This window comes from Mycoavidus cysteinexigens (assembly GCF_003966915.1).
GTDB classification, from domain to species: Bacteria; Pseudomonadota; Gammaproteobacteria; order Burkholderiales; family Burkholderiaceae; genus Mycoavidus; species Mycoavidus cysteinexigens.
The window spans coordinates 1,268,773-1,326,443 of sequence record NZ_AP018150.1 but is presented as its reverse complement, the minus strand read 5'-3'; the positions used below and the strand labels follow the sequence as shown (position 1 = coordinate 1,326,443).

34 protein-coding genes and 5 pseudogenes (2 of these 39 only partly in view) are annotated in these 57,671 nt (G+C 49.1%); 19 read left to right on the top strand and 20 right to left on the bottom strand.

The features are described from left to right. The 3 genes and pseudogenes from MCB1EB_RS05495 to MCB1EB_RS05485 form a co-directional block, all read left to right on the top strand. Positions 1 to 2,246 carry the final stretch of a WD40 domain-containing protein gene (locus MCB1EB_RS05495; protein ID WP_126353902.1) on the top strand. The gene continues 3,733 nt to the left of window position 1, outside the view, so only the last 2,246 of its 5,979 coding nucleotides appear in the window; the start codon falls outside the window, past its left edge; the stop codon is at positions 2,244 to 2,246. A 166-nt stretch (positions 2,247 to 2,412) separates the two neighbouring features. Next, positions 2,413 to 2,562 (top strand): annotated as a pseudogene (locus MCB1EB_RS05490) (helix-turn-helix domain-containing protein); the annotation flags it as partial. Positions 2,563 to 3,202: 640 nt separating this feature from the next. Next, on the top strand, positions 3,203 to 8,164 hold the full coding sequence (locus tag MCB1EB_RS05485) for a WD40 domain-containing protein (RefSeq protein ID WP_052393650.1): 4,962 nt from the start codon (positions 3,203 to 3,205) through the stop codon (positions 8,162 to 8,164). A 72-nt stretch (positions 8,165 to 8,236) separates the two neighbouring features. On the opposite strand, the gene MCB1EB_RS05480 is transcribed toward MCB1EB_RS05485, so the two are convergent. Continuing rightward, positions 8,237 to 9,781 carry a protein adenylyltransferase SelO gene (locus MCB1EB_RS05480; RefSeq protein ID WP_052394096.1) on the bottom strand — a complete coding sequence of 515 codons (1,545 nt, stop codon included), beginning with the start codon at positions 9,779 to 9,781 and terminating at the stop codon, positions 8,237 to 8,239. Between the two features lie 218 nt (positions 9,782 to 9,999). On the opposite strand from MCB1EB_RS05480, the pseudogene MCB1EB_RS05475 reads away from it, so the two are divergent. Both MCB1EB_RS05475 and MCB1EB_RS05470 read left to right on the top strand, forming a co-directional pair. Then, a pseudogene (locus tag MCB1EB_RS05475) lies at positions 10,000 to 10,814 on the top strand (IS3 family transposase); the annotation flags it as partial. Positions 10,815 to 10,939: 125 nt separating this feature from the next. After that, positions 10,940 to 13,675, top strand: coding sequence for a WD40 domain-containing protein (locus MCB1EB_RS05470; RefSeq protein ID WP_052393651.1), 2,736 nt, complete (start codon positions 10,940 to 10,942; stop codon positions 13,673 to 13,675). Positions 13,676 to 14,327: 652 nt separating this feature from the next. On the opposite strand, the gene MCB1EB_RS12640 is transcribed toward MCB1EB_RS05470, so the two are convergent. From MCB1EB_RS12640 to MCB1EB_RS05455, 4 genes and pseudogenes are all read right to left on the bottom strand, one after another. Continuing rightward, positions 14,328 to 15,023, bottom strand: a complete 696-nt coding sequence (locus MCB1EB_RS12640) for an NAD(P)/FAD-dependent oxidoreductase (RefSeq protein ID WP_369008476.1) — start codon at positions 15,021 to 15,023, stop codon at positions 14,328 to 14,330. Then, complete coding sequence (locus tag MCB1EB_RS12585; protein ID WP_313790320.1) at positions 15,020 to 15,217, bottom strand: hypothetical protein; 198 nt, start codon at positions 15,215 to 15,217, stop codon at positions 15,020 to 15,022. Before MCB1EB_RS12585 ends, MCB1EB_RS12640 begins: the two co-directional genes overlap by 4 nt. Then, positions 15,204 to 15,389, bottom strand: a pseudogene (locus MCB1EB_RS12580) (NAD(P)-binding protein); the annotation flags it as partial. The pseudogene MCB1EB_RS12580 and the gene MCB1EB_RS12585, both read right to left, overlap by 14 nt. Continuing rightward, the gene (locus tag MCB1EB_RS05455; protein WP_045362324.1) at positions 15,386 to 15,997 is read right to left on the bottom strand and encodes a lipocalin family protein; all 612 of its coding nucleotides are present in this window, start codon (positions 15,995 to 15,997) and stop codon (positions 15,386 to 15,388) included. The gene MCB1EB_RS05455 and the pseudogene MCB1EB_RS12580, both read right to left, overlap by 4 nt. 410 nt (positions 15,998 to 16,407) lie before the next feature. On the opposite strand from MCB1EB_RS05455, the gene MCB1EB_RS05445 reads away from it, so the two are divergent. The 4 genes and pseudogenes from MCB1EB_RS05445 to MCB1EB_RS05430 all read left to right on the top strand — a co-directional run bounded on the left by MCB1EB_RS05445 (position 16,408) and on the right by MCB1EB_RS05430 (position 22,822). Next, the gene (locus MCB1EB_RS05445) at positions 16,408 to 17,106 is read left to right on the top strand and encodes an SDR family NAD(P)-dependent oxidoreductase (protein ID WP_045362329.1); all 699 of its coding nucleotides are present in this window, start codon (positions 16,408 to 16,410) and stop codon (positions 17,104 to 17,106) included. Positions 17,107 to 17,146: 40 nt separating this feature from the next. Further along, positions 17,147 to 18,049, top strand: coding sequence for a TIGR01777 family oxidoreductase (locus MCB1EB_RS05440; protein ID WP_045365602.1), 903 nt, complete (start codon positions 17,147 to 17,149; stop codon positions 18,047 to 18,049). 30 nt (positions 18,050 to 18,079) lie between these two features. Continuing rightward, positions 18,080 to 18,306, top strand: a pseudogene (locus tag MCB1EB_RS12745) (ferrochelatase); the annotation flags it as partial. Positions 18,307 to 18,949: 643 nt separating this feature from the next. After that, positions 18,950 to 22,822 (top strand): NACHT domain-containing protein, encoded by a 3,873-nt coding sequence (locus MCB1EB_RS05430; protein ID WP_081953464.1) that lies wholly within the window; start codon positions 18,950 to 18,952, stop codon positions 22,820 to 22,822. Here the strand turns inward: MCB1EB_RS05430 and MCB1EB_RS05425 are convergent. Then, positions 22,775 to 22,975: a glycoside hydrolase family protein gene (locus tag MCB1EB_RS05425; RefSeq protein ID WP_232034153.1), complete on the bottom strand. Its 201-nt coding sequence runs from the start codon at positions 22,973 to 22,975 to the stop codon at positions 22,775 to 22,777. The two genes, MCB1EB_RS05430 and MCB1EB_RS05425, sit on opposite strands and share 48 nt — an antisense overlap. 150 nt (positions 22,976 to 23,125) lie before the next feature. Between MCB1EB_RS05425 and MCB1EB_RS05420 the strand changes: the two genes are divergently transcribed. Further along, on the top strand, positions 23,126 to 24,169 hold the full coding sequence (locus tag MCB1EB_RS05420) for an acyltransferase family protein (RefSeq protein ID WP_045362331.1): 1,044 nt from the start codon (positions 23,126 to 23,128) through the stop codon (positions 24,167 to 24,169). Between the two features lie 167 nt (positions 24,170 to 24,336). Here the strand turns inward: MCB1EB_RS05420 and MCB1EB_RS12160 are convergent. After that, a pseudogene (locus MCB1EB_RS12160) lies at positions 24,337 to 24,478 on the bottom strand (IS3 family transposase); the annotation flags it as partial. Between the two features lie 664 nt (positions 24,479 to 25,142). Here MCB1EB_RS12160 and MCB1EB_RS05410 point away from each other — a divergent pair. Beyond that, on the top strand, positions 25,143 to 30,539 hold the full coding sequence (locus tag MCB1EB_RS05410; protein WP_052393667.1) for a WD40 domain-containing protein: 5,397 nt from the start codon (positions 25,143 to 25,145) through the stop codon (positions 30,537 to 30,539). A gap of 114 nt (positions 30,540 to 30,653) precedes the next feature. Here the strand turns inward: MCB1EB_RS05410 and MCB1EB_RS05405 are convergent, their stop codons facing one another. Next, positions 30,654 to 31,247, bottom strand: coding sequence for a hypothetical protein (locus MCB1EB_RS05405; protein ID WP_045362335.1), 594 nt, complete (start codon positions 31,245 to 31,247; stop codon positions 30,654 to 30,656). Positions 31,248 to 31,720: 473 nt separating this feature from the next. Between MCB1EB_RS05405 and MCB1EB_RS12740 the strand changes: the two genes are divergently transcribed. Next, positions 31,721 to 31,828: a hypothetical protein gene (locus MCB1EB_RS12740; RefSeq protein ID WP_431311535.1), complete on the top strand. Its 108-nt coding sequence runs from the start codon at positions 31,721 to 31,723 to the stop codon at positions 31,826 to 31,828. A 31-nt stretch (positions 31,829 to 31,859) separates the two neighbouring features. Further along, positions 31,860 to 31,997 (top strand): 2-hydroxycarboxylate transporter family protein, encoded by a 138-nt coding sequence (locus MCB1EB_RS12630; protein ID WP_081953466.1) that lies wholly within the window; start codon positions 31,860 to 31,862, stop codon positions 31,995 to 31,997. Here the strand turns inward: MCB1EB_RS12630 and MCB1EB_RS05395 are convergent. Then, entirely contained in the window at positions 31,960 to 32,880 is a 921-nt protein-coding gene (locus MCB1EB_RS05395) for a nucleotidyl transferase AbiEii/AbiGii toxin family protein (protein ID WP_052393669.1), read from the bottom strand. The two genes, MCB1EB_RS12630 and MCB1EB_RS05395, sit on opposite strands and share 38 nt — an antisense overlap. Then, positions 32,864 to 33,415: a type IV toxin-antitoxin system AbiEi family antitoxin gene (gene abiEi, locus MCB1EB_RS12735; protein WP_045362339.1), complete on the bottom strand. Its 552-nt coding sequence runs from the start codon at positions 33,413 to 33,415 to the stop codon at positions 32,864 to 32,866. Before abiEi ends, MCB1EB_RS05395 begins: the two co-directional genes overlap by 17 nt. A gap of 189 nt (positions 33,416 to 33,604) precedes the next feature. Here abiEi and MCB1EB_RS05385 point away from each other — a divergent pair, with 189 nt between their 5' ends. Then, positions 33,605 to 34,066 carry a GyrI-like domain-containing protein gene (locus MCB1EB_RS05385; protein ID WP_045362340.1) on the top strand — a complete coding sequence of 154 codons (462 nt, stop codon included), beginning with the start codon at positions 33,605 to 33,607 and terminating at the stop codon, positions 34,064 to 34,066. A 55-nt stretch (positions 34,067 to 34,121) separates the two neighbouring features. On the opposite strand, the gene MCB1EB_RS05380 is transcribed toward MCB1EB_RS05385, so the two are convergent. From MCB1EB_RS05380 to dapC, 9 genes are all read right to left on the bottom strand, one after another. Beyond that, positions 34,122 to 34,382 carry a hypothetical protein gene (locus MCB1EB_RS05380; protein WP_026920620.1) on the bottom strand — a complete coding sequence of 87 codons (261 nt, stop codon included), beginning with the start codon at positions 34,380 to 34,382 and terminating at the stop codon, positions 34,122 to 34,124. Beyond that, complete coding sequence (locus tag MCB1EB_RS05375; RefSeq protein WP_045362342.1) at positions 34,379 to 34,726, bottom strand: hypothetical protein; 348 nt, start codon at positions 34,724 to 34,726, stop codon at positions 34,379 to 34,381. Before MCB1EB_RS05375 ends, MCB1EB_RS05380 begins: the two co-directional genes overlap by 4 nt. 148 nt (positions 34,727 to 34,874) lie before the next feature. Beyond that, entirely contained in the window at positions 34,875 to 36,803 is a 1,929-nt protein-coding gene (locus tag MCB1EB_RS05370; protein ID WP_045362344.1) for an ATP-binding cassette domain-containing protein, read from the bottom strand. Between the two features lie 9 nt (positions 36,804 to 36,812). Next, a complete protein-coding gene (gene cls / locus MCB1EB_RS05365) occupies positions 36,813 to 38,261 on the bottom strand; it encodes a cardiolipin synthase (RefSeq protein WP_045362347.1) in 1,449 nt (482 codons plus the stop codon). Positions 38,262 to 38,268: 7 nt separating this feature from the next. Next, positions 38,269 to 39,159, bottom strand: coding sequence for a 50S ribosomal protein L3 N(5)-glutamine methyltransferase (gene prmB, locus MCB1EB_RS05360; protein WP_045362350.1), 891 nt, complete (start codon positions 39,157 to 39,159; stop codon positions 38,269 to 38,271). Positions 39,160 to 39,170: 11 nt separating this feature from the next. Beyond that, positions 39,171 to 40,316: a succinyl-diaminopimelate desuccinylase gene (gene dapE / locus MCB1EB_RS05355; protein WP_045362351.1), complete on the bottom strand. Its 1,146-nt coding sequence runs from the start codon at positions 40,314 to 40,316 to the stop codon at positions 39,171 to 39,173. A 124-nt stretch (positions 40,317 to 40,440) separates the two neighbouring features. Further along, on the bottom strand, positions 40,441 to 40,800 hold the full coding sequence (locus MCB1EB_RS05350; RefSeq protein ID WP_045362353.1) for an ArsC family reductase: 360 nt from the start codon (positions 40,798 to 40,800) through the stop codon (positions 40,441 to 40,443). Further along, positions 40,797 to 41,642, bottom strand: coding sequence for a 2,3,4,5-tetrahydropyridine-2,6-dicarboxylate N-succinyltransferase (gene dapD, locus MCB1EB_RS05345; RefSeq protein WP_045362356.1), 846 nt, complete (start codon positions 41,640 to 41,642; stop codon positions 40,797 to 40,799). The genes MCB1EB_RS05350 and dapD overlap by 4 nt, the downstream gene beginning before the upstream one ends. A gap of 28 nt (positions 41,643 to 41,670) precedes the next feature. Further along, complete coding sequence (dapC, locus tag MCB1EB_RS05340) at positions 41,671 to 42,873, bottom strand: succinyldiaminopimelate transaminase (protein WP_026920628.1); 1,203 nt, start codon at positions 42,871 to 42,873, stop codon at positions 41,671 to 41,673. Between the two features lie 170 nt (positions 42,874 to 43,043). Here dapC and MCB1EB_RS05335 point away from each other — a divergent pair, with 170 nt between their 5' ends. From MCB1EB_RS05335 to MCB1EB_RS05315, 5 genes are all read left to right on the top strand, one after another. Next, on the top strand, positions 43,044 to 44,021 hold the full coding sequence (locus MCB1EB_RS05335) for a DMT family transporter (protein ID WP_045362358.1): 978 nt from the start codon (positions 43,044 to 43,046) through the stop codon (positions 44,019 to 44,021). A 459-nt stretch (positions 44,022 to 44,480) separates the two neighbouring features. Continuing rightward, on the top strand, positions 44,481 to 44,699 hold the full coding sequence (locus MCB1EB_RS05330) for a DUF1127 domain-containing protein (RefSeq protein ID WP_026920629.1): 219 nt from the start codon (positions 44,481 to 44,483) through the stop codon (positions 44,697 to 44,699). 396 nt (positions 44,700 to 45,095) lie between these two features. Beyond that, positions 45,096 to 48,611, top strand: a complete 3,516-nt coding sequence (gene smc, locus MCB1EB_RS05325; protein WP_045362360.1) for a chromosome segregation protein SMC — start codon at positions 45,096 to 45,098, stop codon at positions 48,609 to 48,611. A gap of 26 nt (positions 48,612 to 48,637) precedes the next feature. Next, positions 48,638 to 49,783, top strand: a complete 1,146-nt coding sequence (locus MCB1EB_RS05320; protein ID WP_045362362.1) for a cell division protein ZipA C-terminal FtsZ-binding domain-containing protein — start codon at positions 48,638 to 48,640, stop codon at positions 49,781 to 49,783. 546 nt (positions 49,784 to 50,329) lie between these two features. Then, positions 50,330 to 56,110 (top strand): YadA-like family protein, encoded by a 5,781-nt coding sequence (locus MCB1EB_RS05315; protein ID WP_161566183.1) that lies wholly within the window; start codon positions 50,330 to 50,332, stop codon positions 56,108 to 56,110. Here MCB1EB_RS05315 and MCB1EB_RS05310 read toward each other — a convergent pair. After that, a protein-coding gene (locus tag MCB1EB_RS05310; RefSeq protein ID WP_161566182.1) for an ATP-binding protein crosses the window boundary here: on the bottom strand, positions 56,107 to 57,671 show its 3' portion. Its footprint extends 967 nt past the window's final position; the window shows 1,565 of its 2,532 coding nt (coding positions 968–2,532); its start codon lies beyond the right edge, outside the window — the gene reads right to left on this strand; its stop codon occupies positions 56,107 to 56,109. The genes MCB1EB_RS05315 and MCB1EB_RS05310 overlap by 4 nt on opposite strands.

Sequence of the window (57,671 nt, the reverse complement as noted above, 5' to 3'; positions counted from 1 at the left end):
ATAGCGTAGTGTATTCGCCTGGAGGAGGTCAGCTAGCGTCGGGGAGTTTAGACAATACTGTGCGAGTGTGGGATGTGGAAAGTGGCGAGTTGAAGCAGAAGTTAGAAGGGCATACAGGTGAAGTTTTGAGCGTAGTGTATTCGCCTGGAGGAGCTGAACTAGCGTCGGGGAGTACTGACAATACTGTGCGAGTGTGGGATGTAGAAAGCGGCGCGTTGAAGCAGAAGTTAGAAGGGCATACAGGTATAGTTTTGAGCGTAGTGTATTCACCTGGAGGAACTCAGCTAGCGTCGGGGGGGAAGGACGGGACGGTGCGAGTGTGGGATGTAGAAAGCGGCGAGTTGAAGCAGAAGTTAGAAGGGCATACAGCTGGAGTTTATAGCGTAGTGTATTCACCTGGAGGAGTTCAGCTAGCGTCGGGGAGTGCTGACAATACTGTGCGAGTGTGGGATGTAGAAAGCGGTGCGTTGAAGCAAAATTTAGAAGGGCATACAGGTGCAGTTGTGAGCGTAGTGTATTCGCCTGGAGGAGATCGGCTAGCGTCGGGGAGTACTGACAATACGGTGCGAGTGTGGGATGTGGAAAGTGGCGAGTTGAAGCAGAAGTTAGAAGGGCATACAGGTGAAGTTATGAGCGTAGTGTATTCGCCTGGAGGAGCTCAGCTAACGTCGGGGAGTTTTGACAATACTGTGCGAGTGTGGGATGTAGAAAGCGGAGCGGAGAGGCAGAAGTTAGAAGAAGGGCATGCCGCACAAGTTTGGAGCGTAGTGTATTCGCCTGGAGGAGATCAGTTAGCGTCGGGGGGGAAGGACGGGACGGTGCGAGTGTGGGATGTAGAAAGCGGCGAGTTGAAGCAGAAGTTAGAAGGGCATACAGCTGGAATTTTGAGCGTAGTGTATTCGCCTGGAGGAGATCAGCTAGCATCGGGGAGTGTTGACAGGACGGTGCGAGTGTGGGACGTGGAAAGCGGAGCGGAGAAGCAGAAGTTAGAAGGGCATACCGATCAAATTTGGAGCGTAGTGTATTCGCCTGGAGGAGCTCAGCTAGCGTCGGGGAGTTTTGACAATACTGTGCGAGTGTGGGATGTAGAAAGCGGAGCGGAGAGGCAGAAGTTAGAAGAAGGGCATGCCGCACAAGTTTGGAGCGTAGTGTATTCGCCTGGAGGAGGTCAGCTAGCGTCGGGGGGGGAGGACGGGACGGTGCGAGTGTGGGATGTAGAAAGCGGCGCGTTGAAGCAAAATTTAGAAGGGCATACAGGTGCAGTTGTGAGCGTAGTGTATTCGCCTGGAGGAGATCAGCTAGCGTCGGGGAGTTTTGACAGGACGGTGCGAGTGTGGGATGTAGAAAGCGGCGCGTTGAAGCAGAAGTTAGAAGGGCATACAGATGAAGTTACGAGCGTAGTGTATTCGCCTGGAGGAGCTGAACTAGCGTCGGGGAGTACTGACAATACTGTGCGAGTGTGGGATGTAGAAAGCGGCGCGTTGAAGCAGAAGTTAGAAGGGCATACAGGTATAGTTTTGAGCGTAGTGTATTCACCTGGAGGAACTCAGCTAGCGTCGGGAAGTGCTGACAATACTGTGCGAGTGTGGGATGTAGAAAGCGGCGCGTTGAAGCAGAAGTTAGAAGGGCATACAGATGAAGTTGTGAGCGTAGTGTATTCGCCTGGAGGAGGTCAGCTAGCGTCGGGGAGTGACGACAATACTGTGCGAGTGTGGGATGTAGAAAGCGGCGCGTTGAAGCAGAAGTTAGAAGGGCATACCAGTCAAGTTATGAGCGTAGTGTATTCGCCTGGAGGAGATCGGCTAGCGTCGGGGAGTGTTGACAGTACGGTGCGAGTGTGGGATCCCCGAACGGGAGAGTGTCAAATGCTGATTGAAGATAGCGGGCCAGTGAGAAGCCTAGCCTGGAAAGAGACTTGGGATGGTCACAGCTATTTAGGGATAGGCAGTTATGATAAATCAGTACGGCAGTGGGAATTGAAAAAAGAGGGGGGGAAATATAAGGCGTATTTGAGTTGGAGTACGAGTCATGATTTTTTGACAGTGAGAGGTGCGTTACTCGAAGGTGTACGAGGCTTAAGCGGGGTGAATGAGTCACTGTTGAAGCAGCGCGGCGCGTTATTTCTGAAGAAAAAAGAAGGTATCAGTACAAAATCTGCCGAAATATTGACTGAGTTGAAACAGAGTCTGCCGAAATATACAGAGGGTAAGACTCTGCTGAAGAATATGTTTAAAAGGAAGAGCTGACTATCAACACTATGCTTGGCTGAAATAGAGGTAGAAAAAGTTATGGCATTTTTTTGTAGATATGCCATAGCTATCGATAAAATGGTTGATATCGAAGGGGTTGTTGGTATTATTGATCCGGCATTTGTATTCTTGAAAAAAGCCAAGAGATCCTTATATGAACGGAATGAAATCTACCGATATGAGAAGGTTGTCGCGCGAGGCGCGGCATGAGCGGCGTGTGCAGGTGATTCGGTTGCGCGCAGCAGGTTACACGTACGACAAGATTGCGGCACAAATGGGCCTGAGCCGGACAGGTGTGTTTGGTATCTGCCAGCTTGCAATTACTCACATCCCTGGATACGGTTATGGCCCCTAGTCTTTGTCAGGAGCCCTTATGAATAAAGTCGTCGAGCGCTTTCTTGCAGTGCTTGACTGATCAGCGAAGTAATGTCTCTAGCCGCAACAAGATAGCTTTTAGGGGTTTTTCATCCTTGGTTACATCCCTATTACCTTGGCCGATATGGTATTACGCCTTGTACAGTAATGAACTCCGTAAGAAATAGGTTCATAAAAAATGTGGGTAATTGCAAGGTTAATGGTGTTCTTACGATATGCAGCAATGGCAAAACAAGTTGACGAAATAAATGTCATGGCTCACGGACCACAAGAGTATCTGCGTGCAGTAGTTTTACCACCAAACTCAATGTAGCCATTTTTTGTAAGCGCCGTACATTAAAAATGTAGTCTGAGAGCAATAGCCATTGAAAAACATTTTTCTTGTTTTTCAATCGCGGTGCCATTAATATCCATCAAATTCTAACCACGCTGGTCGATATGGTCGGCCGAACTCAAGCTTCAATATAGCTTTTGCATAATCTTTATCGATCGTGATTGGTGGCGGAATCAGGATAACGGAGCGCACTCGAGTAGCTCGAGTTTGATCTAATTAGTACGAATGAAAATAGGAGACAAGCATGTTAAAGAGCATATCTCACTCGGCGTTACCAGAAACCCTCGCGCGGAACCTCGGTGATTATTATTTAGGTCAAGCTCGTGCTGAGAAGGAAAAGGGGCACTTGGAGGTAGCGCTGACCCTATACGATCAGTTGAAAGAAACGCTGAAATCGCTTGGGGGCGTAAAAGAAGCTTTGAGGAAAGCGCAAGATCCCCAAACATTAGCCGATGAGACATTGCGAGCGATGATGGCTGATGCCTATTTCGAACGTGGGGAAGTGTTAGAAAGCTTAAATTTATTTACCAAAGCAAGAATCAGCTATATTAAGGCTGGAGCGTGGGGGCACGATGGAGCCAAACATCGTGCGGAAGCTTTGGCCCCTCCATCAGAGCATAGTGCTCACTCAAATAAATTGGCTTCCGCTCCTGCCATATCTGCTTCAATATCTGCCGAGGAAAAAAGTGATCTGGTGGATTATCTGTTTGAAAAGGCGCTGTTGACACTAAGTTCCTTAGAGGTGTCGAAGAAACCCAGCTTGTTTCTAGTGTATGCCCATGATAATGATGCTCACGGGGAGGCGAAGGCCTCGACGTCTAAATATTTAATCAATAATTTATCTAAAATCCGAGGGGTGACGCTCTATTCGGATCAAACGCCGATAGGGCAGGCGTATGCAAATTCGGATGAAAATCTGAAAGAAGATGGCAAGCTAGAAGACATCTTAACCAATCAATTCTGTTTGCTGCCCGCTCAGGTGCGAGCGGATGTGAAGCCGGTCGATAAGGTGATCGTGTGTTGTTCTGATGTCTTAGGAAGCTACCTAAAAGGTCAGTCCTATAAAGCGTTTTGTGATGAGCTTAAAAAAGCCTATGACATAGATCGAGAAGCCTACGTCAAAGACAACCAACAAAAGGGTACTCCAGCGTTACGTGAGGTGGTCAGAAAATTTTCCCAAGAGGAAAAATATATGGCGGACTTCCATCATGTGTTGACGGAAATGGCTTTTTTGGAGATTCGAGCAGCGCATCTGAAAGGTCAGCACGGGATTATCCCGGTTTCATTAACGCCCAATAGCTATGACTACTGCCTGAAGGATTTTATTGACTCGACGACGGTTCGGATGGAGGACCCTCTGCGCTTTGATTTGCAAGTGAAAAAGGGGGAGGAAGTCTATCTGAACCAAGGGTCACATGGTGTGCTGTTTAAGGTGATCGAGCGGCTGTTAGCGGGTAGCAACGAAGCGAAAACGTTTCTGGACAAGTTTTGGACAGGGCACAGCCATGTTATATCGCGTTTAAAGAGTGATTTAAACTTTGGCAAACTAGAATTTGCGAAGCTCTTAGACGGCATTTTCGATGGTATACGGACAGCGCTGCATAGCCAGCTTGCTTCCACCGTGCAGCAAGAACACGAACAGTTGCAGGTGTTCCGTGCCGACCCTAGAGCCGCGCTGAAAGAACAGTATGAGGCGGCCTTAACGCAAAATGAGGCGTTTCAAGAAACCCTTAAGCTCTATATTGAACCGCGCTGCCGAGCGAATTTGGATGGGGAGAGCAAAACCTTTGACCTTTTACCCCAAGTTCAAGCATTTCTAAAAGATAAACAAGTGATTTTGTTGACGGGAGACTCTGGGGCGGGCAAAACCACCTTCAACCGCCGCCTAGAAAAGCATTTATGGGACCACAAAAAAGCAGACGATGCGATCCCACTGTTTATTTCTCTGCCGAGCATTGATAAGCCTGAGCACGATCTGATTGCTAAAGCGTTAAAGAAAAGAGGCCTGTCAAAATTTCAGATTCAGAAATTAAAGAAAGAAAACCAAAGGTTTATCTTTATTTTGGATGGGTATGATGAGATACGTCAGACGCAAAATCTGTATGTGAGCAATTCCATCAACAAGTCTGACGGCTGGCAGGGTCACATGGTGATTAGTTGTCGCAGCGAATATTTGGGGCAGGACTATCAAAGCCGTTTTCAACCGAATCCGATGCTGCAGGACAAGGACACGTTGTTTCAAGAAGTCGTGGTCGAACCGTTTTCAAAAGAAGAGAGCGATCAATATCTAGAAAAATATGTGGCGCACAACCCAACGGAATGGACTGCGCAAGCATACCGAGAAGCTTTCTCCAAACAACCTAATTTAAAAGACTTGATTAGTAATCCATTTTTGCTGCGGGTAGTGCTAGAAGCCTTGCCGCACGCTGAAAAAAAGGGGAAAGCGGTATCTACGATCCAGTTACGGATGGACCTGTATGATCAGTTCGTTAGACAATGGTTCGAGCGCAACCAGCAGCGCTTAAGCACCCAAAGTTTAACGGAGGCCAGACAAGAGGTATTTAGAGAGTTGTATGATGATGGCTTTGCCCAGCATGGCATTGGATTTGTGAAAGAGCTGGCGGTGCAACTGTACAAAGAGAATGCAGGTAATCCGATTGTCGAATACTCGTTGTTCAAAGACAAGGGAAGTTGGAAGGATGCTTTTTTCGGTCGAGAAAAAGAAAATCAACTGCTGCGGGAAGCGTGGCCTTTGATCCGAAGTGGGACTGAATACCGTTTTATCCATAAATCGCTGCTGGAATATTTTGTGGCGCGGGCGCTGCTTGAGTCGTTCGATGGATGTATGGATCGAAGTACTCGCCAGCGTCGAGGTAGCGCTGCTTCAATCTATAGTTTTGAAGAGCAAGCTGTTGTGCACATTCGAACGCAGCAAGGTTTATCGTTAAGCCCAAAGCATTGGATTGGCGACCTTGGCGTTACGCGCTTGTTGACTGATCGCGTTTGGCAAGAGCCTACATTTAAGGAACAACTGTTAGCGATAATCGAGCGTTCTAAAACCGATAAGACGATACGCCAAACAGCGGCCAATGCAATGACGATTTTGGTCAGAGCAGGGGTACAGTTTAATGGTGCGGATTTAAAAGGCATCCAGATACCCGGAGCCGATCTGAGTTTTGGGGTATTTGATTCAGTGCAGTTGCAAGGGTCGGATTTAAGAAAGGCCACGCTTCGTACGAGTTGGCTACGCAACGCCAATTTCAGCGGCGCGCAGATGGTCGGGGTGCAGTTTGGTGAATGGCCTTATCTTCCGGAAGAGAGCGAGGTCCTGTCCTGCGCGTATTCACCAGATGGGAAAACCTGCGCGATGGGTCTTCAAAACGGTAAGATCCGCGTGTATGACACCTCCAGTTGGGAAAAAATCCACACCTTAGAAGGACATAAGTCTGATATTTGGAGCGTCGCATATTCGCCAACCGGCGAGCAAATCGCCTCGGGGGGTAAAGATAAGGCCGTTCGACTTTGGGACGCGGCAAGCGGTGCGCTGCGCCACACCCTAGAAGGACATAAGTCTGATGTCTGGAGCGTCGCGTATTCGCCAACCGGCGATCAGATCGCCTCGGGAAGTGATGATGAGACCGTTCGACTGTGGGACACGGCAAGCGGTGCGCTGCGCCATACTTTACAAGGGCATGAAGATTATGTTAGATGCGTTGTGTATTCGCCGAGCGGAGATCAGATCGCTTCTGGGGGGTATGACGAGACCGTTCGACTGTGGGACGCGGCAAGCGGTGTGCTGCACCATACCTTACAAGGGCATGACTCTATTGTTAGGAGCGTCGCGTATTCGCCGAGCGGCGAGCAGATCGCCGCGGCGAGTGATGACCATACCGTTCGTCTGTGGGAAACGGCAAGCGGTGTGCTACGCCACACCTTACAAGGACATGACAGTTGGATCAGGAGCGTAACGTATTCGCCGAGCGGCGATCAGATCGCTTCGGGGAGTGATGACAAGACCGTTCGACTGTGGGACGCGGCAAGCGGTGTGCTGCGCCACACCTTAAAAGGACATGAAAAGACTGTTTATAGCGTCGCGTATTCGCCAAGCGGCGATCAGATCGCTTCGGGGAGTGAGGACCAGACTGTTCGTTTGTGGGAAGCGGCAAGCGGTGGGTTGCGCCACAACATACAAGGACATAAGAAGGTTGTTAATAGCGTCGCGTATTCGCCGAACGGCGATCAGTTTGCCTCGGGGAGTTGGGACAAGACCATTCGACTGTGGGACGCGGCAAGCGGTTTGACGCGCCACACCTTACAAGGACATGACGATAGGGTTTTGAGCGTCGTGTATTCGCCAAGCGGCGATCAGATCGCCTCGGGGAGTGATGACCTTACCGTTCGACTGTGGGACGCGGCAAGTGGTGCGCTGCGCCATACCTTAGAAGGACATGAGGATTCTGTTAGTAGCGTCGCGTATTCGCCGAGCGGCGATCAGATCGCCTCGGGGAGTTGGGACAAGACCGTTGGTTTGTGGAACGCGGCAAGCGGCGCGTTGCGCCACATCTTAAAAGGACATGAAGATTATGTTAGGAGCGTCGCGTATTCGCCGAGCGGCAATCAGATCGCCTCGGCGAGTGATGACAAGACCATTCGACTGTGGGACGCGGCTAGCGGTGCGCTGCGCCACACCCTAGAAGGACATGACGATAGGATTTTTAGCGTCGCGTATTCGCCGAGCGGCGATCAGATCGCCTCGGCGAGTTGGGACAAGACCGTTCGACTGTGGGACGCGGCAAGCGGTGCGTTGCGCCACACCTTAGAAGGACATGACTCTGAGGTTGATAGCGTCGCTTATTCGCCGAGCGGCGATCAGATCGCCTCGGGGAGTAAGGACGAGACCGTTCGTTTGTGGGCAGTCGCCTCGGGCCAGTGTCTGGCGGTGATTGAAGGTTTTAGCGGGAGAGTCTACAGCATTGCCTGGCAACGGTCTGTCGGCGGCAACGATCTGGTGACGGGCAGTGAGGATGAGTTCGTTCGGCAGTGGCAGGTGACAGGAGAGAGTGATGCAGTTCAAGTGCGGCTACGCTGGATGTCACCGCATACCGAACTGACCGTGAAGGGTACAGTCATAGAAGGCGCAGAAGGCTTAAGCGAGGCGAATCGGATACTGTTGAAGCAAAGGGGGGCAGTGAGAGAGTCGTTATAACTGTGAAGTAGGCAAGAAAATCCTGAGCGGATCCTCGGTGGTGACAACTCGTTAGCGCCGAGCTCAGGCACTTTAAGACGAACAACTGACCTGGAGCGAGCTTGCCCAGGCAGGAGGCAGTTGCGCATACACCTCATACTCTGGCAAGGCATTGAAGGGGCGGCGCAGGACATTCAATAATCGCTCAACTTCAGAGAAATCTTTTTCTTGAGCAAGCTCGATGGCCTGCTCGACTAAATGATTGCGCAAAATATATTGAGGGTTCACGCAGTTCATCGCGCTAGCGCGTTGGCTATCATCGCGGCCTTCATATACGAGGCGCGCACGGTAGGTGTGTAACCAAGCATGAAAAGCTGTGCAATCAGTAGTAAAAAGAGAGCTTACGCTTGCATCACCAAGCGTATCGTGTTGACAAACTTGAGCAAGCCGGCGAAAAGTCAACGTAAAGTCTGCGCGGTTCTGATGCATTACTTTAAGCAGCTGATCGATTAATGCAGCATCGCCATCATGCTGATGCGCTAAGCCCAATTTGGCACACATTCTTGTTTGCAATGCCTGCATGAAGCGAGGCTTGAACTCGCCAAGAACAGTTCTTATTTCCTCGAAAGCATCTTGCTTACCGCTAGCACTCTGAACTTCTATGCTGATGATGGGTAATAATGCTTGTGCCAGGCAAAATAGGTTCCAATAGGCGATTTCTGGCTGCTTTTGATAAGCATAGCGACCCGTTGTATCTGAATGATTACAGATATAGTCAAAGTTGAAGCCATCGATAAAACCATAAGGGCCATAATCAATGGTTAAACCCAGTATCGACATATTATCGGTGTTCATCACGCCATGGCAAAAGCCAATGGCCTGCCAGTGCGCAATCAGATCTGCCGTGCGCCGTGTGACTGCTTTAAGCAAGGCGAGATAGGGCTTATCGGTGTTGTCGCAATCAGGATAATGGCGCGTAATGATATGTTTGGCGAGCAGTGCAATCAGATCAGGGCGGTTACGTGCATAAAAATGCTCAAAATGACCAAAGCGCACAAAGCTTGCGGCAATGCGGGTGGTAATGGCTGCTGTTTCAACGCCTTCACGATGCACGGGTAAATCCGAACCGATGACACACAATGCACGTGTAGTAGGCACACCAAGAGCGTGCATTGCCTCGGAACATAAAAATTCACGGATAGAAGAGCGTAGCACTGCGCGCCCATCGCCCATTCTGGAATAGGGCGTAGGTCCTGCTCCTTTTAATTGAACTTCATAGTGGCTTTGACCATACTCAATTTCACCCAAGGTCAGCGCACGGCCATCGCCAAGTTGGCCCGCCCAGACACCGAATTGGTGGCCTGCATACACAGTTGCAAAGGGCATTTTTTCAGATGCCGTAGACAAGGAGTTGCCGGCGAACCAGGCAACAAAAGCGGGGTCATGTGCAATCTGTGCTGTGCAGCCCAAGAGTGCTGCGGCATCTGCTGAAAAGCCAACTAGATAAGGATTCGGAACAGGCGTTACCGGCACCTTTGTATAAAAATCAGGGCCAAGTGATAGAAAGCTATCTGGCAAAGATTGCTTGAATCTGTCAGCTAAATTAGAAATATCCACGGTATCAAGAGAAAAGGGCATGTTGAAAAGTAGCGAAATTGAGTCGTCAGCGGTGCGATTAGAGCGCTCTTGAAAAACTGTAGGAATCTCAGACTTAATCAATCTATGGCTAGATAATAGTCCTTTCCGCGGCGAAAGAAGCTATTTATCTCGGTCGCTGTCAAAAGCACGGTAATCCCCCCACAAATTGATAGGATTTGAAAGTAGAATTTCCTCCAAAGAGAAAAAGGAAGTTTTACGTGAAGAAATCAAAGTTTTCAGAAAGCCAGATCATCAGTATTTTGAATCAGGCGGAAGCGGGATCGCCGGTACCAGAGCTATGCAGAGAGCATGGGATGAGCTCGTCGCTATTTTATAAATGGCGGAGCAAATACGGGGGAATGGATGCGTCGATGATAGCGAGGCTAAAAGAGCTTGAAGAAGAGAATCGTCGTCTAAAAAAGATGTATGCAGAAGAAAGATTAAAGGTGGAAATTATTCAGGAGGCCATGCAAAAAAAGTGGTGACGCCATCTTGCCGACGCAAGGTGGCGCAATGGGCAGTAGAGACAAAGGAAGTGAGTGTCCGGCTGGCTTGTGAGATGTTTGGGGTAAGCCAAACATGCTACCGTTATAAGCCTAAGCAGTCTTCAGAAAACGATCAGATCGCAGATTGGTTGATTCGATTAACCAGCCTGCATCGCCATTGGGGTTTTGGTTTATGTTTTTTGTATCTACGCAATGTTAAAGGCTTAAGCTGGAATCATAAGCGTGTTTACCGTATTTATCGAGAGCTGGAATTGAATCTGCGAATCAAGCCGAAAAAGAGGTTGATCCGAGAAAAGCCTCAACCCCTTGCAGTGCCAGAAAAAAGTAATGAAGTATGGTCAATGGATTTTATGCACGATCAGCTCTCGGATGGAAGAAGCATCCGGCTATTTAATGTCATCGATGATTTTAATCGCGAGGGATTAGGTATCGAAGTGGATTTCTCACTGCCCTCAGAGCGCGTGATTCGCTCGTTGGAACAAATCATTGAGTGGCGAGGTCAGCCAAAGCGCATTCGTTGCGATAACGTACTAAATGCAATAGCATAAATAGGTTATCTATATAAAATAGATCAAGAGTAAGTGCTAAATCATGACATATTAAAATTTTACTAAATGGGTCGTTAGTCTTAGTTCAATAGGAGAATATATCTATGTTAGCCCCTGTTTCTAATTCTGCTGTAACGCATTATTCAACAACGCAAAGACCCGAAAAATCTTTATCCTTCAGACTTCCTTTGGAAATCCGAGAAGAAATAGAAAAATTGCTGGATTTTCCGAGCCGGCAGGCGTTGTTTAAAGCATTAATCACAGTAACTTGTGATGGTGAGCCTATAGAAGCGCCCGCTCTGAAGCTACATCTGATCAAAGAAAGGATTCAGACTCAATATCAAGAAAATCTAATAAGATCGGATGGAGAGTTAAAAGAGTTTGCGTTAAGTCAATTGCGAAAATTATCAGACTTAGGGCAACTCGGTCAGGTTGTGGAGAAATTAGCCCTTTTTGAGTTGGTATGTCTTGTTAACGATTCAGAGATATTTAGATTTTTACAGAAAAAAATCCAACAAGACGCGTATTTAAAGCAGAGGTTATTGACTTGGGTCGAGAGGTCGAAAACAGAAGAGGTACAGCCTATAGCTGCTAAAGCGTTAACGTTGTTGGTCAAAGCAGGAGTGAGTTTTAGTGGTCAAGATTTCCGTGGAATGCGAGTTCCTGGCGCAGATTTAAGTCATGGTGTGTTCGATTCGGCGCAGTTGCAAGGAGCGGATTTAAGGGGGGTGAAGTTTTGTACGAGCTGGCTGCGTGAGGCGAATTTAAGTGGAGCGCGGATGGACGAGGTGCAGTTTGGCGAATGGCCTTATCTCCAGGAGGAGAGTTGGGTGCAGTCGTGCGCGTATTCACCCGATGGGAAAAACTTTGCGGTAGGCCTTAAAAACGGTAGGATCAGCGTGTATTGGAGTTCGAATTGGGAAAAAAGGTATACCTTAGAAGGGCATACAGAATCGATAACTAGCGTGGTGTATTCGCCGAGCAGAGAGCAGATTGCATCGGGGAGTGAGGACGAGACGATACGACTGTGGGACATGCATAGCGGCGCCCTTGTGCACACCTTACGCGGACATATAGCATCGATAACTAGTGTGGTGTATTCGCCGAGTGGTGAGCGGATTGCCTCGAGCAGCAATGACAATACGGTACGACTTTGGGATGCGGAGAGTGGGGCAGCTGTACACCTCCTGCGAGGACGTCAATGGTGGATTACAAGCGTAATGTATTCGCCCAGCGGAGAGCAGATTGTCTCGGTCAGTAATGACAAAACGGTGCTAGTATGGGACGCTATAAGTGGCGCGCCAGGCCATATCTTGACTGGCCATACCGGCGTTGTTGTGAGTGCGGTGTACTCTCCTAATGGAGAGCAGATTGCTTCGAGTAGTAGGGACAAGACGGTGCGGCTATGGGACGCTAAAAGCGGCGCTCCAGGCCATATCTTGACTGGCCACACCGGCGTTGTTGTAAGTGTGGCGTATTCGCCCAGCGGAGAGCAGGTTGTTTCGGGTAGCGAAGACAGGACGGTGCGGTTGTGGGACGCTAAAAGTGGCGCTCCAGGGCACATTTTGACTGGCCATACAGACGATGTTGTAAGTGCGGTGTATTCGCCCAGCGGAGAGCAGATTGCTTCGAGTAGTAGGGACAAGACGGTGCGGCTATGGGATGCGCACAGTGGTGCGCTAAAGCACACCTTTACTGGCCATACCGATCCTGTTTGGAGTATGGTGTATTCGCCGAGCGGAGAGCAGATTGTTTCGAGTAGTAGGGACAAGATGCGGCTATGGGATGGGCGCAGTGGTGCCGCTATGCGCGTCTTAGAAGGACATACCTCCGGTGTTAGGAGCGTAGTGTATTCGCCGAACGGGGAGCAGATTGCTTCGGGTAGTGAGGACAGGACGGTACGGTTATGGGACGCTAAAAGCGGCGCTCCAGGGCACACCTTGACTGGCCATACCGGCGATGTTGTCAGCGTGGCGTTTTCGTCCAGCGGAGCACAGATCGCTTCGGGTAGTGAGGACAGGACGGTACGGTTATGGGACGCTAAAAGCGGTGTGCCTGGGCACACCTTGATTGGCCATACCGGCATCGTTATTAATAGCGTGGTGTATTCGCCCAGCGGAGCGCAGATCGCTTCGTGCTGTTGGCATACGGTGCGGCTGTGGGACGCTAAAAGCGGCGCGCCTGTACGAGTCTTAAAAGGACATACATCCCACATTTGCAGTGTCGCGTATTCGCCGAGTGGAACGCAGCTCGCCTCGGGCGGTGCTGACTATACGGTACGTCTGTGGAACGCTAAAAGCGGCGCTCCAGGGCACACTTTGACTGGTCATACTAGCGCTGTTTTAAGCGTGGTGTATTCGCCGAGCGGTTTACAGCTTGCCTCGGGTAGTATGGACAATATGGTTCGTCTGTGGAAAGTGGAAAGCGGAGCCCGTGTGCATACCTTAAAAGGACATACCTGGGCTGTTTTAAGCGTAGCGTATTCGCCGAACGGTTTGCAGCTCGCATCGGGAGGCGGAGACAAGACGGTGCGGCTATGGGACGTCGTTTCAGGTGAGTGTCTTAGAGTGATTCAAGCGTTTAGTGGCGCTGTCCATAGTGTGGCCTGGAAAGCGACGGGCAACACGCAGTATTTAGTGAGTGGCAGTGCAGACAAGTCGGTGTGTCAGTGGGAGGTCGAAAAAGGCGCAGAAGGCTATAAGGTGAAACTGTGCTGGAATAGTAAGGAGCAGGAAGTCCTGACGGTGAGTGACATGTTGATAGAAGGGGTAGAAGGATTAAGCGAGATAAATGAGCGACTACTCAAGCAGAAAGGGGCGCTAAAAAGAAAAATGGCATGAGTGTTTCACCGCTTAAGCTGCCTTAGCTGATTGTATTAGAGCACTTTGTAAGTGCCGATAGGGCTCTGAATCAGAGCGCTTGAATGCATTCACTTAGGCAAACCCAGCAATCGAAATTCCGGTGGGCTTTCGGTTCAGACCTAGTTTAGTTTGCATGTTGAAGGTCACGACTGCATCCGTACATTCGGCTTGTGATTGTGCGTGTTTCAGCACCAGCCAAGCTGGAGATTTGTGCGCTCGCTCCTTATCGGCCTTCTGGCTTCATACAGCAGTCGTCGAATATATCAGGGTTTGCCAGCGCCGGTCCGACCGGTTCTCCATGCTTGCCAATTCTTGCGCAATCGAACAGAAGTTAGGCTGTACTCTGATGAAACGTGTAAGTCATGCTACGTTGAAGCGCTCTTCGTATCTTAGCAACGCCCACGCGATACGAGCGGTCTTGTTTGTCACAGCAATCGAAGCAATGCTTGTGTGTCGGCGCTGTATGAGAATTTTATTCCATCGGCCATGTCTGTCATCACGGTGATGCGCGAATTGCACCACTGCACGGGTCCTGGCCGCGCAGCGTGCACCAGAAGCGCATGGTCATGCACCCTCAGGTCGCGCTTGAACCAAACAACGGTGTAGCCCCCACGCTTGCTTGCTGTGAGAGTCAGGGAGCCAGCGTGTCGAGCACGCACCGGGCGAGGGCGCGGCCGCTGAGCCAAGCGCCTTCGACCTTGCCTCCATGCAGCCAGTCGCCACAAAGGCCCAAGCCCAGGCTGGCGTTCCACCAGCATCCAGCGGTCAGTGGTGGTTCTGTGTCGGCATAGCGCCAGCGGTGTGCCGTGGCATGCACGGTAGCTGGGTCGGGGCCGCCCAGCGCAGCAAAGGCCCGCAGTAGTGCAGTGGTGACGCTTGCGGCATCGTCTTCGATATGGGCCTCGCTCCATTCTGGACTGGCATGGAGCAGCCAAGTTTCCGGCCCGGTGCGGCCGGGTTTGTTGCTGTCACGGGCCAACCAGCGTAACGGGCCTGAATTGATAAAGACACCGTCGCACGGCAAAGATACAGGTGCAATGCAACGCACCATCACCGCCCAGCAGCCACGCATGAGGGCACTGGCAGCCAGGGCAGCCCCGTCTGGCGCTACCGGGGTTAGCAGGGGCACTGCCTGGGGGGCTGGCACTGCCAACAGCACGGCCCGGTAGCGTGTGGCGTGCGACGCATGCTCCGCCGATGTGAGAGACCAGCCTGAGGCGCTAGTCTCCAGAGCCTGCACCGTGGTTTGCAGCCGGACCTGCACGGGCACCAATGGCGGAGGCAATGCGCCCAGCGTGCGCACCAGGTGAGCTGCAGGCGCCGTCATGCGTGGGGTGCCAACAAAGCGCTCCAGCGGAGTATGCAGCGGCGCAAAGCCCTGTCCATCGTGGCTGGCGAGGCGGGCCGGCCATAAGGCTGCCGCACCGGCTTGCTGCCAGCGCTGCACCTCGGCGCGAAAGTCGGCGTCGCGCGCTGTGAAGTACTGCGCGCCATGGTCACATTGCCAGGTAACTTGCGCATCGTCGGCACGCCGGGTGCTCATTCGGCCCGAGGGGCCCCGGCTTTTGTCGAACACATGCACTATACAACCGGCCTGTGCCAGAACCTGGGCGCAGGCCAGGCCCGCAAGGCCGGCGCCTACTACGGCTACTATGTGTGTAGCCTGGCCGGTCACGGCGGCTGCGGCACTCATGGCTGGCTCTCTTGCGCGGGCTGAGGACTCTGGTGGCTCACCCAGATGAAGGCATCGATGTCGATGCCCAAGGCCTTGGCCCGGGCCACGATTGCCTGTTTTGTATAAGGCGCAAGGGCCTTGTCCCGCGCCAGGATCCAGCAATAGCTGCGATCGGGGCCTACGACCAACGCCCAGCGGTAGTCGGCATCGAGTGCGGCCACGTGGTAGCCGCCATAGAACGGCCCGAAGAAAGACACCTTGAGCGATGCGGTGGTAGGCGCCCCTGTGAACACGGCCTTGCCAACGGCCTCGCGCCACTGGTCCGAGGCAAGGTCAAATCCGCGATTCACCACGCGCACACTGTCGTCCGGCTGCGGTATGTAGGTAGCCGATACGTCCATCAAGCCACGCTCGAACGCATGGTCCAGCCGCGCCAGCTCGTACCAGCGGCCTTGGTAGCGCTGTATGTCAAATGGTGTAACCGCCTCCACGCCAGGCGGCGGACTGGTGTTGGCGCAGCCTGCGAGCAGGTTGGCGCATGCTATCCACAGCGCCAACAGCCCGAGGCGGCTGAACATGGATCGGCGGCGCTGTGCGGAGGAAAAGCAGAGCTGAATGGTGCTCATTCGGATGTCCTTCAAGTGGGTATGGCGCCACTGCGCCACGTCGTTCACCGGCGTCTGCGTACCCAGGGAGAAACAGGTTACAACCCTCCAGCGTCAGCAGTGCCTCGACCATCGGCAGCCCGAGGCTGCGCAGCTCCTGGTGCAGGGTAGTGAGCAAGCAGCCCACCTTGGGACCCTGCGGAACGGGCGGCGCCAGGAAGTTAATTGAATTGTCTAGGACAAAAATAGTTTTGTCTAGTACATTACCCCATAAGACCAGCGCGCCGCGCTGCCTCTGGCATCCCGCCGGAGATCGGGAGTGATCATGAAAATTGCAGTCATCGGACCGGGGATCTCGGGTTTGGCCGCCGCACGCCGCTTGCGCGAGCCGCTGGAGAAACTGTAACCACAGGACGTGAAAGGAGCCTTCCATGCGATCTCTTCCCACAGGCTATCGCGCCCTGATTCTCGGTGCCTCGGGCGCCATCGGCGGCGCCATGGTGGCCCTGTTGCGCGCCGACCCTAGCTGTGGCGAGGTCCGTACCCTGGGGCGTGGCAGCACACCCCAGGTCGACTTTAACGCCCCCTCCAGCGTGGCCCAGGCAGCACAGGCCCTGCGTCATCTGGCCCCCTGGCACCTGGTGGTGGTGGCTACGGGCATGTTGCAGGGTCCCACGGGCGCGCCCGAAAAATGCCTGGGCGATCTGCGCCCCGAACACCTCGCGGCGAGCTTCGCCGTCAACACCATCGGGCCGGCGCTGGCGCTGGCGCACTTTGCGCCTTTGCTGACGCGGGGCGAACGCAGTATGTTCGCGGTGCTGTCGGCCAAGGTAGGCAGCATTGGTGATAACCGCCTGGGCGGCTGGTACAGCTACCGCGCCTCCAAGGCCGCTCTGAACATGGTAATGAAAACCGCCGCCATCGAACTGGCCCGCACCCATCCCCAGGCCGTGGTCGCCGCCCTGCACCCGGGTACGGTCGATTCCGCCCTGTCGGCGCCATTTCGCGGTGCCCAGATCGGTCGTCCGGCGGCCGATGCGGCGCGCGATCTGCTGGCGCTGCTCGACGGCTTGGCCCCCGAAGACACTGGCGGCTTCTGGGCCTACGATGGCCAGCGCCTGCCATGGTAAAGCACGCCGAATGCAACGCATCTTTCAAGGAGAACACACCATGCGCATTTTGCTCACGGGCGGCACGGGCTTGATCGGCCGCGCGCTGTGCCGGCACTGGCAGCGGCAAGGCCACGAACTGTGGGTCTGGAGCCGTAGCCCGCACCAGGTGTCCGCGCTGTGCAGCGGCGCGCGCGGCATGGCCCGACTGCAGGAACTCGACGGCGGTCCGCCCGTGGACGCCGTGGTCAACTTGGCGGGCGCGCCGATCGCCGACCGCCGCTGGACGCAGGCCCAGCGCCATCTGCTGTGGCGCAGCCGCGTGGACCTAACCCGCACGCTGGTGGACTGGATGGGCCAGCAGCCCACGCCGCCGCGCGTGCTGCTATCGGGCTCGGCGGTGGGCTGGTATGGCGACCGCGGCGAGCAGTTGCTGGATGAAGACAGCGCGCCGGGGCAGGCCGACTTCGGCAGCCGCCTGTGTGTGGCCTGGGAGCACGAGGCCGAACGCGCGGTCCAATGGGGGGTGCGCGTGGCAGTGCTGCGCACCGCGCCCGTGCTTGCTTCGCAGGGCGGCATGCTGACGCGCTTGCTGCACGTTTTCCGCATAGGCCTGGGTGGTCCTTTGGGCAGCGGCCAGCAGTGGATGCCCTGGATACACATCGACGACCAGGTCGACCTGATCAACCACCTGCTGCAGCGTGGAGAGTGCAGTGGCGCCTTCAACGCCTGCGCGCCAGAGCCAGTACGCAATCAAGATTTCACCCGATCCCTAGCCCGTGCGCTGCGCCGCCCCGGCGTGCTGCCAGCACCGGCTTGGGCGCTGCGCCTAGCCCTGGGCGAAATGTCGGTGCTGCTGCTAGGCGGCCAGCGCCTGACACCGCGCCGCACGCTGGCAGCGGGTTTTGCCTGGCGTCACCCAGCACTGGAGCCAGCGCTGGAGCAACTTCTGCACACCCCATAGACCTCATGCCCGCACAGGCCAGACGAATTTATGAATCACAGCGCCTCTACTTCAACAGACAGACCCACCGCCGCGCTTTTGCGCAACCTAGGTACCCCCGATGCCCCCACAGCACTGGCACTACGCCGCTACCTGACGTAATTCTTATCTGACCCACGAGTGCTGGAAATTCCGCGCACCCTATGGCCGCCACTGCTACATGGCGTGATCTTGCGCATACGCCCGCGCCGATCTGTCGCCAAATACGCTACGCTGGCTCGCCACTGGCGTTATGAACGCAGCCTCAAGCCGAGCTGCTGGGCACGCAACTGCACCACACGGACTCGCCACTGCAAGTGTTGCCCGCATACACTACGCCCAGCCTGCCGTAGCCACGCAATTACGGGCCCTGCAAGAACAAGGGGGCGTTGCGTGCTGGTACTGCCGCTATATCCTCAGTACTCCGCAGCCACCACCGCCAACATGTTCGGTGGCGGCGCTGACTGAGTTCGCCCGTCAATGCAGGAATGGGCCATCGAAAGAGGACCTCTAAGAGCCGCTTTTTTCTATTTTAGAATGGTACTAATTTTGGGGCAGGGTCAAGAGCCGCTTTTTTCTATTTTAGAATGAAACTAATTCTGGGGCAGGGTCAAGGGCAACTATCTGTTGACAGGTAGTGAAGATAATTTGGCTCGTCAGTGGCAGGTGATAGCAGAGGATTCTGAATATAATGCGCGCCTGATCTGGATGTAACCGCATGGAGTGCTGACAGTGCCAGATAGCTTTTAGAGCTTTTAATATTACCTACGCTGCCGTAACGTGTGGCAGATGGGCTTTATCCAGTGGAAATGAAATTTTAGTCATTAGTGAGCGAGGTGCTCACAGATAGATAAATGTGAACTATATAGGAGAATAACTAGCATGTCGCCGATTAATAGAAGCCAAAACACTCAACCTTCTTTATCTTCATATTTTCCCCAGTTCTCTTCGGCTTTTGCTAACGCGTCACGAACTAATTCAATGGATCGGGTTGAGACAGCGGCATCTGTCATGCAAATTAACTATGGTTTGATTAATATGCCAACTGTTGGTTCGCATAACGAAATTACGGTGCATTACCATTCAACGGGCTCAGATGCTCAATTGTTACGAGAAATACTGAGACCACTGCAAAGCATGGCTATGCAGCCAAATAATGCACCGCTCGCTAGTTTAGGTATCGAGGGGTTGCAAAAAAAATATTTAGAAAGCTTGCAAAAAGACAGAGAAATCAAAGATGCGTTGGCAATGTACGTTGCGCCAGAATGCACCTCAATTACGAATATAAGAGAGCGCTTTAGCCTGGAAGAGAAGGTAAGAGATTTCTTAGTTTCAAAAGAAAAGAAAGTGCTGCTTTTGTTGGGTGTAGCGGGTTCTGGTAAATCAACCTTTAACCGTTATTTGGCGCGTAGCCTATGGGGGGCTTATGATAAGGAGGCTAATAAGTCCATCCAAACTCCTATCCCGTTATTTATTAGGTTATCAAGCTTGGAAAAGCCAAATGCTAATCTGATTTCAGAGTACCTAAAAAAAGAGAAATTTACAGAGGACCAGATAACTGATTTAAAAGCGAATTATTGCTTTATCTTTATTTTAGATGGCTACGATGAGATTAAAGATCGCACTCGCCTATTCTATAGAGAAAATGAACTGGATGAATGGCAAGCCAAAGTGATTGTTACCAGTCGTCCAGAATATTTGGGCGACCGATATGAACGCCAGTTTCACCCAAAAGGTCAGGCATATCTACTTCAAACCTATCAACTCTCCCCATTCTCAGATTTGACGATTGAAGAATATGTAAATAAATATAAAAGCACGTACCCAGAATTGGAAAATAGTGTCGCGGAACATGGGGAAATTCTTGATAGGCCTGAAGTCAAAGAGCTGATACGTAATCCTTTTTTACTCAAGTTGTCCTTGAGCGAATTGCCAACTTTGGCCGAGAAATACAAGGATAGTAATCAACGTATTACCCGTCTTGCATTATATGATCAATTTGTAGAGAGCTGGCTTAAGCGCTCGCAAGATCGATTAAGTTATATTCACTTAACTGATGCAGAGCAGAAGGCATTTAATTTTTTAAATAAATCCTTTGCTAAGTATGGTAAAAAATTTAACCAAGATTTGGCAATAGAAATGTATCAAGCGGGCTTAGTGCGTGTGACGTATTCTGAGCAGCTTTTCTATGATGAATCCAATACGGTAGCACAAGATTGGCGAGATAAATTTTTAAGTGATAGTAATGAAAAGATTAAATTACTACGTTTTAATGCACTACTCATATGCCGAGAGGATCAATATGAGTTTGTGCATAAATCGATTCAGGATTATTTTGTGGCGAGAGCATTGTGGGAAGGGCTGAGAGGGGATAGTAAGCGTCATGATGCAGAGTTATCTAAGAAACTGGGTGTGATAAGAAATATACGTCCGTTATGGGAAGGTCTAGGAGATAGATTTGAATTTGAGCCATCTGGGCAATTCAACACACTAAATGTAGTAGAAGACCCAGCAGTGCAGAGTTTTTTAGTAGAGCGAGTGCAAGAGGATAGAGTATTTTTGAAGGCCCTTTTAGCTTGGGTGAAGGCGTCCAAGACGCGAGAGGGTGTTAAAAGAGGTGCATCGAATGCGCTGACGGTATTGGTAAAAGCAGGAATACAGTTTAATGGATGTAATTTAAGAGGAATCCAGGTACCTGGGGCGGATCTGAGCTATGGAGTATTCGATTCAGCGCAGTTGCAAGGGGCAGATTTAAGGAATACGAATCTTCGTAATAGTTGGCTGCGGGAAGCGAATTTAAGCGGAGCGCAGATGGCAGGCGTACAATTTGGCGAATGGCCTTATCTGAAAGAAGAGAGCGAGGTGCATTCGTGCGTGTATTCCCCAGATGGCAGAAACTGTGCGGTAAGTCTTGATAATAATAAAATCAGTACATATTCAACTCCGAATTGGGAAAAAAGGTATACCTTAGAGGGGCATATAAACCGGGTAAATAGCGTGGTGTATTCGCCGAGCGGTTCGCAGATCGCTTCGGGCAGTGAAGACGGGACAGTCCGTTTGTGGGATGCGCAAAGCGGCATGGCTGTGCGCACCTTAGAAGGGCATACCGCTACTGTTTGGAGCGTGGTGTATTCGCCGAGCGGCGTGCAGATCGCCTCGGGGGGTAAGGACAAAACGGTACGTCTGTGGGATGCGGAAAGCGGGGCCCTTGGGCGCACCTTAGAAGGACATACCTCTTCTGTTTATAGCGTGGTGTATTCGCCGAGTGGTTCGCAGATCGCCTCAGGCAGTGGTGACAAAACGGTACGTCTGTGGGACGCAGAAAACGGAGCCCCCGGCCACATCTTAGAAGGACATACACGCGGTGTTAGTAGCGTGGCGTATTCGCCGAGTGGTTCGCAGATTGCCACAGGGAGTCCTGACAAAACGGTTCGTTTGTGGGACGCGCAAAGCGGGGCCTCCGGTCACATATTAGAAGGGCATACAGACTATATTTTTAGCGTGGTGTATTCGCCGAGTGGTTCGCAGATCGCCTCGGGTAGCGGTGACAGTACGATACGTCTGTGGGACGTGGAAAGCGGAGCCCTCTTGCACATCTTAGGAGGGCATACCGACTGGATTAATAGTGTAGTGTATTCACCGAGCGGAACGCAGATCGCATCAGGGAGTCTTGATAAAACGGTTCGTTTGTGGGACGTGCAAAATGGAGCCCTTGGGCACACCTTAGAAGGACATACCTATTATGTTTATAGTGTGGTGTATTCGCCAAGCGGAACGCAGATCGCCTCGGGGAGTTATGACAAGACGGTACGTCTGTGGGACGCGCAAAGCGGATCCGTTGGGCACACCTTAGAAGGACATACCGACCGGGTTAATAGTGTGGTGTATTCGCCGAGCGGTTCGCAGATCGCCACAGGGAGTTCTGACAAAATGGTGCGTCTATGGGACACGGAAAGCGGAGCCCTTGGGCACACCTTAGAAGGACATGCAGCCCCTGTTAGTAGCGTAGTGTATTCGCCAAGCGGAATGCAGATCGCCTCGGGCAGTGGTGACAAAACGGTACGTCTGTGGGATGCGCAAAGCGGAGCCCATATGCATATCTTAAGAGGACATACCGCCTGGGTTAAGAGCGTAGCGTATTCGCCGAGCGGTTCGCAGATCGCCTCGGGCAGTGGTGACAGTACGGTACGTCTGTGGGACACGGAAAGCAGAGCCTGTATACATATTTTAAGAGGGCATACAGACGAAGTTAGTAGCGTGGCATATTCGCCGAGCGGTTCGCAGATCGCCTCGGGGAGTAGGGACAAGTCGGTATGTCTGTGGGACGCGGAAAGCAGAACCCTTGTGCGCACCTTACGCGGACATACCTCCTATGTTTTTAGCGTGGAGTATTCGCCGAGCGGCGCGCAAATTGCCTCGAGTAGTTTTGACAAGATGGTGCGGTTGTGGGATGTTGCCTCGGGTCAGTGTCGTGCGGTAATTGGAGGTTTTGACGGAGGTGTTTATAGCGTTGCCTGGAAAACGATCCTCGACAGCACCTATCTGGTAACTGGCAGTGGGGATAAGTTCGTCCGGCAGTGGCAGGTGATAGAAGAGGAAGGGGAAATTCAGGTATACCTGCGCTGGGTATCACCGCATGGGGAGTTAAGTGTGAAGGATATTTTACTCGAAGAGGTACAAGGCTTAAGCGTGATGAATGAGACCCTTTTAAAGCAGCGCAGTGCTCGTTGGCCGACTTCCAATCAAGCCATCTAATCGTTTGGCAATATCATTTTGCAAAAGTAGCTCGCATTCGCCCTGAGAGACGCTCCCATCAGTCAGATTGCGTCCGACGCCGATGGTAATTTTGCCTACGGTATCGAAGTAGGGTTTAAAGCGCTCGCCTTCATCGCGTTTGAATTCGGTCATCCGCATCCCAATTCGAGGTAGTAAAAGAAAGAACTCGAGGCCGAGTTTGGGATGTATAACTGCGGGCGCTTCTATAGCAGGGGTTAGAGTTTGCTCCGCCTTCGGGCATAATTGCATCTCGCTGGCCTGAGATACGAAATAAATCCATGTATGAAAAACATTGCGTTTAACAACTTTGACTTCCTCCGCCTTTTTGCTGCATGCTTGGTTTTGTTTAGCCATCAGTTTGCGTTGGCTGGGCAACCGGAACCCGGTATCAATTTCCATACTTTTGGAGGGCTTGGGGTCCTGATCTTTTTCTCGATCAGTGGATATTTGGTCGCCCAGAGTTGGGACCGTGATCAGTCTATTTGGCGTTTTTTAGCTAAGCGTGTCTTGCGCATTTGGCCCGGATTAGTCGTCGTTACAACGATGGCCGCGTTACTGCTTGGACCGATGGTTTCGACAGTTCCGCTTGATCAATACTTTCTCGATTACAAGACATGGGATTTTTTTCGTACTTTGAAGTTGACGGCGATACGCTCCGAATTGCCTGGCGTGTTTTCTGCTAACCCATTTCCCAATGCGGTGAATGGTTCGCTATGGACTCTACCGGTCGAGTTCCGCTGGTACCTGATACTTTTGGTGTTGGGCATGGTTGGCTTGCTTCGCCACCGCTATTTGATTTTGATCAGCGCGATCACATTCGCAGTGTTTGTCTTTCTGATTTACGACGCACAACACAACCCCGAGCGAAAATTTAGTCTCGAATTCGGCGCGTTTTTTTGTTATGGAGTGTGTCTGTATTATTTCCGAGATTTCTGGGCTACGCTCATAAGGCCAATACTGTTTACGCTTAGCATAGCCGGAACTGCACTTTTCGCCATCGGTCAGGAATACACTGCTTTGTTTCTCGTTTTGCCGGCGCTGGTGATTTTCTGCGGCACGGCATCGACTCCTTTTCTCAGGCGTGCTGGACGCTTCGGGGATATCTCGTATGGTGTTTACATCTATGCATTCCCAGTGCAACAAACTGTAGTTTTGCTCGCTGGAGATCACCTTAGTATATGGAGCTTATTGGCTATCTCCACCGCCGTCACGCTAGTGTTCGCACTTCTATCATGGCACATGGTCGAAGGTCCTATGTTGCGTCTGAAGAGGTATCTTGTAAAGCCGTCCGGCCGCCGTCGCTATGCTGAAGCGGCGGTTAACTAGCCTGTTTTCAGACGATACCTTTGTTTGATTTCTGTAGCTGCAATTAGCGTTTCAAAGGTATTTAATTTTGCAATCGTTGCGGCTTTTGGGGCCGCTCAATATTGTATGGGAAGTTAGGTTGTTATTCGAGCTGGATACTCACATCCTTAGCCTCTACTGACCATTTGCGCCATCTTGCGCCGACAAGATGGCTTTACCACTTTTTTGCATCGCCTCCTGAATAACTTCTGACTTCAATCTTTCTTCTGCATACATCTTCTTCAGACGACGCTTTTCTTCTTCAAGCTCCTTCAGCCTTGCTTGGTGAGATAAATTTTTAAGTGATAGTAATGAAAAGATTAAATTATTACGTTTTAATGCACTACTCATATGCTGAGAGGATCAATATGAGTTTGTGCATAAATCGATTCAGGATTATTTTGTGGCGCGAGCATTGTGGGAAGGGCTGAGAGGGGATGCTAAAAGTCATGATGTAGTGAGCTTGCCCCTTGAGTGCATAGTGCAGTTATAGCGATTTATAGACACTGCGCATATGCTCGTGCTGAAGGCTTACAGCCTACCATCAGATGACCTCTCTTGAATACATCCAGCGTTCGGCATAGCATTGGCAGCGGATACTCGTGTCGTTGTTTCTTGATAAATGGCGTATTTTAAAAAGAATCCGCCAGTCGTACTGACAGGCGCAATAGAATTGACGAATCATGTTTAGCATGATTAATATCCATAGCATAGCTGAGGCTATAAGTAAGTCGTGGATTACTTGCTCATTTCGTTCCATAAACAGAAGCTAGAGGGGCTATGCAAATTTCAAACTTGCATGGTATTCGTCATTTATTTTGAATAGGATATGGGTTCGTGATAGGTGGCTCAAGCAAGTGGCGATAAGGTGATAAGCTTAGATCAAGAAATAGCTCCATCAGCCTAAAATTCGAGAATTAGCTTGGAAAACCAGGAAGGGTCCCTATTTATCACAATGCAAAAAATCTCTGGAATTTTGAATTTCAAGCGCAATGTTTTAGCATCTGACCAGCTTCTTTACCTCAAAGCAGGCAAAAATTACTTAGGCCGTGCTTACCAGCCGCAAAATCAAAGTTTTATTGAAACTCGGTGCCCATTCAGCACAGCGCAAAAAATCTCTAATAATAAAATTCCCCCTTCTGAAAAAAATACAGAAATTAACAAAAATATAGCGCAAGCATATCTGGAGCATGGCAATCGACTGCGAGATATGGGCTTGATCAAAGAAGCACGAGCGAGTTATGAAGCCGCCCAAGCATTTGATCAACCCGCCGCAGATGAAAAGCTGCAAGCATTAAGTGATATTAAGACACCAAGCCTTCCTCATAAATTTGTATCTCAAAACCTAATTTCAGCTTCAACACATTTAGAAGCCCGCCTACTTTTACAGTCTATTTCGCTTAGTGCAACCTGCTTTAAGCACAATTTACCGCCGGTTGTGGTGGATGCTGATATTGCAACGGCGCCGCGCGACATCAAAAATACTCGCCACTTAGCGCGCTGTCTGCAATCCGCTCAAGCGTCTAAAAATCAAGAATTAAATGAATTAGCGCGCAATATATTAGAAGCCTTTGCCAAAAGGGATTTCAAAGATTTAGATATATGGCGAGAAGTTGTCCCATTGGCTGCCACAGCAGACCCAGGGAAATGTCGTTATTTGATTGGCAAAGCTCATGATGCACTGACTACTCAAGAAAAACTCTTGGATGTATCGGCCCTCCAGAGTTTGGCTATGATGATTCACAGTCTGCCAGAACCGTTCTTTAAGAATAGTGCAGGGGATTTAGTCAAGCTGTTACAAACCTTAACCAGGCGTTTATCTAGCGAACATATAGAAGGGAATGTGCAGCAATTTCAGTTGCTACTACAAACCACTTCACAGATCTTAGATGTGATGGCCAAAGCGAGCGTCACCGGTATTAACCGTATCCAAGTTCAGGAACCGCTAGACAAGGTTTTATCGAAATTAAGCCAAACGCCCGAGCTACGCTTTCAAGCGTACTACGCGCGTCAAGCCTTGGCGCATCTTCCGAATGATGAAAGCCGTTGGCAAGAAACCTGGCGCCGGAGTTCAAGTGTGATTTTAGGCGCGACGAATTTAGCTAATGTGGTGCAGACTTTTGATCCGAAAAAACTGCTGAATGCTTTTTATCATTTTAGCGAGGCGTTTTCTGGCGCAAGCGAGACCGTCAAACGCTTAACCGAATTGGCCAATGAAATGAACGATTTTGGTTCAACTATGCTGGAGACGGGTACGGCGATTTGGGATAGCTTAACCAAAAATAAGCAACAACGTTGGTATGCAGCGCTACAATTCTTAGATATCTGCTTAGAAGAAGGCCAACTTGTGCAATTCGAGCAATTTGCTCGGCACAGTCCATATAGCCGTAACGAAGCCTTTTTATTAGGGCTGTGCCAACGCTTAGAACAAATCGCTTACATCCATAAAGAAGAAACCACCCAAGCAGCGGCGCTTCAGTTTTTAGGTGATTTGGTGCAAAACAAGAGTCGGCAATGGGGCCAGTATGACCGCGTGCAACAAGCCGTACACCGCAGCTTAGGCCGCTTAGAAAAGACTAAAGCATTGTCTGAACCCATGCAAGCGCAAGTCAGATTGCTGTTAGAGCAGTGGCCGCCTATGGTTCAGAAAACTAAAACAGCGAGTGATATAGATCAGTATATTGTGCCAGTATGGGATCCTGCTTGGCAGCAAGTTGGTACGCAGTTACTGCATCGAGCCAGAGGAGATGAACGTCTTTTAACTCAGTCGCAAAGCGTGGTGTTGCAAAGTAACAAAGCGCCGCTTGCGTTTTTAGGTTTAGAAAAGGATATCTCTACGTTAGAGGCCCAATATGCAAAAGAGCTTGAGGACGTGGATGAGGTTAGAGATGCTCTCGCGATGTATGTTGCGCCACAAGGCAAGCTCACCGTTGATTCGTCTGAACAGTTCGATTTAGAAAGCAAAGTTCGCGCATTCCTTGCATCAGATAAAAAGGTGTTTTTGTTATTGGGCGAGGCAGGTTCTGGCAAATCAACCTTTAACCGGTACCTTGCCCATCGCTTATGGGATGACTATAACAAAGCTAAGCCATCGCAGGAGCGTCCTATCCCATTATTTATTCCACTGTCTACTTTAGATAATTCAAGTAAGAATTTGATTGAGCAATATCTGGAAGGGCAGGGTTTATCAACGGCGCAGGTGGAAGCATTACGTAAAGCGCGCCGCTTTATCTTTATTCTAGATGGCTATGATGAGCTTGCCCAGCGCTCACGTGCTTTTGATAATAGATTTGATCGATGGCAGGCACATGTGATTATCAGTAGCCGACCAGAATATTTAGGGAGTGGCTATCAAAGTAAGTTTCAGCCACAAGGCAAACCTCGTTTATTTGAGGAGTGTCGGTTGGCCTCATTTTCGGATGCGTCTATAGAACACTATATTTATCAATATGTGAAATATGTGAAACCAAAATGGGGCACTAGAGAATATCAACAAGCTTTTAAAGGTAACTCGGAATTAAAAGACCTCGTGCGCAATCCCTTTATGCTCAATATGGCTTTAGAGGTATTGTCTACGATGGATCCCGACCAGAGCTGGGCACCTCGACTGACTAGAGTCGCCCTGTATAACACCTTTGTTGAGAGCTGGTGTGCACGTTCGCAAGAACGTTTAGGACGGATTCAATTAAGACCAACCGAACAAGAGGCATTTGAGCGTTTAGATGAAGAGGGATTTGTGGCCCACGAAATAGAGTTTAGTCAACGCTTTGCCGTAGCATTGCATCTAGCTCGAGCGGTCACCGTCACTTATTCAGCGGCAAGCGATGCCAAATTAGGAGATTGGCGCGAAGAATTTTTAGGAAACGCTGAAAAGACGCGCTTGCTCCGCTTTAATGCTCCGTTAATTCGTCAAAATAATCAGTACCGATTTATCCATAAATCATTACAGGATTATTTTGTGGCGCGGGCGCTATGGGAAGAGATGAGAGCGTTTGATGAGATTGGACACGCAGATTTATCTAAGCAATTCAGTGTTACAAAGAATTTGCGTCAGTTATGGAGCGGATTGGAAGATCTTTCTGAGTTAAAGTCATCGGCGTTGCTTAACCAACTTAACATAGTAGAGGATCCAGCGGTACTGAGCTTTTTAGTTGAGCAAGTACGGCAAGAGCCTACTTTAATCAAACCTCTCTTAGCTTGGATAAAAGCTTCAAAGTCCCGAGACGGAATGGATAGCGCCGCTGCTAATGCCTTGACTATTTTAGTCAAGGCAGGCACGCAATTGAATGGATTAGATTTAAGTCAAATCAAAGTGCCGGGGGCGGATTTAAGTTATGGCTTATTTGACCAAACCCAATTTGCAGGAGCTGATTTAACTGAAGTGAGATTCCGCGGCGCATGGTTACGGGGCGCAAACTTAGAGAACGCTCAGTTAAGAGGCGTTAACTTTGGTGAGTTGCCTAGTTTAGAAGTGGGGAGCAAGGTTTCTGATTGTTGTTATTCCCCTGATGGGCACTGGTTAGCTGTGAGTACCAGTGAGTCTGGAATCAAACTGTATCGAACTGAGGTATTAGAGTTGGTGCATACGTTTGGAGAGGAGGGGGAGGCGGTGAATAGCGTAAGCTTTTCGCCAAACAGCGAATTTCTGGCTTCAGGAGGAGAGGATACACAGGTGAAGCTATGGCAAGTGGAAAGCGGAGAAATGTTGCACATGCTTACAGGCCATAGCGATGCAGTGAATAGTGTGAGTTTTTCGCCTGACGGTAAATTCTTGGTGTCGGGGAGCCGAGATGAAACGCTGAAGTTGTGGCGAGCCGAAAGTGGAGAAGAATTGCTCACGTTCAAAGGGCATAGTGACAGGGTGAGGAGTGTGAGTTTTTCGCCAAACGGTGAGATTATAGCCTCGGGAAGTAAAGATGGAACGGTGAAACTATGGAGCACAGCAGGCGGAGAAGCGTTACAAACGCTTGAATGCTACGGCAGTGCTGTAAATAGTGTGCACTTTTCGCCTAATGGCGAATTTCTGGCGGCAGGAAATTATCGAGTCGCGAAGCTGTGGGAAGTAAAAAGCGGCAAAGAATTGCATAGCCTTGCCGGGCATAATGGTTGGGTCAGCAGCTTGACTTTTTCACCCGATGGCAAGTTTTTGGCATCGGGAAGTTCAGATAATATGATCAAGCTATGGAATATCGATAGTGGCGAAGAAGTGTATACGCTTGAAGGGCATAGCCGCAGGGTAAAAGGCTTGAATTTCTCGCCAAACAATAAATTTTTGGTGTCAGGAAGTGGGGATGGCACGGTAAAGTTATGGAGTGTGGAAGACGGGGAAGAGTCGCAGATGCTCGGAGGGCATAGTCATGGGGTGAGGAGTGTGAAATTTTCTCCAAACGGTGAGTGCCTAGCGTCGGGCAGCGCGGATAACACGATAAAGCTATGGAGCGTAAAAAGCGGAGAAGAATTACATACCCTCAAAGGCCACAAACTCAGCGTGCTGAAAGTGAATTTTTCACTAGATGGCAAATTTTTGGCATCAGGAAGTTGGGATAAAACGGTGAAGCTGTGGAATGTGGACCGTGCCGAGGAGTTACATACATTTGAAGGACACAGTGAAAGAATTAGCAGTGTGAGTTTTTCGCTAGATGGCAAACTCCTAGCATCAGGGAGTTGGGATAACACAGTGAGGCTATGGAACGTAGACAACAAACAAGAGTTACATCTGCTAAAGGCGCATGATAGTTGGGTAAGTAGTGTAAATTTTTCGCCCGACGGTAAGCTTTTAGCATCAGCAAGTCAAGACGGCACAGTAAAGTTATGGAACGTAGAAAATGGAGAGGAGTTGCGTGCGCTTGACGGGCACAGGTACGGGGTAAGTAGCATTATCTTTTCGCCAGATGGCAAGTTTTTGGCATCAGGGGGAGCCGATAGGTTAGTGAAGCTATGGAAAGTAGAAAGCGGAGAAATGTTGCATATGCTTGCAGGACATAGCAGTTGGGTGATGAGTGTCAATTTTTCCCCAGATAACAAATACTTGGTATCGAGCGCAAAGGATGAGGCGGTGAAGTTGTGGTCAGTAAAGACCGGAAAATGCACAGCGACCCTGCCTTGTTTTTTTGACTGGGTTGATTCTATCGCTTGGCCAAAGTCTGCTGAAAATAATATTAAACTAGCCGGTGGGAAAGGCCGTGCCGCTCATATTTGGCAAATAGAACCTACAGCCAATGACTGGAAAATGGGCTTATATTGGGCTTCCTCGCAAAATAAATTAACCTTAACCAATGCCTCTATTCAAGGTGCACAAGGTTTGAGTCCAATGAACGCTCGCTTGTTCGCACAAAGGCAAATAAGTAGGTAGTATTTTCTTAAGAGGCCGCGGCAAAGTTTCCTCCAAGGATGAGGAGTGTGCTGCGGCCGAACACCGATTCAAAATTTAATCGGTGAAATCTGAGTCTTTATCTGAGCTTAACTATTATTGTGCAAGAGTTTTAAATAAGTATTTACCCGAGCCAATTAAACTGAACTCGATCCAAGATTCATCCTCTGGAGTCTGAATTACTTTGAAAGGTATATTCACTTGGCTTTCTATATTTTTAATTAAATAAATAATCCTGATTTTGTTAAGTTTATTTTGAATCTCTTCTTTATTTAGTAGATTTTTATACGGAATATAAAAAGCTAATTTAGGTTTAGCTTTTATGCTGTCATTTAATGTAATGTGAACGCTATTTTCTTTCAATTTTTCCATTTTAAATTCTTCCAGATTCGACGAATAAGAAGATGGTAGAACCAATATACTTTCAATCCCTCCTTGACGATCGGTAGAGTTTCCACGAGACCCCATTATCGTTCGACCATCTTTTAGGGTTACTATAAGGTTCCCTTTTCCATCATCTTTAGACGAGTTATTTAGTAAAGAAGCCCACTCAGTATAGTTATTTTCTTTGAGTGCTTCGGCTTTGGGTGTTTCAGCTTTGGGTGTTTCGGTTAGGTCATCACTTCCCCCGCATCCGGCGATCAAACTCCCAATAACCAGTAGTAGAGTGGCCAAAATCTGTTTCTTCATTCTTTAACTCCCGAGATGGCACTATTAGTTAATGTAGTCATGTTATCCACCATATGATAATGAGTATTTGAAGCGGATATACTTCTGGAATTACTAGAAGGCTCGATGAGTGTCATGCTAGCCTCCATATGTTGCTAATGAAAACCCCATAGCGTGTTTTCTCACTATAGGAAAGCAAGGAGCGTTAAGCAATAAATTTTTAGTGCCCCCATAAGCTAGGGCAGGAGCTTTTAGAGAGAGTGCTAACAGGTAAAGCAAGGTAAAATTACAGGGCGATCGCGCTATATTTTCTGCTGGCTAAAAAGGAGCTTTTCCTGATATTGAAGATTGATTAAAGCTCGCATTTTACGCCGCCTAATGCTGAGAGAAGAAGAATCTTGTTGTAGTAAATTGAAAGCCGTGTGCCGAATAATTGTAAAATTAGAGACGGCCCGTTTATTATTGGGATAACGACCACTTCTTGGGCAGATTTAATGGCAGCTTTCAACTTAGTCAATATCGTTACGATTATAGTAACGGTCTTTACGCTTACCGCGGTTGGCTTTTTTGTAGGGAAATGGATAGGGTTTATATCCAATTGAAAGTGCTTTTATTAATACGTGTCACAGTGGCATGGGTGGTGTTAGCGGTATTGCGATTCTGACTTCCGCTCACCGTCTAGAACTGATGCCGTTTGCGCAAATAGCGACTCGTCTGGGTGGGGCACTTACTATTACTCTTGCAATCGTCTTAATGGGGATGGTTGCTTAGAGGCAGCGGAAAAAGGATGATTAATAGTGCTTATGCCAAGGGCGTGCGCACGTTTCAGATAGGCCTGAACCACAGCAGGGTTTTCGAGTTGCTTGACTACAGTGGCGTCAACGAAACGGGACATCTCTTGTGTAAAAGCGGCAGATTTTTCAGGGGTCTTTAGTTTTTCAATCTGTTTACTGAGACACTCTTTGAATCGCGCTTCTTCCCAGCCATAGTCGATCAGCTTACGGCCAACCAGATCAAAGTCAAGTTCGATACCCAGGTCAGTCAAAAACTTAATATCCCATATGTCGCGAGCTTTAAGAAAAGGCCGAGCGCCCAGCGCGACGATCTTGTCCGCGAGGATTTCTTGCTTCGATTCTGCCAGGATGAGCATCTGTTTGTGGGGCGCTGGCAGATGTGGATAGTTTGCGGCCACCGCCACTAGTTCAGGGTCATGAGCGGGAACGCTGGCTACCTCAATGTTGATCACCTGGTTCTGAGGACTGCTAAGGTCTGCTTGCGGCACTCGAACACGAGCCCTCCAGCGCGCCACATTCACGCCGTCAGAAGCCGGCCGATCCTTTGGTGCTTTAATATCAACTTCCAACCCATAAGCCTCGCCGATTTCTCGCTCCAGGAGGTCTGCAAATGGCGCCATCGTTGCCGGATCAAACGAAGTACCTGCGGCGAAGTCGAGATCTTCCGAATACCTAGTGCCTTGATAGCAAAGTCGCAGGGCGGTGCCCCCTTGAAAGGTCAGCGCGCTAGATGCACCGCTCTGGCCCAACGCGTACAGGATTTCATAGTGTAGAATCTCTTTTACAACTGTATTGACGGGAACGCGGCGTTCCGTCGCATATCGGCCGGCCAACTGCAGAAGGTCACTTTGTGTACGCATGTTTATAAGGTTCTTGGGAGAGATCAGTCACGAGGTCGAGGTTACGGCCCACTCTGCGCAGGTCGCGTAGGGCACAGTCCGGTGTCGCAGCCCAGATGCTCCGCCGCTCGTCCCAGTTGAGATATGGACGCAAATCCGAGATCTGGCGTGCCGTGTGTACAAATTCTAGTGTGCCGTATGGCGTCTGGAAAGTCTGAGACCGGCCTGTTGTCATCAGCGTGAGACGGGAAGGAATCTGAGAGATCCAGTCGGCTTCGGATAGCACCGATTCCATGCTCAAGTAATTCAGATCCCACGGCCGGAGAAAAGGGACCAGGGCGGCGAGCAAGTCGTCGGGTAAGCAGCGTGCTCGCGGATTGATATAAAGCCCACGCGCCACCCGGACAATGAGTCCCGCGCTCTGGTGCGCCGAGAGCGCTTTCAACCGAGCCCGGCCGTCACCTGGGAAGAGGAGCTTCAAGGTGTTGGACGAAAAGGCCCAAACGCCCGCAGCATCCCAGTGTTCTAGGGCGGCCATCAATTCTCGCAGATGCATTTAAATACACAGAAAGTGAACAATAAAGTTCATTATATGCATAGATATATCCTATGTACAGAAAACCCACTAAAAAGTTCTTGAACTGTTCATATAACTTTTGCTGTATTAGGATTAAGCCAGAGCATTCTGGCAAAACCACAAAGAGAGTTTTGGCTAAGACACTTGATTCAATATAGGACTATCTTCATGGCACCAAAAATTACTCATGTTTCACGTTTCTTAGTATCTGGCTTAACCGTACGCACAATAAATCGCGATGAGTTCAATCAGGAAACCGCGAAAATTCCTGGCTTGTGGGCGCAGTTCTTCGCTAATGGTACTGCAGATAAAATTCCGGGCCGGTTGCCTGATACGCCAATTGTTGGTGTATATTCGACCTACGATTCTGACCTTACCAGCTTTTACAATGTCACTGCGGGCGTGTCCGTCACAACTCCGAACCCTGATTTTAATAATATTGAGGTTCAGGAAGGCAAGTACCTGGTCTTCGAAGCTAAAGGCCCAATGCCCACAGCTCTTTTTCAAACCTGGGCTGCAATTTGGGCGTACTTTGAACAGCATCCACACGTGAAGCGAAGTTACCTAACTGACTTTGAATGGTATAGCGGTCCGGAGGAAGTCCAGATTCATATCGGGGTTGCCTCATAAGCGAAGTGTGAGCTATGACCTGGTCATATAAAGGCAAATCCAATCAACCCAACAGCTATTTCCGTCGAATCCAGCGGATAAAAAACCAGATTCCAACCAGCGCATTGCAGAGCACCAGCATCCATTCTGTTGGCCTAATACTGACTGCATTGGCGCTGTAGCGCGCAGGTTCTACAACGATTGAAGAAAAAGCGGCCAAAGCTATTCCCGATAAACCCAAAGTGCCGATGATTCGGGTCGGCACACGCGGATTCAGCACCGCCCAAGTGGTAATCAGAAAAATCACCCCATAGCCAATCGCAATTAAGATATTCATGATTTTTTCAACAGATAACGTTTAATTGTGCCAATAAAATCTGCAGATTGGATTTCTTTGAAGATTTCGCTGATCACGGCTAGGGCAAATAAACCCACTAAAAAGTTAATGCAAATTTCTATTTTAGGGGTTGTAATCGCCAATATCTCAGCCAGAGCGGGGGCAATAAATACAGCGCAACTCACGCCGATCAGAAAAGTGTAAAGCTTTTGCCACTTATCCAAAGGCCCCTCTAAACATTTTAGCGAGCACGCTGCCCCAGCAGAGCTGGGTAGTAGCAAAAGCAACCAGCCGACAAAATCAAATTCCCAGGCTGTCACTATATTGACGATTGATTCAAGCATAGTTCTTACTTTTTAGGCAAAAGCTGGATACTGATACTGTCTCTTACAGCTATTATAGCCATGCGCTGGGGCGCCATAATAAAAAACTGTAGTAACCCAACTGCAGATAGCTAAGGAAAAGCTCACTTACTGCATACAGATTGGTTGCTTAAGCCTCTAGCTGCTCGAGGCTTGCTTGTTCATTTAACCAAGCGCTTTCAGCTTCTGCAAGCTGTGCTGCGACTTCGGCCTGACGTTTTAGCGTATCGCTTAACAGCGCTTTATTTGCGCTTTCATAGCTTGCTGGATCTGCCAGTTGAGCATCAATTACGTTTTTCTCTGCGCCTAGGCGCTGCAACGCCTTTTCCAATTGCGTGATGCGCTGCTGGATCGGCTTTTTCAATTGTATCGCCTGTTGCCGAAGATCCGCTTGAGCGCGCCGCGTCGCTTTGCGGTCCGCATGGTTGCTGGTTGACGCGCTGACAGTAGCACTATTGCTTAGGCTACGCTTATTGGCTGCGTCACGCAAAAGCCAAGCTCGATAATCTTCAAGGTCGCCATCAAAAGGTTGCAAACAATGGTTTGCAACTAGCATAAATTGATCACATACGGCGCGTAACAAGTGTCGATCATGCGAAACCACAATCAAAGTTCCATCGAATTGCGCTAATGCCAAAGTGAGCGCCTCGCGGGTTTCGAGATCAAGATGGTTGGTTGGCTCATCCAGCAATAACAGATTGGGCTTAAGCCAAATCATCAAAGCTAGCGCAAGCCGCGCTTTTTCACCACCGGAAAACGGGGCGATGGGGGAGGTGGCAGTCGCACCACTAAAGTTAAAACTCCCCAGAAAATTACGTAGCTCTTGCTCGCGCGCCTCCGGCGCTAAGCGCATTAAGTGCTGCAACGGCGAATCTGAGTCACGTAGCGTTTCCAATTGATGCTGTGCAAAATAGCCAATCCGCAATCCCTTGCCAATATGCATGTCGCCAGTCAATGGCGGCAGCACGCCAGCGAGGGTTTTAACTAAGGTGGATTTACCTTGACCATTCGCACCCAGCAAACCAATGCGCTGACCATTTTGAATCGATAAGGTTAGCTCGTTAATGATGGTGGCATCACGATTTGCCAAACGATAGCCACACTGTACTTCATCCAGCGTCAACATTGGATTGGGGGCTGTGCCAGCCGTACGAAAACTAAAACTGAAAGGGGAGTCCGCTTGTACACTGGCGATTTGCTCCATTCTTTCAAGTGCCTTAACCCGGCTCTGTGCTTGGCGCGCTTTGCTGGCTTTGGCTTTAAAACGGTTAATAAAGCTATGCAAATGGGCGATATGGCGCTGCTGCTTGTCATAAGCGCTTTGCTGTAAGCTAAGTTGCTGCGCGCGTAACTGCTCAAATTGACTGTAATTGCCGCCGTAACGAGTCACTTGCTGCTGGTCGATATGCAGTGTTACGGCACAGACCGCATCCAGAAACTCACGGTCATGCGAAATCACCACCAAGGTACCCGGATAGCGGTTGAGCCAATCTTCCAACCACACAATCGCATCGAGATCGAGATGGTTTGTCGGTTCGTCCAGGAGCAGCAAATCCGAGCGGCACATCAGCGCTTGCGCTAGGTTAAGCCGCATACGCCAGCCCCCGGAAAAATGCGCAACCGGTTGCTTAGTTTGCTCAAGCGTAAAACCTAAGCCCAGTAGCAGCGCTTGCGCCCGGGCTGGCGCTGTATACCCATCGGCATCTGCAAAGGCAGCATGGGCATTGGCCTCAGCCAAGCCATCATGAGCCGCATGCGCACTCGCAATCTGCGCTTCAATCTCACGCAGCACGGTATCGCCATCTAGCGTGTAGTCAAGTGCGCTGCGCTCCGTTTCAGGGGTTTCTTGGGCGACGTGCGCAATGCGCCAGGATAACGGCCAAGTCGCTTCTCCAGCATCCGCTTGCAAAGTTCCGCGCAAAACCGCAAAGAGGGTTGATTTACCTGCTCCATTAGCGCCTACAAGACCAGCTTTTTCGCCAGGATTTAGGGTAAATGAAGTTTTTTCAAAAAGGGGTTTAACCCCACGGGCCAAAGTAAATTGATCAAAACGAATCATGCTTATGCACTATAAAAGCGGTGAAAAAAGCCGCGCCACATGCATTACCGTGCGCCGCCAAGGGGGAAGTTTTATATATTCAGCCAACGCTACAGCATCGGCCAGGGCGAAATCTGCTTCTAGCATTTTACTGACTTCGGCGGCAAAGGTAGCGTCAAGCGTTAATACCATCAGCTCAAAGTTGAGCCGGAACGAACGATTATCCAGATTCGCGCTACCTATCGCGGCAGCGGCTTCGTCAATCAACACCACTTTCTGATGCAAAAAACCGGGCCGATAGCGCAATAATTTGACCCCGGCCCGCACTGCATCATAAGCATAAAGCGTGGACGCTTCGAAAACCACAGTATGATCACTGCGCGCGGGTAGTAGAATACGCACATCGAGGCCGCGCATGACGGCCAAGCGCAGGGCCACGAACAAAGCCTCATCCGGCACAAAGTAGGGGGTGCTAATCCAGACTCGCTGGCGGGCTGCATTAATCAGCTCGATAAAAAATAATAAACAGGTTTCATAAGGATCTGCGGGGCCACTTGGGATGACCAAGCAATGCATCTCCGCCTTAAGCGGTGCGCAGGGTCGGGACGGCTCAAGCACCGGAACGCGCTGCGTAGCCCAATACCAATCTTCGATAAAAACCGCTTGCAGATCGTGCACGGCGGGTCCCAGAACTTCAATATGTGTGTCGCGCCAGGGCGCCAGCGGCGGCTCTTCGCCAAGATATTCAATACCAACATTATGTCCGCCAACAAATGCCCGTTCACCATCGACCACAACGAGTTTGCGGTGGTTGCGAAAATTGAGCTGAAAACGATTCACAAAACGCCGCGCAGCAAATCGATAGACTTCGACGCCACCCGCTCTTAAGCTCTCTGTGTAATGCCGCGGCAATTCATGACTGCCAATGCCATCGTACAAAAAATAAACCCGCACCCCCGCTGCCGCTTTATCTAATAAAATGTCTTTGAGCTGCCGTCCGAGACGATCATCGCGCACTATAAAAAACTGCACCATCACATATTGAGTTGCGCGTTCAAGCGCCGCAAAAATCGCGGCAAAGGTCGCGGCTCCATTGATGAGTATGCGAACTTGATTGCCGTCTGAGAAAGGTTTTTGCGCTAATTGGGTCAGAGCGGCAAGCGCATATTGATTTAAATAGCCGGTCCGTTTACCGTGCTCAGGCTCTAAATCAAGCGCGCGCGTCAGGATTTTTTGCTGGGCGCGGCGGTGCATAAGCTGATTACACAGCCGCCGCGCTCGAACATAACCGGTAAACCGGCTATGGCCTAAAAAAAGATAAGGAATCAGGGTTACATAGGGTACGGCCACCAACGACACGGCCCAGGCCACTGCGCCTTGCGAAGTACGCGCATGACGGATTGCATGAAAAGCGGCCAGCACCCCCAACAACTGGATGAGGGCAATGAGAGTGCCAATGCCTAATAAATCGAGCAACATTAGGAATTCAAATGGAATTCAAATCAGCCGCATTCAGCATAAAAACAAAATCATCCCCCGCGCTGGTCGTCAGCCAATTGAGGTTAAGCTTGCTAAACGCCGCTTGCGCGTAGTCCCGCTCATGCCCAATCTCAACGATCAACGTGCCATGTGGCGCTAGCCAGCGCCGCGCCCCGGCAACAATCTGGCGCACAATATCCATACCATCACTGCCGCCGGCTAGCGCAAGCCGCGGCTCATGCTGATATTCAGCCGGCAACTCGTGCATGGAAGCCTCATTCACATAGGGGGGATTCGCGATAATTAAATTATAGCGGCGTGTGGCGGGCAGCGGAGCATACAAATCGCCCTCATATAAGGTAATCCGTGCCGCCAAATCATATGTGGCGACATTCCGTTGAGCCACTGCCAACGCATCCGCCGACACATCGACTGCATCCACCGTAGCTTCAGGAAAATTTTCAGCCGCGAGGATCGCCAAGCAGCCCGAACCGGTGCATAAATCCAGCACGGTCTGGACCGGGTGAGTTTCATTGAGCCATGGCGCCAGCTTTTCTTGCAATAACTCGCCAATCAGCGAGCGCGGCACAATCACGCGCTCATCGACATAAAATGGATAGCCATGCAGCCAGGCTTCCTGCGTAATATAGGCGGCGGGCGCGCGTTCCTGCACCCGCCGCTCAATGACTTGCAACAGCCTAGTCATTTCGGTCTCAAGCAAGCGCGCATCTAAAAAAGGCTCGAGCATATCGAGCGGCAAATGCAGCGTATGCAAAATCAAATAAGCGGCTTCATCATACGCATTGGCATTACCATGCCCAAACGATAACTTAGCTTCGTTAAAGCGCGACACAGCATAACGCAATAGGTCGCGCACCGTCAGAAATGGAGGGGTCATAAAAGAATCTTCTAAGCGATAAGTTGCTCAATTACCCTAAAATAAATATTTTTTAGGGGCTCAATATCATCCAGGCTGATTGACTCATTGACTTGGTGAATACTTTCATTCATCGGCCCAAATTCGATCACCTGATTGCAAATAGTGGCAATAAAACGGCCATCCGAAGTGCCACCGGTGGTAGAGAGTTGGGCTTGTATGCCAGTTTCATTTTTAATCGCTTGCATCAGGGCATTGGATAAAGTGCCTGGCTGCGTCAAAAAAGGGACGCCGCTCAGGTTCCAATCGAGCGTATATTCTTTGCCTGGGTTGAGTCCATGCGCCGCCAGCATAGCGTGGACACGCTGTTTAAGCGTATCCGCGGTGCTTGCGGTTGAAAAGCGAAAGTTGAAATCAACCACAATTTCACCTGGCGTCACATTGGTTGCGCCCATTCCAGCATGAATATTTGACACCTGCCAACTGGTTGGCGGAAAGTATTCATTGCCGCGATCCCATTCTGTCGCGACCAGTTGCGCGAGCGCCGGCGCTAATAGATGAATCGGATTACGCTGCGGATAAGCAATGTGTCCCTGGCAACCATATACCGTTAGTTTGCCGGATAATGAGCCGCGCCGACCGTTTTTAAGCGTATCGCCCAGTTGTTTATGACTGGTCGGTTCGCCCACAATACAATAATCGAGCCGTTCACCGCGTGCTTGCAAGCGTTCTACCACTTTAATGGTGCCGTCTGTGGCCGGGCCTTCCTCATCACTCGTCAACAAAAATGCCAGCGAGCCTGTATGAGTAGGGTGCGCTGCAACAAATTCTTCAGCCGCAACCACAAAAGCCGCCAGCGAGGTTTTCATATCGGCCACGCCTCGACCGTATAGCTTACCGTTGTGTTGAGTGGGGGAAAAAGGGGGCGAATTCCAGGCCTCAAGCGGACCGGGCGGCACCACGTCCGTATGGCCCGCAAACGCCAGCAGTTTACCCGTGCCCGCTGCAGCACCGTGACGCACCGCCCAAAGGTTTGTGGTTTCACCGTCAGCGATCGTTTCGCAAGCGAAACCGATCTGCTTTAAGCGTTTGGCAATCAGGTCCTGGCAGCCCGCGTCAGCAGGCGTGATTGAGGCTCGAGCAATGAGTTCTTCAGCGAGAGAGAGCGTAGTAGACATGCAGTTTGGTTTTAAAAGATCATGCAAAAGAGGCGCTAACCTCTTCTGCCACACGATTAAGTTTAGAAAATAATAATTTTAAAAATCAAAGGCTTAGAGAAATTTACTTAAGCAATAAATAGCATTAACTTTGAGCAAAAAAAGCGTCGTAAGCAGCCTCCGAAAAACCGACTGCCTGAACCCGACCATCGACTACCAACACTGGACGTTTAATCACCGAAGGACTGTTAATCATTAACTTTAACATGCACTCCTGATCCAGCGCCTCAACTTTAACCTCATCCGGCAGCGTACGCCAAGTTGTGCCGCGCCGATTTAACAAAAGATCTAACGCTACATCCTCTAACCAGCTAGATAATAGGGCTCTATCAACGCCGACTTTTTTAAAATCATGGAATTGATACGGAATAGTGCGCGCCGCCAGCCAAAGACGGGCTTTTTTCACCGTCTCGCAATTAGGAATACCATACATAACAACCTTCATGCATCTTCTCTTAACAGTTCGTTAAGCGCTGTTTTAGCACGTGTTTTTGCATCGACCTTCTTGACAATAATGGCAGCATACAAGCTATAGCGGCCGTCAGGCGAAGGTAAATTACCCGCCACCACAACTGAGCCAGGTGGCACTCGGCCATATAAAGTTTCCCCGGTTTCACGGTCATAAATCTTAGTACTTTGTCCAATAAATACGCCCATCGAAATCACCGAATGTGCGCCCACGATGACACCTTCTACGATTTCCGAGCGCGCTCCGATAAAGCAATTATCTTCAATGATTACCGGATTGGCTTGCAAAGGCTCAAGCACGCCGCCAATCCCCGCACCGCCCGATATATGGACATTTTTGCCAATTTGCGCGCATGAACCCACGGTTGCCCAAGTATCAATCATACTGTTTTCATCGACATACGCGCCGATATTTACGTAAGATGGCATCAACACCACGTTTTTTGCAATAAATGCTCCGCGCCGCACAAACGCAGGCGGCACCACCCGAAAACCACCCGCAGCGAAATCATCTGCTGAATACTGAGCGAACTTGCTTGGCACTTTGTCATAAAATTGCGTGTATCCACCTGCTGCGGCAGGCGTATTGTCGCTCAGCCGAAAGGAGAGCAAGACCGCTTTTTTTAGCCATTGTTGGACTTCCCAGCCACTGCCAGCAGGCGCCTCAGGTTGTTGGGTAGCGATTCTTAAAGCGCCGCTATCCAGTTTATCCAGCACATGTGCGACAGCCTCGCGCACTTCGGCGTCAGCTGATGCAGGTGAAAGTTCAGCACGGTTTTCCCATGCGCGGTTGATAATAGCTTGGAGTTGTTCTGACATAAAAATAAAAAAAGAAAGTTTAGACGCTTTAAATCCGTTTCAGCCCTTGGCAAAACGCAACGATGCGCTGCGCTCCCGCCAAGCATTCATCCAGTTCAGCCACCAGCGCAATCCGCACGTAATTACGGCCTGGATTAAAGCCACCTACATCACGCCCTAAATAGCTACCTGGCAGCACCGTTACATTGTATTCAGCAAACAGACGCTGCGCGAATTCTGTGTCATTCATCCCCAATTCGTCAACGCGCGCCCATAGATAAAACCCCGCATCCGGCATACGCACATCCAACACCTCAGCCAATAAAGGCGTTACGGCTGCAAATTTGCTGCGATATTGGGCGCGGTTTGCGCGCACGTGCACCTCATCATTCCAAGCAGCAATACTGGCCGCTTGCACTGCTGGATTTAAGGCACTGCCATGATAGGTGCGGTATTTTATAAATTGCTTAAGCAACGCCGCATCACCCGCGGCGAACCCCGCGCGCAAACCTGGCGCATTTGAGCGCTTAGAAAGGCTAGACAGTACCAGCAACCGCTCAAAGCCACGGCCAAGGAGCTGCGCCGCTTGCAGGCCGCCTAATGGCGGCTTAGCCTCATCAAAATAAATCTCTGAATAACATTCGTCGGAAGCAATCACAAAGCCATAGCGCTCCGATAAGGCAAACAACTGCCGCCAATCTTCCAGACGCAATACCGCACCGGTTGGGTTTCCTGGGGTACAAACATAGAGTAACTGCGCGCGGGCCCAAACGTCAGCAGGCACGGCATTATAATCGCAGGCAAAATTCTGGGCCTGCGCAGAAACGAAATAGGGTTGTGCGCCCGCTAACAACGCCGCACCTTCATAAATCTGGTAAAACGGGTTAGGACACACCACCAGCGCACCCGGGCGACTGCTGTCAACCACAGTTTGCGCCAGCGCAAAAAGCGCTTCGCGGGAACCCGCCACGGGCAACACCTGAGTTGCTTCATCAACTGTTGGAAGTTGATAACGTGCTTGCAACCAAGCCGCCAGCGCTTGCCTCAGCTCGACTGAACCCACCGTAGATGGATAGTGCGCCAGCCCGCTTAAAGCACTAATTAATGCGTCTTTGATAAACTCTGGTGTAGGATGCTTAGGTTCGCCAATGCCAAAACTGATGGGTGGCAGCGGTGCGGGCATAATATGAGCAAACAACCTACGCAGCTTTTCGAACGGATAAGGCTGTAATTGATTCAGAAGAGGATTCACGTCAATGATCTTGCATAAGAAATGAAAAAAGCACACTCAGTTTAAGCTCAAGATTGTAGGGCAAAAACGCTAGAGCGGCAGAACCGATCTTAGCCTAAGCAAAGTTTACAGAATGCCAGACAATAGAACCCGTTCAAAATTTTTAAAACTAACAACCTAAAAAAAGCAATATGAATTTAAATCCACTTGGCAAAGGGCCTTCAACCCTAAGCTCATATAGCAAGCAAAGTTTGCCAGCGCTTGCTATTTTACTCGGCGCATCCGTTTGGGGCGTGATTTGGTATCCGCTGCGCTTATTAGCTGCGCTCGGCATCTCTGGCACGCTGGCTAGCGCGCTGGTTGGCTTCTCCACCTGTCTATTTTTGTGGATTGTATTTTGGCGCTCTCTATCCACAGGGCTTCGCTCAATATTATCGAATGCGCTCCCCATTTCTAGATACGATGCCTGTCTGCTACTCGCCGCGCTTGCGTTCGCCGGAGGCATGACAAATATTGGCTTCACCTGGGGCGCGATTCACGGGCAAGTCATGCGGGTCATGTTGCTATTTTACTTATCGCCAGCTTGGACGGTTTTTTTTGCGCACTGGTTATTGCACGAACGTATAAATGCAGCGGATATAGCCATTGCATGCTTATCGTTAGCAGGCGCCATGCTCATGCTTTGGTCCCCTGAGCTTGGCGTCCCGTTACCCGCAGACCTCGCTGAATGGGCTGGACTCCTTGCCGGCATCAGCTTCGCGCTGCAAAATGTGCTCTCCCGTAAAATAAGCCGCGTGTTGCCTAGCTTACCCGCTCAGTTACGCACCGTTACCATCTTTGGCGGCGGCGCTTTAGTCGGCTTAGCGCTCATTCCACTTGAACCGTTTTCTCTGGCTAGCTTACCACTCGCGCCGCCCGCATTAAGCCATGCGCTGCTCCTGACAATTTGCTTGGGAGCCGTGCTCGCGTTAAATAATATGCTCGTGCAATACGGGATCCAGCGTATTGCAGCAAACCGCGCGGCATTGATTATGCTCTTTGAAATTGTCATCACCGCACTCTCTGTCTGGTGGCTCACAGGTGAAATGCCCAAGCCGCGGGAATGGAGCGGAGCAAGCTGTATTATTGTTGCTACGCTTTTATCCAGCTGGGTACATCGGCGGCGTTGACCTCGATTTTTCGTCAGGCAATTGAAATGCGCAGGCAGATAGCGGGCTCCGTATCTCCTGCGCCATCGACTCAATTAAGCGCCGCTGCCAACTTATTATTTATACAGATCGACCGATCCAGCCGTTTTTGCGCCGCAACATAATTTGCTTGAAACTTTATAAAAAATCAGAATTTGTATGAACTTATTATAATTTTGCAGCGCGTCAAATTATTTTTAGCAGGATATAAAATAAATCATATTCTGTGTATCGTTGCCGACTAAATCTTGACAAAGATTTTTTATAGTTTATCTTGAAAAACCCTAAATTAATTTTTGTTGATTCAAACTAGCCTAATAAAGCAGTAAAAATTCGCTTTATTATTGGGTTAACCATTGGCAGCAGTCTTAGGCTTTGAACTTTCTTACATCTTATACTTTTAAACCAAACTATTTATCAATAACTAAATCGGGGTTAAATATGGTGGATTTTTCTCGTTTATGGGCTAAAATACTTAAAATATTGCAAAATGAATGGCGTATCGCTCGCACTCGTTCAGCGCTGAGCATACTAGACGATGAGGCATTAAAAGATGTTGGACTTACCCGAGCTCAAATATGGTTATTAGAAGAAACTCCGCGCATTAAATCTTGCTCAAAAAATTATCCTTATCATCACCGTAGGGCAAACCAAAATTAATCATCAATAATCCTCAGCCTAGTTGAGAGAAGGGAGCAGGCCTGATTTTCATTTTTTAGAAGCAGCCTATTCCACGCAAATTAAGCACCAATTATCATCTAAACAGGAAACATATCGCCCAAAATAGTTATTCACAACCTTTAGAGCATTTATTTTTTTATACGGCACAAATTGATTGATTAAAGCTGAGAGTGATTCGAACGGAATTTCAAAGATGGCTGCAAATATATACCTAGCCCATCTACATTAGGCAGAACGCATTAAAAAAATGCCAGCAGTGGTATGATCTCGGTTTAGCGCCGACGCATCGACCTCGGGCTGTTCGCTGGCACGAGGCAATGCAGTATCAGGCGCTTTGCATTTTTTCGTTAAGCTTTTTAGATCAGCGGTTGCTTCGTGCGTTTAATCTCAATCAAACTGGCAGGCTTTAAGTCATTTGTCGACCCGACTTCTTTTGCGGTGCCAGGTCAACGGGTTGGTGTGGTTGGACCAAATGGCTGCGGCAAATCCAATATCATTGACGCCGTGCGCTGGGTGCTAGGGGAATCGCGCGCTTCCGAATTACGCGGCGAATCGATGCAAGATGTGATTTTTAACGGTTCAACGCAACGCAAGCCAGCGAGCCGCGCTAGCGTAGAGCTCATTTTTGATAATAGCGCCGGCCGCGCGGCAGGGCAGTGGAGCCAATACACTGAAATCGCGGTTAAGCGTATCCTTACACGCGACGGCGCGTCGAGCTATTACATCAATAACCTTAGCGTGCGACGCCGTGATATTCAGGGCATTTTTCTCGGCACGGGCTTAGGCCCTCGGGCATACGCCATCATTGGGCAGGGCATGATTGCACGCATCATCGAGGCCAAACCTGATGAATTACGGGTTTTCCTTGAAGAAGCCGCCGGCGTCTCAAAATATAAAGAACGGCGGCGAGAAACCGCCAATCGCTTGCATGACACACGCGAACATTTGACGCGGGTGGAAGATATTCTACGCGAACTCACCCATCAGCTAGATAAACTTGAAGCCCAAGCAACGGTCGCGCAACGCTACCAAACACTAACGGCCGAAAGCGAAGAAAAACAACTTCTATTATGGCTGCTGCGCAAAAATGAAGCGCAAGCAGAAAAAGCGCGCCAACAAAGCGCGTTGGCTAACGCTCAAGTCGAGCTTGAAGAACAAACCGCTAAACTACGTGAAATTGAAGCTCAGCTCGAAATTTTAAAAGAAGCCTATGCTGTGGCTAGCGATACATTACAAGTAGAGCAGGGCGTAATGTATGAAATCAATGCGCAAATCAACCAACTTGAAACGCAAATACGCTTTATCACAGAAACCCGTCAGCGGATACAAACGCAAATTAGCAACCTGAGCGCGCAGCGTGAGCAATGGCTGGCGCAGGCAGCTCAAGCTAGCGCTGAAAGCGTAAATGCAGAGCAAATCCTAGCTGCCGCCACCGAAAAAAGTGCGCAAGCAGAGCATGCCGTTCAAGCCCAAAACCATGCGCTACCCGCCCTCGAAACGCGCTGGCGCGAAGCACAAGCTAAATTAACACGTGGGCATAGCCAAATCGCCCAGCTTGAACAGACTTGCAAACTTGAAACCACCCAACAACAACACTCGCAACAGCAGTTACACCAATGGCAACAGCGGCGCGAACGCCTGCACCAGGAAATCCGCTCACTGGCTATGCCCGATCCGGCACAGCTTGAAGCCTCGCGCATCCAACTCGCTGAACAAAATGAGAATCTACACCAGCAGCAGCAAGATTTAAACCAAGCCCAGCAAGCCGCTCTACAAAGCGAGCAAGTACAGCGCTTAGCCCAGCAACAGTGGCAAGCTGAAACCACGATCCTACAACAGCTCGAAGCGCGACTCAACGCATTAAAGCAACTCCAACAAAGCGTACAAGCCAACGATACCCTGCAGCCCTGGCTTGAGCAGCACGCTTTCGCCGCAGCGCCGCGCTTATGGCAAAAACTGCATATCGAAGCAGGCTGGGAAACCGCGCTCGAAGCCGTGTTGCGCGAACGCTTGGCCGCCCTTGAAATTTCAGATCTGACCCAAACTCCTACGCTAGCCGCTGGAGCTCCGCCCGTAAAACTCGCCTTTTTTGCGCCACCGCCAGCGCATCGCCCATTAACGCCACCCACCGGCTTACGTCCGTTGCTCGCCTTTTTACGCATTAATGACCCCAGTTTGCGCACCGTACTAGCGGACTGGCTAGAGGGTATATTTATTGCCGACACTCTGACGCAAGCGCTCGCCGAGCGGGCGCAACTGCCGCTTGGATCTGTCTTTGTCGTGCCGGCGGGGCACCAAATCAGCCGAGTTGGCGTGCAATTTTATGCCGCAGACTCAGAACAAGCTGGCCTGCTTGCACGCGCGCAAGAAATTGAAAACTTGGACAAACAAGCGCGCGCGCAAAGCCTGCTCACAGAAGATCTCAAAACCACGGCAATGCGCACTGCAGAGGCCTGGCGTCAAGCCAATCAAACTCTCACCGAAGCGCGCGCACAGCTCGAACAGAGCACCCAACGCGGCCATGCCTTGCAACTAGAAGCACTTAAACTGACCCAAGCCGAAGAACGCTATACTGCACGCAGCGTACAAATCAATGAAGAACTCTCGGAAGTCATTGCGCACATCGAGACGCAAAACGAACATCTCGCTCAAGCCGAAGATAATTTTAAACAAGCACGCCAAGCGCTAGTAGCGGCCCAGGCGAATCTCAGCGATGAGCAACACCGCTTCAGCACACTTGAGCACGAGCTAACCCAAGCGCGTCAGCAAGCCCGCACACATGAGCGGAATGCGCAAGAAGCACACTACGCGGTGCGCGCTGCAACCACTCGCATCGATGAATTAAAACGCGTTATCCAAGCGGCCCAAGAGCAAGCCGAGCAGCACCTTAACACGCTACAGCAAAGCCAGACTGAACTCGAAGCAACCCAGAGCCAAGCCCTACAGGAAAGCCTAGAAGAGGCGCTTAACGCGCGCGTTGCTAAAGAACACGGATTATTAGCAGCGCGCACCGAGCTCGATACGCTTGGCACGCAACTCCGCATGAGCGACGAGGCGCGTTTAACGGCCGAGCGCGCTTTACAGCCGCTACGCGAACACATCACGGGCTTGCAGCTCAAAGCACAAGCGGCACAGATGAATCAAACGCAATTCGACGAACAACTTGCTAGCGCCGGCGCCGACCAAGCTGAACTTGCCGCTAAACTTCCCCTGGAGCTTAAGCCGTCCGCTTTGCAAAGTGAGCTCACCCGCTTAAACCAGGCAATCCAGGCGCTCGGTCCGGTCAATATGGCAGCGCTTGACGAATGCGCCGCCGCCCGTGAACGCAAGCAATTCCTAGATGCGCAATCCACCGATTTAAATAGCGCGATCGATACGCTTGAAACCGCCATTCGCAAAATTGACCAAGAAACGCGGCAGCTCTTACAAAACACTTTTGATGAAGTAAACCGTCATTTTGGCGAACTCTTCCCCCGCCTTTTTGGAGGAGGGCAAGCCAAACTTCTGATGACCGGCGACGAAATTCTCGATGCCGGCGTGCAAGTGATGGCGCAACCGCCCGGCAAGAAAAACTCAACCATTCATTTACTTTCCGGCGGTGAAAAAGCCTTGACTGCCACCGCTCTAGTGTTTGCCTTGTTTCAACTTAACCCAGCGCCATTTTGTCTGCTGGATGAAGTCGATGCTCCTCTAGATGATGCAAACACAGAGCGTTTTGTCAATTTAGTGCGGGCAATGTCCGACCACACGCAATTTCTGTTTATCTCACACAACAAAATTGCGATGGAAATGGCGCAGCAACTGATTGGCGTTACCATGCAAGAGCAGGGCGTTTCGCGGATTGTCGCAGTCGATATGGAAGCGGCAGCAAATTTTGTGGTCGCAGCCTGATGCATGGAACACACTAGAGAGAGGGCATGGACGAACTGCAATTTGCTTTAATCGGTGCGGGAGTATCGGTTTTACTGGGCGTTATAATTTACAACGCCTGGCAACACATTAAAATTCGGCGTGCTTTGCCACGTTCATTGCCAACAACAGAGCTTAAGCAGAAGGAACACATAGAAGAAATAGTTGATGAAATCGCCTTGCTCAATCCTGTACAAACCAGCCTACAGCCCCAAGCGTATATGCAGTGCGACGAAGCAGCTAAGGAAGCTACCTTAAGTTCAACCTCAGCGACTAATTCGCCAGCCGATCCCACAAGCCATCTTCTAACCAACGCCAATCGTAATCCTAAGCCTAGGAGTATCATCGACCATCGTATCGACTGCATTGTGCCATTACATCTGAGCGCGCCGATTGTTGCTGAAAAACTCATTCCCCTTGCGCAACGGCTACGCCGCGCTGGCAATAAACCTATTTTTATCGAGGGAAAAGCCAGCGCCAACAGCGCCAGCTGGCAAAACTTACAGCCTGGTGACCGTTATCAAGCTTTGTGCATTGCAGTACAACTTGCAAACCGCTCAGGCCCGTTAAACGAGCTAGAATTTTCTGAATTCATCACTGGCGCACAAACCCTTGCTGATGCGTTAGACGCCGAATTAGAGTGCCCTGACATGACCGCAACTGTTGCGATTGCCCGCGAACTTGACGCCTTTGCTGCCCAATGTGACGTACAGCTCTCAATCAATGCAACCTCGGACGGTGCGCCTTGGTCCGCCCAATATATTCAAACCATTGCGACACAAGATGGATTGCTACTGTCACGCGACGGCACGCGTTTCATCAAACTTGATGCTCAGCAAAATCCGATTTTTATGTTGCAATTTAACAACATCAATTTTTTGCGAGATGACCTAACATTTAAAGGAGGGCAAAACATCACTTTTTTATTTGATGTACCGGCTGCAGACGAAGAAGCGTTTCCATTTAGGCTAATGTGCAATTATGCAACCTCTCTCTCGCAACGCATTGGTGCGCACTTAACTGACGACAAGCAACGCGCCTTGTCAGCGGCCGAACTAGCTGCAATCGAGCAGCAATTAATCACTCTCTACGCTAAGCTTGAAGCAGCGCAAATTCCAGCCGGTTCGCCACTTGCGCGGCGCTTATTTATTTAAATTTAATTAAATTTAAATAAACACTCCACTTTATTATTTGAGATTTAATATAATAAATAAAAATAAATCCTTTTAATTTTATTTTTTTCAGACTACCATTCTATCCAGTTAGCACTTTTTTAAGCTTTAAATTTTTTAGTTTTTCATTTTGAGGCATCTAATGCAAGATCATTGTAGATTTTCCTACGGCGGTTATCACAAATAAAGAAAAAATTGAAAAATTTTTTTAGCGGCCGAACTGGCCGCAATCGAGCAGAAATTAATAATATTTTTCATAAGCTTGAAGTAGCACAAATGCCGGTTAAGGCACCATTGGTGCGGCGACTATTTATAGATACTTTGGTTAAAGCAACATTTAAAAATTAAAATTATTTGAATTTAAATTTTTGAAACAAATATTAATTGGAAATTATACAAATGATAAAAAAATAATCTTTATTTTATTTAATTTAAGACTATTCTCATATTCAATTCAAGGTCTTTTAAGATATATTTAACTATTTTTATTTTGAGGTTTTAATGCGGTACTTTTGTAATTTAAATTTTTTGAATGCGCTCACCAAAAACAAAGTTGAGCAAAGTAAATTTATTAAATATGTATGTGTATTATTACGGAAAACATTTTTTTATACAGCAATTAGTTTAAGTGTTATTGCCAGCACACTGGGACATGCTGTAAATGGCGAACCGAATGACTCTATATCGCCAGATCAGAGCTCTAATCCACAAATAGAAATTCCATCTATTTCATCTACACGCAGAGGATCTGACTCTGACTTGCTACCAAACGCGTCAAAGGAGAGACCTAGATCTAGCTCTCAAATCCGACAAAGCTCTAACCTATTTGATATGGGACTCAACGAAGTTGATATAGGCAAAGTTACGCTTGAGAAAAACAAGAGATCAAGCGAAAAATTATTATCACCGGAAAATTTGATTGACCCTAATAGCTCTATTGACTCTGTTGGCTCTACGTTCTCTGACGGTAAGATTGAAATAAATGGCAAAACATATACATATACCGAGTATTCAGATTACCTTAAAGAGTTAGATGTAGAACCTTACAAAAGGCCGGTCTTTTATGATGATACTAAAAATAATGAATCTGATACAGACTCAATTACATTGGATAAGAATGGCGGTCGCCCTACAATAATTCGTGGACTCGCACCAGCCAAAGAAGGTGGAGATGCAGTCTCCCTTAAGGTACTTGATTATAAATTAAATGAAAAAACCCAAGAAATAGAAAGTTTGACAAAAGGTTTTTTTATAAAAAACTTAGATCAATTTAATTCTAAACTTAATTTATTATTTCCATCATTATTTCTGACAGATGAGTCCATCCAGCTAGGAACGTCTATACCTCCGCTTTCCCTGGGCCTATATAGCGGTGCAGAAGGCTCCGGAGCAACTGCATTTGGTGTGTATGCATCAGCTTTAGGTGTTGGGACTACTACATTTGGCAGCAATGCACGAGCGAATCGTGAGCAGGCTTCATCATTTGGACATGGGGCTATCGCGAATGCATACAATTCACTCGCACTTGGATATGGTGCTGTTGCAGATGCATACAATTCAGTCGCACTTGGTGCGAATAGTATTAGCGAAAGACGAGATACGGTATCAGTAGGGAGACCAGAAAATCTACGTCAAATTACTCATGTCCAGGATGGTCAAGATCCGACTGATGCAGTGAATGTTAGACAAGTTGTAAAAGAATTGAATGAAGCCGAAATTCGATTAAAAACCTATAATGATAACCATATTGAAAGTTCATATAGAAATTTTGATAATACACTTAATTCTTTAAGAAAAGATGTCGATAAATTAATGCCTATAGATGGTAAAATTGAGAAATTAGAATTAGATATAATTACAAGAAATATAGAACAAGAAGTTAAAGCATTAGATGAAAAACGTAGAGTAGATGAATTAGTTGAATTTAAAGACGAGAATGATGAGGCATTAAAAAGACTTCGTAATCATTCAATATCCAATAGGCCCGAAACATTTTCTGACGGCCGCAGGCATTCAATGAATATAATTGACTATGAAAGAGATCATAACGTTATCAAATTAATTCCTCAAGAAAAATCAGGAGTGATCCTTAGAAATATTGCTCCCGGTATCCTTGATAACGATGCAGCAACCATGGCTCAGCTTAGAGACAAGTCAAAAGAATTTAATAACGCTATCGCTATAAATTATGGCCAAGTTAGCGCAAAAATTAATGAATTTGATGGAAAAATTAACAGCATGGTAGCAGATGTAAACCTTATCACAGATGAGGTCAAAACAGTTAAAAACAAAACTGAACAGATTAGTTTAGATCCTGCAGGATCATATAATCTTCAAAAATATATTCAAGAGACTCTTGACAGCTATGTTGAAAGCCAAGCTTTTGAAAATATGCTAAGTACCAGCCCAGCAGTAAATCAAATACCAACATTTAATAACTCAGCTCGTTCATCCCGTGCGTCTCTTGGAGAAGAGCTTGCTATGTTCGCACCAGGTTATCACCCTCTCGAAGAAGACAGTGATGCCCCATTTTCTTTAAGTTCAAATAATTATAATACTGCTAGAAAGTCTCCCCTTAGCCCCAATAAAGATTCTATAATTTTCTCAAGAAAAAAAAACAAGAAGAAAATGTATCTTAATGAAGGAAATTCAAGTGATAGTAGCGCAACAACAAACAGGCGAGACACTGCTACATCTAAGCGCCAAAACACAGTATCTAAAAAAACATTCAATATTTTGGTTAGTGATGTAAAAAAATTATACACGGTAGTCGAATCCATATGCCAATTAGAGCCCCATTTTCAAGTACTCCTCGAATCGGCCATAAATGGTATAACGCAAGCAACTGATATAACTGAAATGCTAGTACACTCATCTAATTTTACAAGTAATAGCGATAATGATCCCTTCTCATTATCCGATAGCGATACAGACACTAACCACACTACAAGTTCTAACTCTAGTCCAAACAATAAGCTAAAAAGAAAATACTTCAGCTCAAACTTAGTGCCTATTCGTGAAACCAGTAGTGAAACACTGGCAGGCTTATTTCAAAGTAACAGTGCTGTTACTGTCGGTAATGAAGCTACTGCTGCTGTTCAAGGAAGCATGGCAACTCACACAGCCACGGTCGCGAGCGCTGCTACAGAGGCTCAAGAAACGATCTCGACTAATGCAACGACTGTCAATAACGCTGCCATAGCTGCTCAAGGAAGTATGGCAACTCGCGTAACTACGGTCGCAAGCGCTGCTACAGAGGCTCAAGAATCGATCTCGACTAATGAAACGGCTGTCAATAACGCCGCTACAACTGCTCAAGAAAATATGACAACTCACGTAACCACGGTCGCAAGCGCTGCTACAGAGGCTCAAGAATCGATCTCGACTAATGAAACGGCTGTCAATAACGCCGCTACAACTGCTCAAGAAAATATGACAACTCACGTAACCACGGTCGCAAGCGCTGCTACAGAGGCTCAAGAATCGATCTCGACTAATGAAACGGCTGTCAATAACGCCGCTACAACTGCTCAAGAAAATATGACAACTCACGTAACCACGGTCGCAAGCGCTGCTACAGAGGCTCAAGAATCGATCTCGACTAATGAAACGGTTGTCAATAACGCTGCCATAGCTGCTCAAGGAAGTATGGCAACTCGCGTAACTACGGTCGCAAGCGCTGCTACAGGTGCTCAAGAATCGATCTCGACTAATGAAACGGCTGTCAATAACGCTGCCATAGCTGCTCAAGAAAATATGACAACTCACGTAACCACGGTCGCAAGCGCTGCTACAGAGGCTCAAGAATCGATCTCGACTAATGAAACGGCTGTCAATAACGCCGCTACAACTGCTCAAGAAAATATGACAACTCACGTAACCACGGTCGCAAGCGCTGCTACAGAGGCTCAAGAATCGATCTCGACTAATGAAACGGTTGTCAATAACGCTGCCATAGCTGCTCAAGGAAGTATGGCAACTCGCGTAACTACGGTCGCAAGCGCTGCTACAGGTGCTCAAGAATCGATCTCGACTAATGAAACGGCTGTCAATAACGCCGCTACAACTGCTCAAGAAAATATGACAACTCACGTAACCACGCTCGCAAGCGCTGCTACAGGTGCTCAAGAATCGATCTCGACTAATGAAACGGCTGTCAATAACGCCGCTACAACTGCTCAAGAAAATATGACAACTCACGTAACCATGGTCGCAAGCGCTGCTACAGGTGCTCAAGAATCGATCTCGACTAATGAAACGGCTGTCAATAACGCCGCTACAACTGCTCAAGAAAATATGACAACCCACGTAACCACGGTCGCAAGCGCTGCTACAGAGGCTCAAGAATCGATCTCGACTAATGAAACGGCTGTCAATAACGCCGCTACAACTGCTCAAGAAAATATGGCAACTCACGTAACCACGGTCGCAAGCGCTGCTACAGAGGCTCAAGAAACGATCTCGACTAATGAAACGGCTGTCAATAACGCTGCCATAGCTGCTCAAGGAAGTATGGCAACTCGCGTAACTACGGTCGCAAGCGCCGCTACAGGTGCTCAAGAAACGATCTCGACTAATGAAACGACAGTCAATAACGCTGCCACAACTGCTCAAGTAAGTATGGCAACTCGCGTAACTACGGTCGCAAGCGCTGCTACAGGTGCTCAAGAAACGATCTCGACTAATGAAACGACAGTCAATAACGCTGCCACAACTGCTCAAGTAAGTATGGCAACTCGCGTAACTACGGTCGCAAGCGCTGCTACAGAGGCTCAAGAATCGATCTCAACTAATGAAACGGCTGTCAATAACGCTGCCATAGCTGCTCAAGGAAGTATGGCAACTCGCGTAACTACGGTCGCAAGCGCCGCTACAGGTGCTCAAGAATCGATCTCGACTAATGCGACGACAGTCAATAACGCTGCCACAACTGCTCAAGAAAATATGGCAACTCACGTAACCACGGTCGCAAGCGCTGCTACAGGTGCTCAAGAATCGATCTCGACTAATGAAACGACTGTCAATAACGTTGCCACAGCTGCTCAAGAAAGTATGGCAACTCACGTAACCACGGTCGCAAGCGCTGCTACAGAGGCTCAAGAATCGATCTCGACTAATGAAACGGCTGTCAATAACGCTGCCACAACTGCTCAAGAAAGTATGGCAACTCGCGTAACCACAGTCGCAAGCGCTGCTACAGGTGCTCAAGAATCGATCTCGACTAATGAAACGACTGTCAATAACGTTGCCACAACTGCTCAAGAAAGTATGGCAACTCACGTAACCACAGTCGCAAGCGCTGCTACAGGTGCTCAAGAATCGATCTCAACTAATGAAACGGCTGTCAATAACGTTGCCACAACTGCTCAAGAAAATATGGCAACTCACGTAACCACGGTCGCAAGCGCTGCTACAGAGGCTCAAGAATCGATCTCGACTAATGAAACGGCTGTCAATAACGTTGCCACAACTGCTCAAGAAAATATGGCAACTCACGTAACCACGGTCGCAAGCGCTGCTACAGAGGCTCAAGAATCGATCTCGACTGATGCAACGGCTGTCAATAACGCCGCTACAACTGCTCAAGAAAATATGGCAACTCACTTAACAACGGTCGCAAGCGCTGCTTTAGAGGCTCAAGAAGAAATTGCTAATGAGAAAGCTGATTTTATGATGGTAGCTACAACAGCCAAGCAAAACATCACAGCTAATAACGATAAATTTATAGCTTTCGAAGAAAAACTTGACAACTTTGAGCTACGGTTTAATACGATTGACGCCACTTCAGGAAACCATATTAATCCAGTACTTTACGATAATCACAACCGTAATACTGTTACTCTAGGTGGCGTCGGTTCTAAAACTCTTGTCAAACTCTCGAACGTAGCACCTGGCAAAATATCAGAAGACAGCACTGATGCAGTCAACGGGGCCCAGCTTCTTGAGGGCATCAATTATTCAGTTCAATACACAGACCAACGTTTTTCTGAAATGGGGCAAGGTATGAATGAAATACGACAGGGCATGAATGAAATGGGGCAAAACATAAATGATATGCGCCAAAGCATCAACAACGTAGCAAACCACGCCTATTCAGGAGTAGCGGCCGCCATGGCTATGCCCAATATGGGATCAGTTAGTCCTGGCCGTACCATGGTAAGTATAGGCACCGCAAGCTTTAAAGGTCACAAAGCAACTGGTGTTGGAGTAACTTACCGTTCACGCGGGGGGCAAGTGGTCATTAATGCTGCTGCTTCAAAAGCAGGCTCAGACGCAGGGATGCGTGTACAGGTTGGCTACGAATTTTAAGTCAACGGGTAGAGCTGACCGTTACAGGCTTCACGTAAAGCCTGTAACGCTTTGTCTAGCCGTGCTCGATCCGTGCTGCGCGAGCGGGCAGATGTTTCGAGTTGGTCAGCCGTGTCAGCAATCGAAGAAAACTTAAACATTAAAGCTGAGCCTTTAATCCGGTGCGCATAGCGGGCAACGCCTTCCATGTCGCACTGGTTTAAAGCAGCATTAAGTTGGTGAATATCTTGCACCGTAGTTTGTTGAAAACGTGTAATGAGATGATGCGGATCTTCGCTTGGGGTCCGGGTCGTTTCTTTCACGCCTTCCAAACCATTTGCCTCAGAAAAAGCTGCCGACTGATGCGCCAGGCTTTCAAAATTATTCTCAAGAGTAGGCAAGGGCGCCCAAACAGCCAATATACGTTGTAATACTTCACTCTCTAGCGGTTTGCTGAGCACCCCATCCATGCCACTCGTCAAACATTGCATTTGATGCGCGTCATCGGTAGCGGCAGAAAGGGCGAAGAGGGCAGTGTACGGATAAAGCGGACCTCGCTCCCGCTCGATGCTCCGAATTTCACGCGCTACGGTGTAACCATCCATATCAGGCAGTGAACAATCCACCAGTACAATTGGAAATTCCTGTTCTTGCCAAATTTTCAACCCTTGCGCGCCATGCGTAGCAAGCACAGCATGATAACCAAGCAGGGTAATCTGCTCCAGTACAACAGATTGAATGGCAATATGGTCTTCAATCAAAAGCACCTTAGGCACAGCACGCGGTGCGGCCGCCGGCTGCGTTACGCTTAGTAATGGAGGTTGCTTCGCATTCTGTTGAGTTTGTGTTGGAACACACGGCCTTTCGTCTTGGCTAGCGCCAGCCTCAGAATGCCATTTCAGCACTTGTATCGGAACCCGTACGCTCGCTGTCGTGCCTTGATTCGGCACGCTGTTAATCATAATATACCCACCCATGCGTTTAGCTAGCTTATTTGAAATCGCTAGCCCCAAGCCAGAGCCGCCATAGCGGCGTGCAATTGAATGATTAGCTTGGGAGAAAGGGCGGAACAAACGGGTTTGTTGTTGTGGGCAAATCCCGATCCCAGTGTCACACACAGATAAAATAAGTTCAGCGGTATTTTCAACAAAATCCGATTTATCTATTGCAAGCTTTAAAGTGACTGAGCCGGTATCGGTAAATTTAACTGCATTAGCAAGTAAATTGACACAAATTTGCTTAAATCGTAAAACGTCTAAACAAATTCGTTCCGGCAAATTTTCACTTATCTGAATAAAAATAGGCAAATGCTTATTTGCAGCGGGCGCAGCCACAACATCTACCACTTCTTTGGCTAGCTCGGCGGGCTGTACTGGAGTTTTTTTAAACGACAAATCCCCAGCGTTATTGAGGGTATCGTTCAGTAATAATAGGAGTGATTGAGCGGTGGATTCAGTCACGGCAATCAAGCGCGATTGCCGCCTTGCATCGCCAGAAAACCTTTTAAGCATTTCAACTGCGCTGATAATAGCGCTAATCGGCGTACGTAATTCATGGCTGAAAATAGCCAGTAACATAGATT

What these genes read in the sequence shown, in the direction of transcription:
- abiEi (WP_045362339.1), bottom strand. Translation starts at nt 33,415, where the DNA reads ATGCATCTGCGAGAATTGATGGCCGCCCTAGAACACTGGGATGCTGCG.
- MCB1EB_RS05420 (WP_045362331.1), top strand. Translation starts at nt 23,126, where the DNA reads ATGAAAAACATTGCGTTTAACAACTTTGACTTCCTCCGCCTTTTTGCT.
- MCB1EB_RS05330 (WP_026920629.1), top strand. Translation starts at nt 44,481, where the DNA reads ATGGTGGATTTTTCTCGTTTATGGGCTAAAATACTTAAAATATTGCAA.
- MCB1EB_RS05320 (WP_045362362.1), top strand. Translation starts at nt 48,638, where the DNA reads ATGGACGAACTGCAATTTGCTTTAATCGGTGCGGGAGTATCGGTTTTA.
- MCB1EB_RS05335 (WP_045362358.1), top strand. Translation starts at nt 43,044, where the DNA reads ATGAATTTAAATCCACTTGGCAAAGGGCCTTCAACCCTAAGCTCATAT.
- MCB1EB_RS05395 (WP_052393669.1), bottom strand. Translation starts at nt 32,880, where the DNA reads ATGCGTACACAAAGTGACCTTCTGCAGTTGGCCGGCCGATATGCGACG.
- prmB (WP_045362350.1), bottom strand. Translation starts at nt 39,159, where the DNA reads ATGACCCCTCCATTTCTGACGGTGCGCGACCTATTGCGTTATGCTGTG.
- MCB1EB_RS05480 (WP_052394096.1), bottom strand. Translation starts at nt 9,781, where the DNA reads ATGCCCTTTTCTCTTGATACCGTGGATATTTCTAATTTAGCTGACAGA.
- MCB1EB_RS12740 (WP_431311535.1), top strand. Translation starts at nt 31,721, where the DNA reads ATGGCAGCTTTCAACTTAGTCAATATCGTTACGATTATAGTAACGGTC.
- MCB1EB_RS05375 (WP_045362342.1), bottom strand. Translation starts at nt 34,726, where the DNA reads ATGCTTGAATCAATCGTCAATATAGTGACAGCCTGGGAATTTGATTTT.
- MCB1EB_RS05425 (WP_232034153.1), bottom strand. Translation starts at nt 22,975, where the DNA reads ATGACCGAATTCAAACGCGATGAAGGCGAGCGCTTTAAACCCTACTTC.
- MCB1EB_RS05470 (WP_052393651.1), top strand. Translation starts at nt 10,940, where the DNA reads ATGTTAGCCCCTGTTTCTAATTCTGCTGTAACGCATTATTCAACAACG.
- MCB1EB_RS05350 (WP_045362353.1), bottom strand. Translation starts at nt 40,800, where the DNA reads ATGAAGGTTGTTATGTATGGTATTCCTAATTGCGAGACGGTGAAAAAA.
- MCB1EB_RS05385 (WP_045362340.1), top strand. Translation starts at nt 33,605, where the DNA reads ATGGCACCAAAAATTACTCATGTTTCACGTTTCTTAGTATCTGGCTTA.
- MCB1EB_RS05440 (WP_045365602.1), top strand. Translation starts at nt 17,147, where the DNA reads ATGCGCATTTTGCTCACGGGCGGCACGGGCTTGATCGGCCGCGCGCTG.
- MCB1EB_RS05380 (WP_026920620.1), bottom strand. Translation starts at nt 34,382, where the DNA reads ATGAATATCTTAATTGCGATTGGCTATGGGGTGATTTTTCTGATTACC.
- cls (WP_045362347.1), bottom strand. Translation starts at nt 38,261, where the DNA reads ATGTTGCTCGATTTATTAGGCATTGGCACTCTCATTGCCCTCATCCAG.
- MCB1EB_RS05430 (WP_081953464.1), top strand. Translation starts at nt 18,950, where the DNA reads ATGTCGCCGATTAATAGAAGCCAAAACACTCAACCTTCTTTATCTTCA.
- MCB1EB_RS05445 (WP_045362329.1), top strand. Translation starts at nt 16,408, where the DNA reads ATGCGATCTCTTCCCACAGGCTATCGCGCCCTGATTCTCGGTGCCTCG.
- MCB1EB_RS12585 (WP_313790320.1), bottom strand. Translation starts at nt 15,217, where the DNA reads ATGCGCAAGTTACCTGGCAATGTGACCATGGCGCGCAGTACTTCACAG.
- dapD (WP_045362356.1), bottom strand. Translation starts at nt 41,642, where the DNA reads ATGTCAGAACAACTCCAAGCTATTATCAACCGCGCATGGGAAAACCGT.
- MCB1EB_RS12640 (WP_369008476.1), bottom strand. Translation starts at nt 15,023, where the DNA reads ATGACGGCGCCTGCAGCTCACCTGGTGCGCACGCTGGGCGCATTGCCT.
- MCB1EB_RS05370 (WP_045362344.1), bottom strand. Translation starts at nt 36,803, where the DNA reads ATGATTCGTTTTGATCAATTTACTTTGGCCCGTGGGGTTAAACCCCTT.
- MCB1EB_RS05410 (WP_052393667.1), top strand. Translation starts at nt 25,143, where the DNA reads ATGCAAAAAATCTCTGGAATTTTGAATTTCAAGCGCAATGTTTTAGCA.
- MCB1EB_RS05405 (WP_045362335.1), bottom strand. Translation starts at nt 31,247, where the DNA reads ATGAAGAAACAGATTTTGGCCACTCTACTACTGGTTATTGGGAGTTTG.
- MCB1EB_RS12630 (WP_081953466.1), top strand. Translation starts at nt 31,860, where the DNA reads ATGGGTGGTGTTAGCGGTATTGCGATTCTGACTTCCGCTCACCGTCTA.
- MCB1EB_RS05485 (WP_052393650.1), top strand. Translation starts at nt 3,203, where the DNA reads ATGTTAAAGAGCATATCTCACTCGGCGTTACCAGAAACCCTCGCGCGG.
- MCB1EB_RS05455 (WP_045362324.1), bottom strand. Translation starts at nt 15,997, where the DNA reads ATGAGCACCATTCAGCTCTGCTTTTCCTCCGCACAGCGCCGCCGATCC.
- dapE (WP_045362351.1), bottom strand. Translation starts at nt 40,316, where the DNA reads ATGTCTACTACGCTCTCTCTCGCTGAAGAACTCATTGCTCGAGCCTCA.